The sequence below is a fragment of the Pseudomonas sp. A25(2017) genome (assembly GCF_002001065.1).
In the GTDB taxonomy this organism is placed as follows: Bacteria; Pseudomonadota; Gammaproteobacteria; order Pseudomonadales; family Pseudomonadaceae; genus Aquipseudomonas; species Aquipseudomonas kilonensis.
In genome coordinates this window covers 56,984-112,725 of record NZ_MUOA01000057.1, presented here as the reverse complement: position 1 = coordinate 112,725, position 55,742 = coordinate 56,984, and the positions used below count along the sequence as shown (strand labels likewise).

Here is a 55,742-nt window from a genome sequence, read left to right as displayed (position 1 = left end):
CATCCGCAATGGGCAGCTCACGGAACTGCTTGCACAATGGAAAGCACCGCCAAGCCGATTTTTTCTCTACTACCCCAGCCGACGCCATGTGCCACCGGCCCTGAAAGCGCTCATCGCGTTCATCCGGGCGGATGATGGGCCAACCTGAAACCGGCAGGCAAAAAAAGCCCCGCGACCGAGGACGGTGCGGGGCAAGGGAATTGGTTGGTTGCGGCCAACCAAAGGAGCACAGTGAAAAACGTTTACGGGCCGGTCAGATGCATTCCTGTGCGGCGCGTTCAAAACTCGAAGGCAAGAGGTTGGAGGCCAGCAAATGTCGCTCGTAGATGAACACCTTGCCGCCGCTGCCAGCCTTGTAGGCTTCCAGCACGTTATCTGCCGAGACTTTGCTCGGCACCACGATGCGGTAGCTGCGCTGGGTCTGCGAGACCATCGGGTTCAAGGCATTGCCCTGCAATTTCGGTACGACGCATTCAGCGTATTGAGCCGGCGTCTTGCTGGTCTGCAAGGTCAAGGTCGGGTCGTTCGGCGCCGAGGCACAACCGGCCAGCAACAACGGGGAAAACGCCAGGGGAAGCAAAAATAAACGGCGCATGGGTCGGGTCCTGAAAATAAAAAAATGGGCTGCGTGTTCGATGGCGCTGATTTTCCAATGATTGCCGCCAAAGCAGAACTTGCATTTGGTAATGGTCACTATTACTCCTAGCAATAGTTGCAAGCCGAGAAAGATTGATGAGGTATAGCCATGAGAACGTTTGATCTGATTCGCGACGCGGTATTGCCCGACTTCCGTGAGCGGGTGGCGGACTACCTGATCCAGTACGAAAGCGTGCTGTTGAGCAGCACCGAACCCGACCCGGAGCTCAGGCGCGCCACGGCCAATCAACTGCGCGGTTATTTACGCGGGTTGAACACCACTCGGGTATTGGGCATGGCGGATTGGGAGGAACTGGATCGGCGGGTGGTGGATACGTGGCTTTAGCGCCCGGCTGGATTCATTGTGGCGAGGGGATTTAGCGAAACGTCGCACCGCCCCGCTGGGCTGCGCAGCAGCCCTAATACAGTGAGCTCGATCTTCCTAGCACACTGAGTTGCCTGGTTTGGGGCTGCTACGCAGCCCTACGGGGATAAATCCCCTCACCACAATTGCGCCCTGTTCAGCAACCGTTGCACCCACGCGGCATCCTCGTCATTGACCACCCCATAGCGGTTCGGCGGTAAAAAATTCCAGTGATGAGCGGCCTCGTCCAGGCGCTTGAGTTCATCGGCAGACAGCCAGTACGGCGTCTCCACCAACGGCATCGGCGCACCGTCGAAACGTCGGCCCAACTGCAGGTTCGTGCCGGGGGCGAAAGCAATCGCCAGATGCTGGAGGGGTTGCAGCCGCTTGTCCGGTGCCGGTATTTGCCCTACCCGCCCGTAGCTGAAGTCGCCCGAAAACTCCTCCTTGAGCACCAGCCAGTGCCCCGCCGCGGTCTTGGCCAGGATCCATTGCGACACACCGCTGTCTTGCACGTACTTCACCTTGCCGTCGGACCATTGCATGAGGGTATTGCAATCCGGGTCATAGTCGTTGGACCACAGGCAGATGCCGGAGACCAGGGTATGGTGTTCGAGCTCGACCAGCCCTTGATCAGGCATCGATTGCCAATATCGCTTGGTCGGGTCGCGCTTATCGCGCAAGTAGTTATGCAGGACCCAGGCAGCCATGAACAGCAAGGTGGCGAGCACAAGCCAGCCAAGGGAATCCCCGACGATCTGGTCAAGGTCGACGCCTGGGGCGGATAACCCTTGATAGACCAGCAGCCCCAACAGAAACGCGATGCCCGGCAACACCGGGCCCAGGCACAACGGCGGCACCAGCACCACGATCCAGCTGAAACGATGCATGGCAGCACGCTCACGCGCCCAGGCCTGCTCCTGGGCAAGCATCGGCACCCGCTCCCGTGGGTCGATGTCAGGATCGGGAGTCTGGAAGCGTGTGAACAGGTTGTAGATGTCATCGCTCATGGATCGGATCATGCCTTTGAAATCATCATGGTCGAGCAACCCTTCGGGACGCCCTTTGACGCTGGAACACGCGTATTATCCGGGTAACCAAGCGCCATGTAGACACCCATTCATGCCCATCTCCCAAACTCGCCCCTCACCCGCGCCCTTGCTCAAGCCCGGCGAGACAGTGGTCCTGTTCGACGGCGTTTGTAAACTGTGCAATGGCTGGGCAAAGTTCCTGATCCGCCATGACCACGCCCGACGCGTGCGGTTGGCCTCCGTACAGTCGCCCGAAGGGCAAGCCCTACTTGCCTGGGCGGGCCTGCCCTTGCAGCAGTTCGACACCATGGCCGTGGTTCGCGATCAGCATTACTGGGTGCGTTCGGAGGCGATTTTTGAAGTCGTAGCCCTACTGCCCTGGGCCTGGCGCCCGGTGAAGCTGCTGCGCTACGTCCCCCGCAGGCTTCGGGACTGGGCCTATGATCGTATTGCCCTGAATCGTTATTGGCTGTTTGGCAAATACGACGTGTGCCTTTTGCCGAGCCCGGATCATGAGCGGCGTTTTTTGAAGGCTCCAACGCCTGGGAGCAATCCGGTGGAACGGATCGGTACTTAGCCCGTCAGTAGCTCGATCCACTGAGGTGGCGTCATCTTCGTCACCATGATCAGCACAATGACAAACATCCCCAAGAATCCAAAAACGCCCATCCAGAACCACTTCTGATACACGGATGAGTATCGATCATCGAGCGCCCGCCCGTCCCCAACCGCGCTCGAAGCCATCACGTATAAACGCTTCTGGAGCACCAGCACAGGAAGCCACAGCGCCCCCACGCAAAGGAAAATGATCAACGACGTCATTATCCATTCCGTGGTCAGGGGAAGTCCGGCCAGTCTCATTAACAGATAGCCCGTCGCTATCTGAATAAAGCCCGCCGGCGTGGTAATCCAAGTGTCGAACTGGACGACCGTCCTGGCCACGTGGGCAATGACCTGAGGGTTGGCGGTGCGGCTGGCCGCGATCAGGTAAAGATAGGACCCCATGCCGAAGCCGAAGAGGAAAATGGCAGCAATGATGTGGAGGTACTTCAGGCAAAGATAGAGCATCTGTCAGCCCTGCGCCTCAGAGAAGTGAACGGACAGGTTCAAATTTTCGGGGTCGTTGATGGCGGCCATGTATTCGTCGACGGTGATTTCACCCACGCAGGCCCGAGCACCGGGTTCGGGCCGATACCCTTGGGCGACTTTTGCCGCCAAGGCAACGGCTGCGCAGCTGGGAATCTCCGGCCCCTTGTCGTTCATGGCGGTGAGCTGCACGTTCATCGACAACGGTTCGCCATTGGCCCCCATGCCATGGACGTCGATGTACATTGCGCTTTTGCCATCGCCAAATCGTTCGAACCAGAGCCCCCACCGATGAAGCCTGGCGGCCCAAGGGGCATGGTCACGTACCATCCCCATCCTCGTTGCCTGGGCCAGCAGGTAGTTGGCAATGCCGCCGAGCTTCAGGCCTGAGCCGGCCTTGAAGCTCAGGGTCTGGGCACCGTAGCGGCTGGCGAAGATATCCATGTCCGGCACGTCGACGTTGGCCAGTACCCGGGTCCCCATATAACGCATTCTACGAAGCGTCAGGTCCTGCCATCCCAGGACCTCATGTACCCGACCATTCCGGAGTTGCTTGATCGGCTTGCCTGCATAGGCCAGAACGCCTTCGACAGTGGACAACCCCGGCATCTTGGCCGAAGAGGAAATACCATGTTCGATCGTGTCGATGCGTTTAAAGCGATCCCGCTGCTGATCGATGAGGGCGGCCGAAAGCGTCGGCACTGAGCTGCAACCACTGAGGACCGCTACGCCTGCCTGTTTTGCCCGGGCGTCGAGTGCGCTAATGCCGGTGACGAAGGCCCTGGAATCGGACAGGTCGCAGTAGTTCACGCCCGCGTCGATGCAGTTCTCGGCGACGGCATAGGACTGCCCTTGAAATGGGCCACCGGTATGGATGACCCATTGGATGTTCATCAAGCCCAGGACAGATTTGAAGCCCGCGCCCATGGCGTCGCCGCACCAGCTTTCACACACAGCGCCCGATTGAGCGTTCAACTCATCGACTTTGCGCTGCAGTTTTTGGGCGTCGCGCCCCGAAATCACCAGTTCTACACCTGGCATCACCACCAGGTGCCTGGAAACGATACTGCCGAAGTTTCCATACCCACCGACCACCATCACCCTGAGCGTCATTCCATCCGTCCCTAAATATTCGATGAAGCCCGCAACCTTGCCACAAGGAAGACGCGGAGGTGTACCCCTTGTGGTGGGTCACTGTCCCTTTGTGGCGAGGGAGCTTGCTCCCGCTGGCTGCGCAGCAGCCCATGTCGTCAACTCAATTAACCTGACACACCGGGGGTATCAGGTTTCAGGGCCGCTTCGCGCCCCAGCGGGAGCAAGCTCCCTCGCCACAAGAGCGGTTCGGTGGTGTGCCAACTCATCAGGCGCAGACCTGTTTTTTTTGTGGCGAGGGGATTTATCCCCGCTGGGCTGCGCAGCGGCCCCAGGTCGTCAACTCAATTAGCCTGACACACCAGGGAGCCAGGCTTCAGGGCCGCTTCGCGCCCCAGCGGGGATAAATCCCCTCGCCACAAGAGCGGTTCGTCGGTGTGTCAGTTCATCAGGCGCAGACCTGTTTTTTGTGGCGAGGGGATTTATCCCCGCTGGGCTGCGCAGCGGCCCCAGGTCGTCAACTCAATTAGCCTGACCCACCAAGGTGCCAGGTTTCAGGGCCGCTTCGCGCCCCAGCGGGGATAAATCCCCTCGCCACAAGAGCGGTTCGTCGGTGTGTCAGTTCATCAGGCGCAGACCTGTTTTTTGTGGCGAGGGGATTTATCCCCGCTGGGCTGCGCAGCGGCCCTATGTCGTCAACTCAATTAGCCTGACACACCAGGGTGCCAGGCTTCAGGGCCGCTTCGCGCCCCAGCGGGGATAAATCCCCTCGCCACAAGAGCGGTTCGTCGGTGTGTCAGTTCATCAGGCGCAGACCTGTTTTTTGTGGCGAGGGGATTTATCCCCGCTGGGCTGCGCAGCGGCCCCAGGTCGTCAACTCAATTAGCCTGACCCACCAAGGTGCCAGGTTTCAGGGCCGCTTCGCGCCCCAGCGGGGATAAATCCCCTCGCCACAAGAGCGGTTCGTCGGTGTGTCAGTTCATCAGGCGCAGACCTGTTTTTTGTGGCGAGGGGATTTATCCCCGCTGGGCTGCGCAGCGGCCCTATGTCGTCAACTCAATTAGCCTGACACACCAGGGTGCCAGGCTTCAGGGCCGCTTCGCGCCCCAGCGGGGATAAATCCCCTCGCCACAAGAGCTATTGGGTGGTGTGTCAGCTCATCAAGAGCGGTTCGGGCGTGGGTCAGTGAGTGGCCGCATTTGCTCCCTGCTGATACTCCCGAGGGGTGCAGCCGAACTCGCGGCGAAACACGGTGTGCAGGTATTGCGCCGATTTGAAGCCGCAGTTCTGGGCGATGTCGGCAATCGGTGAGTTGGTGTTTTCCAATCCGTTGGCCGCGGCGGCCAGTTTGAAGCGCAGGATTTCGTCGTGGACGCTGCAACCCCGCTCCTTGCGAAAGTGCGCTTCCAGCGATGAGCGCGACACTCCCACATAGGCCGCCACCTGGGCCGTCTTGATGCCCTGGCAGGCGTATTGGCGGATGAAGAGCAGTGCCTGCATGACATAAGGGTTGCCCAACGGTTGATGCAGGCTCGACACCTGCACATTGATCGCGTCAGGCGGAACCAGAATCTGCGTGCCGGTGGACGGCATGCCGTGCAGCATTTGATGGAGCAGGCGCGCGGCGGTGCGACCCATGGTTTCGGTGCCCTGGATCACCGAGCTCAGCGGCACCCGTGTCAGGCTGCGGGTCAGGGGGTCGTTGTCGATGCCGATCAACGCCACTTGCTCCGGCACGGCAATCCCGGCGGTCAGGCAGGCTTGCAGCAACTGCCGGGCGCGGGCGTCGCTGACGGCGATGATGCCGATGGGTTTGGGCAGGCTTTGCAACCAGGCGATCTGCTGTTCAACGGCGCTGTCCCACAGCGGTGCGCTGGTGCCCATGCCACGATAGACCTCGGCGTGCAGGCCATCGCGCTGCACCAGCCGGCGAAAGGCTTTTTCCCGTTCCTGGGCCCAGCGATTGGCTTGTGCCTCAGGCAGGCTGAAACAGGCGAAGCGGGTCAAGCCGGCCTCGATCAAGTGCTCGTAGGCCAACGCCATCAACGCATCATTGTCGGTGGCGACATAGGGAATACCCTTGGGGTAGGCGCGTTCATCCTGATAGGAACCGCCCACCGCCACCACCGGCAGCTTGATCCCGGCCAGCGCCTCGCCGATCAGCGGGTCGTCGAAGTCGGCGATGATCCCGTCGCCCTGCCAGCGTTCGATGCCTTTCAAGCGGCAGAGAAAATCTTCCTCGAGGAACAAGTCCCAGGACGCGCGCGTGCTGCTCAGGTAGTTGCCGATGCCGCTGATGATGCCGCGGTCGTAGATCTTGCTGCCGTTGAACAACAGTGCAATGCGGTGAACGGGCGGGACGGTTTTCATTGGTTTAACCCTCGGCCGATGCACACAGACTAGGCGCGCAAGCAGCGAACCTCAATACTCAAAATCGAACTGCTCGTTGGTGATTTTCATAATCAGCAGCCACGGGGCCGGCGTTAGTATCGAGACACCGCCAAGAATAAAAAGGAACTCGCCCATGTCGTACTTCCCCGCTGTCGACAAGATTCGCTATGAGGGCCCCGCCAGCGATTCGCCGCTTGCCTTCCGTCACTATGACGCCAACAAACTGGTGCTCGGCAAGCCCATGCGCGAGCACCTGCGCATGGCGGTCTGCTACTGGCATACCTTCGTCTGGCCGGGGTCGGATGTGTTCGGTGCCGGTACCTTCAAGCGCCCGTGGCAGCACGCTGGGGATCCCATGGAAGTGGCCATCGGCAAGGCCGAAGCGGCCTTCGAGTTCTTCTCCAAGCTGGGCATCGACTACTACTGCTTCCACGACACCGATGTGGCCCCGGAAGGCTCTTCGCTCAAAGAGTACCGCGACCACTTCGCCCAGATGGTCGACCACCTGGAGCGCCATCAGGAAGAGACCGGGATCAAGCTGTTGTGGGGCACCGCCAACTGCTTCAGCAACCCGCGTTTTGCCGCCGGTGCCGCCAGTAACCCGAACCCGGAGGTGTTCGCCTGCGCCGCCGCCCAAGTGTTCAGCGCCATGAACGCCACCCAGCGCCTCAAAGGCTCCAACTACGTGTTGTGGGGCGGCCGTGAAGGTTACGAAACCTTGCTCAACACCGACCTGAAACGCGAGCGCGAACAGCTGGGCCGCTTCATGCGCATGGTGGTCGAGCACAAGCACAAGATCGGCTTCAAGGGCGACCTGCTGATCGAGCCCAAGCCCCAGGAACCGACCAAGCACCAGTACGATTACGACAGCGCCACGGTGTTCGGCTTCCTGCAACAGTTCGGCCTGGAAAACGAGATCAAGGTCAACATCGAAGCCAACCACGCGACCCTGGCCGGGCACAGCTTCCATCACGAGATCGCTACGGCCGTCTCCCTGGGCATCTTCAGCAGCATCGACGCCAACCGTGGCGACCCGCAGAACGGCTGGGACACCGACCAGTTCCCCAACAGCGTCGAGGAAATGACCCTGGCCACCTATGAAATCCTCAAGGCCGGGGGCTTTCGCAATGGCGGGTTCAACTTCGACTCCAAGGTCCGGCGCCAGAGCCTGGACGATATCGACCTGTTCCACGGCCACGTCGCCGCCATGGACGTCCTCGCCCTCGCCCTGGAACGCGCGGCGGCCATGGTGCAGAACGATCAGTTGCAACAGTTCAAGGACCAGCGCTATGCCGGCTGGCAGCAACCGTTTGGCAAAGCGCTACTGGCCGGTGACTTCAGCCTTGAATCACTGGCCGAGCATGCCTTCACCAACGAGCTGAATCCCCAAGCCGTCAGCGGTCGCCAGGAGATGCTCGAGAACGTGGTCAATCGCTTCATCTACCCCTGACAACGGGCAATGGTCGGGGCACAGGGGCTGTTACATTCGCGCGACAAATCTGTGCCCACGGCGCACTGCAACGCTCTACAGTTCTACCCGGTATCACGCTCATCGTCAGGCAGTGTCTTTCAAACAACAATAAAAGGACGCACCACATGAATACATTCAAACGTACCCTGCTCGCCGGCGCCCTCGCCCTGCTCTCGCTTCCGGTCATGGCCGATGCGGCCCATCCGAAAATCGGTTTTTCCATCGATGACCTGCGCCTGGAACGCTGGTCGCGCGACCGTGACTACTTCGTCGCGGCGGCGGAAAAACTCGACGCCAAGGTCTTCGTCCAGTCGGCCGATGCCAACGAGCAGAAGCAGATCTCGCAGATCGAAAACCTGATCTCCCGCGGCGTCGATGTGATCGTCATCGTGCCATTCAACGCCACCGTGCTGACCAACGCTGTCGCCGAAGCCAAGAAGGCCGGGATCAAGGTCGTGTCCTACGACCGACTGATCCTCAACGCCGATATCGACGCCTACATTTCCTTCGATAACGAAAAGGTCGGCGAGATGCAGGCCAGCGGCGTGCTGAAGGCCGCGCCCAAGGGCAACTACTTCCTGCTCGGTGGCGCGCCCACGGACAACAACGCCAAGGTTCTGCGCGAAGGCCAGATGAAAGTGCTGCAACCGGCCATCGACAAGGGCGACATCAAGATTGTCGGCCAGCAGTGGGTGAAGGAATGGAACCCCACCGAAGCCTTGAGCATCGTGGAAAACGCCCTGACCCGGAACAACAACAAGATCGATGGCATCGTCGCCTCCAACGACGCCACCGCCGGCGGCGCCATCCAGGCCCTGGCCGCCCAGAAAATGGCCGGCAAGGTGCCGATCTCGGGCCAGGACGCCGACCTGGCAGCGGTCAAGCGGGTGATCGATGGCACCCAGACCATGACCGTCTACAAGCCGCTGAAGCTGATCGCCTCCGAAGCCGCCAAGCTCTCGGTGCAACTGGCGCGCAACGAGAAGCCGACCTTCAGCTCGCAATACGACAATGGCAGCAAGAAAGTCGACACCATCCTGCTCACCCCCACGCCGTTGACCAAGGACAACATCGACCTGCTGGAAAAGGACGGGTTCTACACCAAGGCGCAGATCGCCGGGCAGTGACTTGGGGGCAACCCTGGGAGGCCTGTGGGAGCGGGCTTGCTCGCGAAAGCGGTGCACCAGTCAACATTGATGGTGCCTGACATACCGCCTTCGCGAGCAAGCCCGCTCCCACAGGTCACATGGCTTGACTGCCTGCCCCACTGCTGATGTGTGAGCCCTTTTTCATGAGTCCTTGCCATGTCCGACTACCTGCTGCAAATGAACGGCATCGTCAAAACCTTTGGTGGTGTCAAAGCCCTGAACGGCATCGACATCAAGGTCAGGCCGGGTGAGTGTGTCGGCCTGTGCGGTGAGAACGGCGCCGGCAAATCCACGCTGATGAAGGTGCTGTCGGCGGTCTATCCCTACGGCACCTGGGAGGGTGAAATTCTTTGGGACGGCCAGCCGCTCAAGGCGCAGTCCATCAGCGAAACCGAAGCCGCCGGGATCGTCATCATTCACCAGGAGCTGACCCTGGTCCCCGACCTGTCGGTGGCTGAAAACATCTTCATGGGCCATGAACTCACGCTGCCCGGCGGGCGCATGAACTACCCAGCGATGATCCACCGCGCCGAGGCCCTGATGCGTGAACTCAAAGTGCCGGACATGAACGTCTCGCTGCCGGTTTCGCAGTACGGCGGTGGCTACCAGCAACTGGTGGAAATCGCCAAGGCGCTGAACAAGCAGGCGCGGCTGTTGATCCTCGATGAGCCCTCCTCGGCCCTGACTCGTTCGGAAATCGAGGTGCTGCTGGACATCATCCGCGACCTCAAGGCCAAGGGCGTCGCTTGCGTGTACATCTCCCACAAGCTCGATGAAGTGGCCGCCGTGTGCGACACCATCTCGGTGATCCGCGATGGCAAACACATCGCCACCACCGCGATGACGGACATGAGCATCCCGAAGATCATCACCCAGATGGTCGGACGGGAAATGAGCAACCTCTACCCCACCGAACCCCATGACGTCGGCGAGGTGATTTTCGAGGCGCGCCACGTCACCTGCTACGACGTCGACAACCCCAGGCGCAAACGGGTCGACGACATTTCGTTCGTCCTCAAGCGCGGGGAAATCCTCGGCATCGCCGGGCTGGTCGGCGCCGGCCGCACGGAACTGGTGTCAGCGCTGTTCGGCGCCTACCCCGGCCGCTACGAAGGTGAAGTCTGGCTGGGCGGCCAAAAAATCGACACGCGCACACCGCTCAAGTCAATCCGCGCCGGCCTGTGCATGGTCCCCGAAGACCGCAAGCGCCAAGGCATCATTCCGGACCTGGGCGTGGGCCAGAACATCACCCTGGCGGTGCTGGACAATTATTCGAAACTGACCCGCATCGACGCCGAAGCCGAACTGGGCAGCATCGACAAGGAAATCGCGCGCATGCACCTCAAGACCGCGAGCCCGTTCCTGCCGATCACCAGCCTCTCCGGTGGCAACCAGCAAAAAGCCGTGCTGGCGAAAATGCTCCTGACCAAACCCCGCGTGCTGATTCTCGATGAACCCACCCGCGGCGTGGACGTCGGCGCCAAGTACGAGATCTACAAGCTGATGGGCGCGCTGGCGGCCGAAGGCGTGTCGATCATCATGGTGTCCTCGGAGTTGGCCGAGGTGCTGGGGGTGTCCGACCGTGTCCTGGTGATCGGCGAAGGCCAGTTGCGCGGCGACTTCATCAACCACGAACTGACCCAGGAACAGGTGCTCGCCGCCGCGCTCAGCCATCCCGATGGCCATAACAATAATGATCGGAAGTCCGCGTAGATGAATCAGGTCAAACAGCTGTTTTCCCGCTACAAAATGCTCGCGCTGGTGATCGCCGTGGCGCTGATCTGGCTATTCTTCAGCTGGCAGACCGACGGCGGGTTCTTGACCCCGCGCAACCTCTCCAACCTGCTGCGGCAAATGTCCATCACCGGGATCCTTGCCTGCGGCATGGTGCTGGTGATCATCAGTGGCGAAATCGATTTGTCGGTGGGCTCATTGCTTGGGCTATTGGGTGGCCTGGCGGCGATTCTCGATGTGGTCTATCACATCCCGCTGCTGGCGAACCTGAGCCTGGTGGCCCTGTGCGGCTTGGTGATCGGCTTGGGCAACGGCTACATGACCGCCTACCTGCGCATCCCATCGTTCATCGTCGGGCTGGGTGGCATGCTCGCGTTTCGCGGCGTCCTGCTGGGAGTCACCGGCGGCACCACCATTGCCCCGGTGTCACCGGAACTGGTCTACGTGGGCCAGGGTTACTTGCCGCACACGGTCGGGACCGGGCTCGGCATCCTGCTGTTCGCCCTGACCCTGTTCCTGACCTGGAAACAGAGGCGCAACCGTGCCCTCCATGGCCTCGCGGCCCACTCCCTGGTGCGCGACGTCTTGCGCGTGGTGGTGATCGGCGCAGTGCTGGCCGGGTTCGTCTATACCCTCAACAGTTACGACGGCATCCCGGTGCCGGTGCTGCTCCTGCTGATCCTGCTGGGCGTATTCAGCTACGTCACCAGCCAGACCGTGTTCGGCCGACGTGTCTATTCGGTGGGCAGCAACATGGAAGCCACGCGCCTGTCCGGCATCAACGTACAGGCCGTGAAGCTGTGGATCTTCGGCATCATGGGCGTGATGTGCGCCCTCGCCGGCGTGGTCAACACCGCACGCCTGGCCGCTGGCTCACCCTCGGCCGGCAACATGGGCGAACTCGACGCCATCGCCGCCTGCTTCATCGGCGGCACCTCCATGCGCGGCGGCTCCGGCACGGTCTACGGCGCCCTCCTCGGCGCGCTGGTCATCACTAGCCTGGACAACGGCATGTCCATGCTCGACGTCGACAGTTATTGGCAGATGATCGTCAAAGGCAGCATTCTGGTGCTGGCGGTGTGGGTGGACGTGAGTACGCGGACGGGGCGGCGCTGACCTGTACTCGTCACTTGCTGGCAGACGCCATCAGCACGCCGAACCCCAGGAAGGTGATGCCCGACAATTTGCCGACAATCCTGGCGCCCTGGCTCGACGAGAGCCAGCCCCTGGCGCCATTGGCCATCAGCGCATAACCGCAATGCACCAGCACCACAAGCACGCTATAGGACGACACCAGCAAGAAGAACTGGCTGTAGTAGTCACCCGCCGGCTTGATGAATTGGGGGAACACGGCGAGGAAGAAAAACCCGGCCTTGGGGTTGAGCAACTGGATCGACAGCGCCTCGCCGAATCGCCGCCACGGGCGCGTGGACGTGACCGTGAGTTCGGGCACGAAGCGTTGGGTGCGCCACATCTTGATGCCCAGGTACAACAAGTACAGCGCCCCGATGTATTTCAACAGCGTGAAGGCCGTTGCCGAGGCGGCCAGGATCAACCCCAAGCTGCTGGCGCAGATACCCGCCACGATAAACGCGCCCGACGCGATCCCGAAGATGCCCGGCAGTGCGCCGCGCCAGCCATGGCGCAAGGCATTGGAAATCGTCAGCACCACACCGGGGCCCGGGCTGAGCACCGTCAGGGTCGCCAGGATCAGAAAAAGTCCGTAACCGGCCATGCATCACTCCACATTGAAGGCGAATTACTGTGGCCTTCAGGGTGGCGTGGCACCGGGACGCTGACAAACGCTTTAATTGCAGCGCCTATGTGACTAAATTAGACACATGATCGCCAACCTCCCCCCGTTGAACGCCGTCCGCGCCTTCGCCGCTGCCGCTCGCCACCAGAGTTTCAGCCGCGCCTCCGAAGAACTGCACGTCAGCCACAGCGCCGTCAGCCGCCACGTAAAGTTGCTCGAAGAGCGCTTGGGCGTGCTGCTGTTCGAACGTCGAACCCGCCAGTCCTTGCTCACCCCGGCCGGTCGGGCTTTCTACGAGCAGGTCAGCGAGGCCCTGACCCAGATCGCCAACGCCGCCAGCGCACTGACGCGCAATGCGGCCCAGCGCAAAGTGACCATCAACGTGCGCCCCTCCTTCGCGGTGCGTTGGTTGATCCCTCGGCTGCCGGACTTCATGGCGCGCCATCCAGACATCAAGCCCGACGTCGTCACCAGCACCCGGCCTCCCGATCCATCACGGGAAACGTTCGACGTGGTCATCCGTCGCGGGCACGCCGGCTGGTCGCCCCATGTACAGCCCACGGTGCTGCTGGAAGACGACCTGCTGCTGGTCGCCGCACCGTCGTTGCTGCGCAGCGTGCCATTGGAAAACGTCCACGACCTGGCCCGGCACACCTTGTTGTCGGGCAGGACGCGCAGCAGCGATTGGCAAGACTGGGCGGAACACGCAGGGATCGAGCCATTGAACAACCTGCCGACCCTGCAATTCGATCACATGCACCTCGTGCTGCAGGCCGCCGTCGATGGGCTGGGCGTAGCGTTGTGTCCGGTTTCGCTGCTGGGCAGGGATTTGTCCAACGGGCGCCTGACCTGTCCACTGCCATCACTGCGTCTGCCGTTGTCTCGTTATTACTACGGTGTTTCCCGGGATGCGGTGGCTGAGACGCAGGTTTTTGTTGATTGGTTGTTTTCTCAGATCCAGCAAGATGCAGCCGCCGCGACATCTAGAATCGATGCCGGTTTTTGATGCTCGATTTGTTCAGTCAGATGGATCTCCAATGATTACACCAACGGATGAACTCGCGATACGTCAGATCTCAGCACTTCCCCCGGAAATTCTGCTGCTAGAAGCGCAGGCAATAACGGAAGGTTTCAGGTTTCTCACGCGCCTGATTGCTGATTGGAAAGACGGTTCCAATCGGTTCGATCAACCCGGGGAGGGTCTTTTTGGAGCTTTCAGCAATGGGCAGCTGGTTGCCATTGGTGGCCTGTCAAATGATCCCTATGCCGGGGCGGATATCGGCAGGCTGCGTAGGGTATACGTCTGGCGTGCAGCAAGGGGTCAACATGTGGGGAAAGCGTTAGTGCAGCGGCTTCTTGGGTATGCAGCGCAAAACTTCAGTGTGGTGCGTTTGTCCACGGATACACCGGAAGGCGCAGCCTTTTACCTTCGCTGCGGATTTCGGCCGGTAGAAGATGATTTTGCGACCCATGTCATATCATTTTCAGATGTTGGGTAATCAGGACGAAAACACGCAGGCTCATCGAGCCTTTCGCCATCGACATCCCCGACAGCGCCCTCGAGGAGCTTCGGCACCGCCTGCTGAACGCAAGGCTGCCTGAGTTGTTGGCGGAGGATATCAGGGCTTTTTTTCGCGGCTGTCGCTAGAAAAATCTGAAAATACTCGCCGCAAGCCTTCTGTGGGAGCCCTGTTCCTGTGGGAGCAAGGCTTGCCCGCGATGAAGACGACGCGGTCTTCCGGGGAACCGAGGTGTCTGCATCGCGAGCAAGCTTTGCTCCCACAGAAAGCCATGCACTCCAGTGGTAGCGGCAAAAATCGGTCCGAAAATCTCGTAGGAGTTTACCTCTGTGGCGAAGGGATTTATCCCCGCTGGGCTGCGAAGCGGCCCCAAACCAGGCACCTTATTTCGCCAGGCACACCGCAGGCACCGGTTTTGCGACTGCTGCGCAGCCGAGCGGGAACAAGCTCCCTCGCCACAGGGGGGGCGTGCGTCCTACAGGTCGGTTGTGGGGGCCGGGATCGACTTCTATAGTTGGGTCGTCGCTGGCTTTGGCCGGTGGCTGGGTTTCGCAGCCCGCGTGAACAAATCTGAATACCGTCAAATGAAATTCAGGCAAACTTGCCCGCGTTCATTTTATGGCGGTTGTGCGCGGGAGACTTTCGGGTCTGCCGAGTTTTTGGATTGGTTCCTCGGTCTGCGAACCCTCGCGCAACTGCCACCCATTTGATTCGCAGCAAAAAGGTGGCGATTCTTTCTATCGAATGAGTGCAACCTTATGACAACGAATCAACCATCCAGCCGCTTCACCCCTCTCACCCAAACCGCCACCACCCACCCCGTCCTGCTGATCGACACCCAAGCGCCACTCCCCGAACTCCACGCTTGCGCCAGCGAACGCCTGCACGCCACGCTCGATTACCTGACCTTGGTGGCGTGCAGCAGCCTGCGTGATTCGGCATCGAGCGACATCAACACCATCACCAACGTCGCCCGGATCCTGGTGCAGGATGTGGCGGATGTGTTTGGCGTGATCGAACAGCGCGGGCTCGAAGGCTGAAACCTTGTGGGAGCGAGCTTGCTCGCGATGGCGGCGGCATGACCAACATTTGCGCAAGCTGACCCGCCGCTTTCGCAAGCAAGCTGACATACCCGCTTGCCAAACCTGATGACCGGAAGTTACTGTCAGCACCATGAACCTGCCACAGATCGCCTCGACCACCACAACCACGACCGCCAAGGCGGGTCGTGAGGTGTCGTGAGCCAATAACACACGTATCTCAAAGGCCCGCCAGCGATGGTAAGGGCCTTTTCTTTTGCCCTTGCGTCGCTGCCCCACACGCAAGGAAAGCACCATGCACGCTCTGTTGATTCTCGATATGCAAGTTGGGCTGTTTCACGGCCCGGATAAACCCTGGGCCGGCGAAGCGTTGCTGGACACGTTGAATGGCTTGCTGCTCAAGGCCCGGAAGGCCGGGGCACCGATTTTCCTGGTTCGCCACGTAGGCCCACCTGGCTCGCCCATCGAGCCTGCAAGCCCGCTGACGCAACTGGTGCAGGAACTGCAGTTGGAAGGTGACGAAGTCATCTTCGAAAAAACCCGCCCCAACGCCTTCACCCAGACGGGCCTGGCAGAGCGGCTAAAGGCTTGCGAGGCTGAAGGCCTGGTCATCACCGGTATGAAAACCCAGTATTGTATCGACAGCACCTGCCGAGCCGCGCGGGACCTGGGGTTCGACGCGGTCCTGATCGCCGACGGTCATAGCTGTTCCGACACGCCTGAATTGAAGGCAGAAATGATCGTCGCCCATCACAACGCAACCCTGGCAGGCGCCTTCTGTCGTGTCGTTCGCGCTGAGGACTGGTGCTTCTAAACCCCATCAGAAGATCGGCCCACGTCGGGCCGGTCTTGTTCAACAAGCGGAGCTCACGGCATGGACCCTTTGCAACCCTCGCAATGCGCAAACATGGAGGACATCCGACGCGAAATCGATGCCCTCGACCAGGCGGTCATCACGCTGCTGGGCAAGCGCTATCAATACGTGCTCGCGGCCTCTAAATTCAAGACCTCGGCGGCTTCGGTGCAGGCACCGGAGCGTTTCAAGGCCATGCTGGCGACACGACGCGTGTGGGCCGAGGCCGAAGGCTTGAACCCGGATGCCATCGAGAAAATGTACAGCGACCTGGTGCATCACTTCATTGCCGAAGAGATGAAGCGCTGGACGGCGAATCAGTCCCACAACTGAACCGCGCTCGGCAATGGCTCCCATCCTCCGCAGGATCAGAAGCAGTCACCGACAACGGTTGTGCGCCTTTGCCCTCTGATGCCCTCGGAGAATAACCAAAAGTCCGTTAAGAGATCGACCACCACAAAGGTAAATCAAAGCCTTGGTTGTGCTGCGCTTCGCTCCGTTTCGCCAGCGTCAAGAATTGGAAATTTGACACTACAAAGCCATCACCTATCGTTCCTCCCGAGACCGCACCCAGGGACCGGGTGGCCCGGACACCCTTTGAAGGGCGGTCGTCACTGCCATTACCCTCAAGGAGCAACAACATGTCTGGAGCGACCCAAACCATTGATGTGCTCGTCAACGTTGACGCCGACTACCTGCTCGCCCACCCCAATGACGTAGGCGGTGCGATTGCCATGCTGGTGACCCGCAGCGCCATCGACAGCCACGCCAACATCTCCAGTGGCGAAGGCGAAGGCGGTAACGAGTTGTGGTTCGACGTAAAACCCGGCGACATCATTCGCTGGCGCGCCACCACGCTGTCGCGCAACTTCGACCGCATCGCATTGATCAAAAACGTCGTGATCGGCGACCCTCACCAGGGCGGTGATTACAAGGGCACCATCTCGACCCCGCAATCTTTCAATATCCCCGGCATTCCAGTGCCCTATCTGGACAATGGTGCCCCCGGAGGCATTGCCAAGACCGATGTGACCTATACCGTCTGGCAGTCCACTGCGCTGAGCCCGGGAAAGCTCTGGTACCAAATCGTCTTCGTTCTGCTGGACCGTAACCTGAACCAGATCGGCCCGAACAACACATGGGACCCCTACATCACCGTCAGTAATCAATAACTGAAATGCACACAGCCCCGGTCGGTTCCCTTCGTCGTTGACGAGGGCACCGGCCGGGGCTGTGTCCAGGCACTACAGAAGGTCCCTTCCTAAGCCGCTTTTTCAAACTCCATCAATGCCGCCAACACCAACGGGTGCAGGACAGCATCGGGATGTTTCGTTTGCCAGGCCATCAAGTCGCGATACATGGTCGGCGCCCAGAAGCTCTTGATGTGCTGGTACACGCCCCGCACCGCCACCGCGTGATCCGGCTCGCTGGCGAAATACTGGGCGATCTGGTTGGCCATCTTGATCAGGCTGTCAGAGCTCATCGACGCACCTCGGCTTTTTCGGCATGGCGCCGTTCCCTGAGCAAGCGTCCCTGTTCATCACTGAAGGCCTGGTAGCGCTTCTGCCATTCCGAAGGCTGGCTGACCCGCACGATCTCGACCGCCGTGACCTTGTATTCCGGGCAGTTGGTGGCCCAGTCGGAGTTGTCGGTGGTGATCACGTTGGCACCCGATTCAGGGAAGTGGAACGTGGTGTAGACCACGCCCGGTGCCACCCGCTCGGTCACCTTCGCGCGCAGTACCGTCTGCCCGGCACGGCTGCCGATACCCACCCAGTCTTCGTCGACGATCCCGCGGTTCTCGGCATCGGTTGGGTGAATCTCCAACCGGTCCTCCTCGTGCCAGGCCACGTTGTCGGTACGCCGGGTCTGGGCGCCGACGTTGTACTGGCTGAGGATGCGGCCGGTGGTCAGCAGCAGTGGATAACGGCTGTTGACCTTTTCCTCGGTGGGCACGTAGCCGGTGAGCATGAAACGGCCCTTGCCGCGCACGAACTGGTCGATGTGCATGGTCGGCGTACCGTCCGGTGCGGCATCGTTGCAAGGCCATTGCAGGCTGCCGTGACGATCCAGTTCGGTGTAGCTGACGCGGGTGAAAGTCGGCGTCAGGCGGGCGATTTCATCCATGATTTCCGAAGGATGGTTGTAGTGCATCTTGTAGCCCAGGGCGTCGGCCAGGGCGATGGTGGCTTCCCAGTCGGCCTTGCCGGCCAACGGGTCCATCACCTTGCGAACGCGGGAGATGCGGCGTTCGGCGTTGGTGAAGGTGCCGTCCTTCTCCAGGAACGAGCTGCCCGGCAGGAACACGTGGGCGAACTTGGCCGTCTCGTTGAGGAAGATGTCCTGGACGATCACGCATTCCAAAGCGGACAGCGCGGCCGTCACATGCTGGGTGTTGGGGTCGCTCTGGGCGATGTCCTCACCTTGGCAATAAAGCGCCTTGAAGGTGCCATCCAGGGCCGCCTCGAACATGTTCGGGATGCGCAGGCCCGGGTCGGGTTGCAGGGTCACGTTCCACGCCTGTTCGAACTCGGCGCGTACCGCTTCGTTGGAAATATGCCGATAGCCCGGCAGTTCATGGGGGAACGAGCCCATGTCGCAGGAGCCCTGAACGTTGTTCTGTCCACGCAGCGGGTTCACCCCGACACCTTCGCGACCGATGTTGCCGGTGGCCATGGCCAGGTTGGCGATGCCCATGACCGAGGTGCTGCCCTGGCTGTGCTCGGTGACGCCGAGGCCGTAGTAGATGGCCGCGTTGCCGCCGGTGGCGTAGAGCCGTGCAGCGGCGCGGATCTGCTCGGCAGGCACGCCACACACCGGGCCCAGCACCTCGGGGGAGTTTTCCGGCAGGCTGACGAAATCGCGCCAGCGAGCGAAGTCCGCCGCCTCGCAGCGTGCTTCGACAAAAGGCTGGTCAATCAAGCCTTCGGTGGCAATCACATGGCCCAACGCGTTGAGCATTGCCACGTTGGTGCCCGGACGCAGTTGCAGGTGCAGTTCGGCACGGGCGTGAGGCGAATCCACCAGGTCGATGCGCCGTGGGTCGATGACGATCAGCCGTGCGCCCTGGCGCAGGCGGCGCTTGAGCTGGGAGCCGAACACCGGGTGCGCGTCAGTGGGGTTGGCGCCCATCACCAGGATGACGTCGGCCTTCATCACCGAGTCGAAATTCTGGGTGCCGGCGGACTCGCCCAAGGTCTGCTTGAGGCCATAACCGGTGGGCGAATGGCAAACACGCGCACAGGTGTCGACGTTGTTGTTGCCAAACGCGGTGCGCACCAGTTTCTGCACCAGGTAGGTTTCTTCGTTGGTGCAGCGGCTGGAGGTGATGCCGCCGATGGAGTCGCGCCCGTACTTGAGCTGGATGCGGCGCAATTCGCTGGCGGCGTAGGTGACCGCCTCGTCCCAACTGACTTCCTGCCACGGGTCGTCGATGTGCTTGCGGATCATCGGCTTGGTGATGCGGTCCGGGTGCGTGGCGTAGCCCCAGGCGAAGCGCCCCTTGACGCAGGAGTGGCCGTGGTTGGCCTGGCCGTTCTTGTCCGGGACCATGCGCACCAGTTGTTCGCCTTTCATCTCGGCGCGGAACGAGCAACCCACGCCGCAGTAGGCGCAAGTGGTGATGACGCTGCGCTCCGGCTGGCCGATCTCGACGACGCTCTTGTCGATCAGGGTCGCCGTCGGGCACGCCTGTACGCAGGCGCCGCAGGAAACGCATTCGGAATCGAGGAAGTTGTCACCGCCGGCCGCCGCCACTCGAGAGTCAAAACCGCGTCCGGTGATCGTCAGGGCGAAGGTGCCCTGGATTTCCTCGCAGGCACGCACGCAGCGGTTGCAGACGATGCACTTGCTCGGGTCGTACTCGAAATACGGGTTGGAAACGTCCTTGGCTTCATCCAGATGATTGGCGCCTTCGTAGCCGTAGCGCACTTCGCGCAGGCCCACCTGCCCCGCCACGGTCTGCAATTCGCAGTTGCCGTTGGCCGCGCACGTCAGGCAGTCCAGCGGGTGGTCGGAGATGTACAGCTCCATCACGTTGCGACGCAAATCGGCGAGTTTGGAGGTCTGGGTACGCACCACCATGCCCTCGGTCACCGGTGTGGTGCAGGAGGCCGGATAACCGCGCATGCCGTCGATTTCCACCAGGCACATGCGGCAGGAGCCGAAGGCTTCCAGGCTGTCGGTGGCGCAGAGTTTGGGAATGGTGGTGCCGAGCAAGGCCGCGGCACGCATGACCGAGGTACCGGAGGCGACGCTGATTTCACGTCCGTCGATGGTCAGGCTGACCTGCACGTCGCTTTCACGCGCCGGGGTGCCCAGGTCGATATCGCTGCTGGGATCGAAGATAGTGATCATTGGTCGGCCTCCGTGGTCGCCAGACCGAAGTCGGCGGGGAAATACTTGAGGGCACTGGCGACGGGGTAGGACGTCATCCCACCGAGGGCACAGAGCGAACCGTATTGCAGGGTGTCGCACAGGTCCTGCAACAGCAAGGCCTGTTCCTGGCGAGCACCGGCTTCGGTGCTGGCAATCAAGCGATCCACCACTTCCACCCCACGGGTGGAACCGATCCGGCACGGCGTGCACTTGCCGCAGGATTCCTCGGCGCAGAACTGCAAGGCGAACCGGGCCATCTGGGCCATGTCCAGGCTGTCGTCGGCGACCACCACGCCACCGTGGCCAAGCATCGCGCCCATGGCGGCAAACGCTTCGTAGTCCAGCGGCGTATCGAATTGCGCAGGCGGCACCCAGGCGCCCAACGGCCCGCCCACTTGTGCGGCCTTCAGGGGCCGGCCGCTCGCGGTACCGCCACCATAGCCTTCCACCAGTTCACGCAGGCTCAGGCCGAAGGCACGCTCCACCAGGCCGCCGTGACGGACGTTGCCGGCCAGTTGGAACGGCATCGTGCCCAGGGAACGGCCCATGCCGAAGTCGCGATAGAACTGAGCGCCCTTCTCCAGGATGATCGGCACCGAGGCCAGGGTCACCACGTTGTGCACCAGCGTCGGCAGCCCGAACAGGCCTTGAATCGCCGGCAGTGGCGGTTTGGCGCGAACCGTGCCGCGCTTGCCCTCGAGGGATTCCAGCAGTGCGGTTTCTTCGCCACAGATATAGGCGCCGGCCCCGACACGAACCTCGATGTCGAAGGCGCAGCCGCTACCGCTCACGTTCGCGCCCAGATAGCCGGCGTCGCGAGCGATGCGCAGCGCTTCGTTCAGCGTACTGATGGCGGCCGGGTATTCCGAACGCACGTAGATGTAGCCCATCGTCGCGCCTACGGCGATGCCGGCAATGATCATGCCTTCGATCAGCAGGAAGGGGTCGCCCTCCATCAACATGCGGTCGGCAAACGTACCGGAGTCGCCTTCATCGGCGTTACACACCACATACTTCTGTGCACCCACGGCATCGCGCACGGTGCGCCACTTGATGCCCGCCGGGAACGCCGCACCTCCCCGCCCACGCAGGCCGGAATCCAGCACGCTGGCGACCACGTCCGCGCCATCCATCTGGATGGACCGGGCCAGGCCCTGGAAGCCACCCTGGGTACGGTAGTCGTCCAGGGACAGTGGTTGTGTGATGCCGGCGCGCGCGAACAGCAGGCGCTGCTGGCTCTTGAGATAGGGAATCTCCTCCACCGGCCCCAGGGCCAGCGGATGGCTGCCGGGATCGCCTGCCAGCGCATCCAGCAGACCCGGCACATCGGCCGGTGTGACAGGGCCAAAGCCCAATCGGACGCCGGCGCTTTCAAGCTCTACCAGCGGTTCCAGCCAATAGAGGCCACGGGAACTGGTGCGCAACACCGTCAATGGCAGCTGTCGACGCTCAGCCTCACAGGCCAACGCATCGGCCACCTTGTCGGCGCCCACGGCACGGGCCACCGAATCGCGGGGGATACAGAGCGTCAGCATGCGCCCTCCTCCATGCAATCATTGACCAACTGACGCAGACGCTCGGGCGTGATCCGCGCATGCAACTCCCCATCCAGCTCCAGGGCCGGCGAGCAGACGCAGGCACCCAGGCAATAGACCGGCCGCAGGCTGATGCTTCCGTCGGCGCTGGTGCCGTGATCGTCCAGCGCCAATTGCTCGCGCAGCTGCGCAGCCAGGGTCTCGGCGCCCATGCTCTTGCAGGACTCGGCCCGGCACAGGCGCAGGGTATGGCGCGCGGGCGGCGTGGTGCGGAAATCGTGGTAGAAGCTGATGACCCCGCGCACTTCAGCCTGGCTGAGATTGAGGGCGTGGGCGATCTCCGGGACGGCGCTGTCGGGGACATACCCGCAGCCTGCCTGGATGGCATGGAGAATAGGCAGCAAGGCACCGGGGGTGTCCTTTTCGCGCGCAAGCACGCTGTGGATCAACGGCAGGTGAAGCGTCTCATCAGGCATAAACGTACCTCGGCATCTCGAACGCCACCGCCGCATAGCGGCAGCCGTTCGGAGTCTTGGCTGCGGCGTCCGGTCCACGTCACGGTCGCGTGGCACATCCGATCGCCATTCTCGCTCTCCGGCCAGGTGTCTTTGGCGCACCTGGTCCGGGGCATCCTCACAGCTTGCCACTCCCGGGGGTTGGCGATTGCACATGGACGACGAAACGTGTTCTGAAAGCGACTACTTTCTTAGATGGTTTTGCGCAATGCATTGGCAACCAGTGTAAATGCAGGCGAAGGCTGTCGTCGGCTGGGGTAATACAGATAGTAGCCTGAAAACGGCGGACACCAATCTTCCAGCACCCGCACCAGTCGGCCTTCTTGCAGGTACGGTTCAAACTCTTCTTCTGGCAGGTACGCAACACCCAGCCCGGCCACTGCCGCCTGCACGATATGCGTCGACGTGTTGAAAATCAGCTGGCCGTCAACTCGCACGTTCACCTGTTTGCCTCGCCGCTCGAAATCCCAGACATAGAGCCCGCCTGATGTCTGCATGCGCTGGTTGATACAACGATGGGTCATCAGGTCGCGCGGACTCCTGGGAATGGCGTGGGTAGCGAAATACGCTTGCGAAGCGACGGCAGCCATCCGCAACGGAGGGCCTATCGGAACGGCAACCATGTCTTTGTCGATGGTATCGCCCAGGCGCACGCCGGCATCAAAACGATCCGCCACGATGTCTCGAAAACCGTAACACACGTCAAATTCAACGTTTACATCCGGGTAGTCGTGCAGCAACTCGGTAAGTTTGGGGAGCAAGGTCGTGCGCAGGACATGATCGCCGCAGGTGATGCGTACAGTGCCCGCGGGCTTGTCGCGCATTTCCGTCAGCATATCCAGCTCCGCCTCTATTTCATCGAAGCGATTGCCTATCGCGTGCAGCAGCCGTTCGCCCGCGATGGTCGGCGAAACGCTGCGGGTGGTCCGCGTCAGCAATCGGATCTGCAAGCGTGCTTCCAGGCCATTGATGGCCTGGCTCAGTGCCGATTGTGTAACCCCCAATGCCCCGGCAGCGCGCGTGAAGCTGCCTTCGCGCGCGACCGTGACGAAAGACAGCAGGTCATTGAGATTTCTTTTGATCATGGTGAAACACATCTAAGCCAATTGATTAGCCTTGCTTATAGCCTTGTTAAGCATTCATTAGCTAGTCGCATAACTGCACGTCGGTCACCATGTTCCCCATGAACAGGAACGAAAGCAGAACTGCGATGAGGGCGACCTGGCTTGGCTTGCTGGCTTCGATACTCGTGCTGGGCAGCTACTCGACAATGAATGATGCCGCGTCGGCATCTTCGCTAACGGAGAACACGGGCATGTGGATGACCGTCGGGGAACAACGCTTCGCCATCACCCTGTCCGACAACTCAGCTGCCCGCGCGCTTGTCGCGTTATTGCCACTGACGTTGGACATGAATGATCTCAACCGCAATGAAAAGTACGCCACCCTCCCCCGAGCACTACCTACCCAGGCGAGCAAGCCGGGAACGATCCACAACGGCGATCTGATGCTGTATGGCCCGGACACCCTGGTCGTCTTCTATACGAACTTCGATTCAACCTACGCATACACACGCTTGGGACGTGTGAACGACCCCGCAAGGCTGGCTCAGGTGCTGGGTCGGCGGGGTGTGCAAGTGACGTTTTCCCAGAATTGACTACTCCGCATCGATAGGATTTCCAATGAAAAAGATCATCGTTTTATTAACCCTTCTTGTCAGTTCGCTCTCAGCAATAGGAGCCGATATGTCCAACGGCGCAGATAACTTCTATACCAGCGACGACGTGACCGTACAGAAGGTCAATTTCAAGAACCAATATCAAATGAACGTGGCAGGCAACCTGTTCATCCCGAAAAAACTCAATGGCAAGAGCAGAAGTCCGGCGATTGTCGTGGGCCACCCGATGGGCGCAGTGAAGGAACAGAGCGCTAATCTTTACGCCACGAAAATGGCCGAAAGAGGCTTCGTGACCCTTTCCCTGGACTTGTCATTCTGGGGCGAAAGCGAGGGGCGGCCGCGCAATGCGGTTTCGCCGGATATCTATGCCGAGGACTTCAGCGCCGCCGTGGACTTTCTCAGCGCCCAGCCTTTTGTCGACAGGGAGCGGATTGGCGCAATCGGCATTTGCGGCAGCGGCAGCTTCGTGATCAGTGCAGCCAAGATTGACCCGCGCATGAAAGCCATCGCTACCGTGAGCATGTATGACATGGGCGGCGTCAATCGCAATGGATTGAAGCACTCCCAAACGCTTGAACAGCGCCGGGCTATCATCGCCCAAGCCACTCAGCAGCGTAGTGTGGAGTTCGCGGGCGGTGAAACGCTTTACACCAGCGGTACGGTGCACCAGTTGGATGACAATACTCATCCTATCCAACGTGAGTTCTATGACTTCTACCGCACCCCACGCGGTGAGTTCACGCCATCGAGCTCGTCCAAAGACCTGACCACGCACCCGACGCTGACAAGCAACATCAAGTTCATGAACTTCTACCCGCTCAACGACATCGAGACCATTTCGCCTCATCCGATGTTGTTCATTGCTGGCGCCGATGCGCACTCCAGAGAGTTCAGCGAGGAGGCTTACAAGCTCGCCGGTCAACCCAAGGAACTTGTCATCATTCCTGGGGCTGGCCATGTCGATCTTTATGATCGGGTCAACCTCATTCCGTTCGATAAGCTGACGACGTTCTTCCAGAGCAATCTGAAGTAATATCTGGCCCAGTCGAGAGACCTATCGATCTACCCCCGCTTAAGCTTCCTGAACACCTGCGGCTCCCAAACTCGCATTGCCAGCAACAGCGCCGTCCCACGTTTTTCGGACAGCGGCGCGCTCAACGATTCGTTGTGAAGCGCCGCCAGTTTGCTGCGCAACTTGTGGAGTTCGACTTGCAACTGGGCGTAAGCGGGCTTGGTCAGCATGCCATGGGCGAAATGCAGGGTTTCATCGGGGACGTCGAATCGGCTCGCCATGAAATCCGGCAAACCCTGTCGCAGGAAGAACCCTCGGATAGGGCCGTCCGGCAGCCAATCGAAATCCCGCGTTACCAGCAACCTGATGCGATTCCCCGCCTTCAGATCCGCCAGGCCCATCCGCTCCAACACCAACAAATTTTTGATGCACTCGGCTTTTGACACGCAGTAGGCGGACACGATGTCTTCCAGTGACCAGTGATTCAGCGCACACACCGCCACCAGCAACAACTTTTCGTTCGAGACCAGTTGCGCTTCCTGTTCGCGCGTCAGCGTTTGCAGGCGTGGTGTCGATCGCTCAGCCTCCTGAAGCAATTCCGCCATCGTCAGGCCCAGCAGCTCACAGAGCTGGGCAAGGCGTTCGAGCGTCAGGCGACCGCTGGCGAGCAGACGCTTCACGCTGGGTTCCGACAGATCGAGCGCTTGAGCAACGTCGCGATAGGTCATGCCGGCGGCCTTGAGACGTTGTTTCAGGGTGGAGATGAGTTGGGTAATCTGGGTCATAAGTATTGATATCCGATACTGTTGGTATCAGCTTAGCGAAATGCCAACGAAAAAGTTGCGAATTACGCCACCTCCTCCGCATGCTTGAAACTCAGATGAGCCAAGAGGTCAGCATGTCGATCAATAACGCAGCGCACGTTTCCCCAGCACTAGGCGGACCACCCACGGGCGATTTGCAGATTGGAGATATCGTGTTCATCCGTGTCACCGCCCGCCCTTTTCTGGAAGTCGCCAACGCGACGAACTCGTGGACGAACCATGTGGGTGTGGTGGTCGACGACCGTGGCGATGAACCGTTGATTGCAGAAAGTACGTTTCCGCTTTCGCGAACCACCTCGCTCGCCCGGTTTCTCCGTCGCTCCGAGCATGGACGCTGCGCCGTCGCGAGGCTCACGCGGCCCCTCACCGACACGCAACGCACGGCGCTTAAGAATGCCGCTGATCATCGGTTAGGTACGTTCTACGACACCGGCTTCAACATAGGTTCGCGGCGCCAGTTCTGCTCTCGTTTCGTGCGCGAGGTCTTCCATGAAGCGACGAACATCCAGCTCGGCAAAGTGGAGACATTCGCAAGCTTGCTGCAAGATAATGCCAATCCGAATCTAGCCTTCTGGCAGTTGTGGTACTTCGGCCGAATTCCGTGGCAACGTCGTACCGTCACTCCAGCCAGCCTGCTTCGAAGTCCGGACGTGCGCGTCATTTTCGATTCCCAACTGAGTGACACTGCATGATCCGCGTCGCACAAACGCTTGTCCCTTCAGGGTCGGCACCCTGTCTCACCCGGCGCAGCCTGCTTCAGGCTGGCATGACCGGGATTGCCTTCGGCGTACTGTCCCCCTGGTCGTCATGGGCGGCACCTTCGGGCGTGCTGGTTAACGATGTGACACTGCTCAACCCGGTCTGGGTGAATCGCCTGCTGGCTCCGCGCACCACCGATGAGATACGACAGGCGCTAGCCCTATGGACAGGCCCGGTGAGCATCGGTGGTGGCCGCTACAGCATGGGCGGACAGATTGCCAGCGAAGACAGCCTGCATCTCGATATGCGTCAGTTCAATCAGGTCATTCGCTATTCGCCTGAAAACAAGGTCATACGCGTGCAGTCAGGGATGCGCTGGCGTGACCTTCAGACCGTCATCGACCCGGATGAGCTTTCGGTAAAGATCATGCAGAGCTATGCCAACTTCACCGTCGGTGGGGCGCTGTCAGTCAATGCTCATGGGCGTTACGTCGGTGCCGGCCCGATGAGCAACTCTGTACGCGCCCTGCAACTGGTACTCGCCGACGGCTCAGTCGTGGAAGCCTCTCGCGCCACAAATACCGACCTGTTTCACGCAGCCATCGGCAGTTATGGCGCGATGGGGGTCATCACAGAGATCGAATTGGACCTGGCATCAAACGTCACGATGGAGCGTCAGGTACACCACATGCCAATTGCCGATTACCCCACGTTCTTTAATGACCAGATCCGCGGAAACGACCAGGCAATCCTGCACAACGCCGATCTGGCGCCGCCCAACTTTGACCAAGCCACCGCCATCACTTGGAGCACCACGGAAAAGGCACTGACCGTCGAAGACCGGCTGGTCGCACCGGGGCAATCGTACACGCTCGATCAAACCATCATGTGGGGCGTGGCCAGACTCCCCGGCGGTTCGGTGATTCGCAAGGATGTGGTCGATCCATTACGCTACCTCAGCCACCCGGTGGTACGCCGCAATTACGAGGCCAGCAGGGACGTCGCCGCCCTCGGGCCGATTGCTACCCGCAACAGCACCTACGCGTTGCAGGAATATTTCGTACCGGTAGCCCACCTCAACGCGTTTGTCATACAAATGGCCGATCGACTGAAGGCGCATGACGTTGATGCCATCAACATCTCCATCCGACACGCGCCGCCTGCGCCTGACTCATGCCTGTCCTGGGCACGGGAGGAAGTCTTTTCATTCGTACTTTATTACTGGCAACACGTTGGCGTGGCCGACCGCGAGAAGGTCGGCGTATGGACTCGCGAACTGATCGATGTTGCGCTCGCGTTTGGAGGCACCTACTACCTGCCCTACCAGTTGCATGCGACGCAACAACAGTTTTTGCGGGCCTATCCGGGTGCACAACGGTTGTTCGCACTCAAGGCACGGTTCGATCCGCAGAAGCGATTCCGGAACAAGCTTTGGGATAAGTATTACGTGGGGTAGCGTGACCGTGCCCCGCCAGCGTTCAAACTTGAGGACGCGCCGTCACGGTTTCTATGGACCTCGGCTGCCATCTCGCCACAAGGAACAAAAATCATCGCTATGCTACCCACAGATAGATGAGTCGGGTAACGACCCTTCTATGCGTATATCAAGGAGGATTGATGATGCGGGAAGCAACCACTGGACTCGAAAAACAGATTGAGATCGCGACAAAACTACTCTCTCTGTCGGCAAAAATCGGATTACTGATTGGCGGTACGTGCATCGTCAGTTATTTATTGAGCAACGGTCATTTCCCACAAGGCGTATCCGTTGGAGACAGTTTGCTATTTCTGGTCACGGCGTTTTGCTTTGGGCTGGTTTGTGTTTATTTTTCAGTCTCCGTCACCGCTGTAGGGATATTGCTTTCGCCGCTCTTCATACCGGTGCTTAGAGGTTTTGTCTGGCTACATGGAAAAATCACCGATAAAAAACCCATACTGGAATTCAAACGACCCAAAATAACCTTCCTCTCGGTGTTTTTTGGAATATGCGGCGCTGCGACCATTTACTTCCTTACCCACAAAAGCCCCTTGGAACACATTCAGCTCATCCTCCTGCCCATTTTCCAGTTCATCGTTTACTCCGCCTATCTGGAACAGAACAAGAAAATAAGCGCAGCGCAGCCGTCGGCACCTGAAATCGTCGATTCCGAGCATCCTGAGCAGAATCCCCACGCCGAAATGAAACCCTTGAAGAGAACCAGGCTCGTGATCGCTGGGGTCATCCTCCTGACGCCCCTTCTCATGGGGGGCGTGACTTCAGACTTGCTGCAAGCGGCCATGAGCTTCGCGCAAATACGTATAGAAAGGGCAACGATTCTGGTGAAACCGCCTTACGCCAACCTGTTGCCAACCCCCAAGGACTCACCGCTGGAAGATTACAAAAGATTTGAAAATGCGACGGTGATTTTCCGAGGTGTTGGCATCTCGACGCTCATTGAAATGCACTCCGAGGGAACGGCGATTCGGTTGGAGATCCCGAATGACTCGATCATTGTCGAGCGCCGTGTGAAGCCCGTTGCCAAAGTCAGGAAAAGTCCTGAGAAAACGGAAAGCTGATACCATCCGCACATTGACACGCTGAGCAGAACAACATGAATCGCCGCAAGAAAATAAACCAGTTATTGAAGGCTAACGCCAAGAAAGCCAGTGCCAAGCTGGCTCCCAAAAACAAGAATCAATACATCAGCAAAGCCGACCGATTGAAACTGGAAGCCGAAGCCAGCGACGCCTCCCTCACACCCACGCAAAGCTGATCCACATCACCGGCCCCCTCTGAAGCGCTGCGCCAGAACCGCCACGCCTTGCTGCTTACTCAAGGGGGCTTGCAGGGCAACGACGGCCAATGACGCAGTCCAGACCACCGAAACCCCGTAATTGAGCCGCTGGTACAAGCCGAACAAGTGGCCGTCGGCCAATGCCGTCGCCATCAGCACAACGGTCACGATGGCCAGGACTACGCAAATCGCCGAGAGCATGGCGAACCTGGACGATGAAAGCAGCGACTTGCCAAGGAACGTCCACAGCGCCCCCGCCAGAGTAAGCGAGATGAACATCACCAGCCCCGCAAGATTGTGGCTTTGCTGCGAGACCGATGGTTGAACCGGCGCACAACCTTGGTCGCAGGAAAAATAGCCGGTCGCGAAGCTTGCCAAACCGTGGACGAAAATCAGTACCGCGCTAAACAAGGCCATCGGCGATGCCTTGAACCGTCTCGCCACACCTATTGCGAAAAGCACGAACATCACACCCAGCGGAAAATTGTTCACCCAAGCAGAGAAGCTGTGGGTTGGCGCTCCCGCGGCGCCTAGTTGGCTCATGGCTTGATCCAGATGGCTGTAGCCTGGATAGGCCCGCGCGGTCAGTGCGACACCCAAAAACAGCCAGAATGGAATCAATATTCCGCAGCCTAGCAAAGCACGATCAATGGTTTTCATGTGGTGACACTCCGTGTCGTTGTGATGTCCGTTTGTGGGGGGATGTGAAAACTGGCATTGATTCAAGCGTCCACCTGCTCAATCAAGGACAGGGCGCAGGAAACTACGCTCATAACTCAAAATGAATCGTTGTTCCGTCGCCTGGGCCACCAATTCAACACACTCCGGATCCTGTTCGGCTTTCCTTCGATAGTTTTCGTAGTCGGCCAGGCTGGGGAAGCTGAACAGGCAGTAGGCGATATTGTTGGCGCCTTCGGCGGGTAGAAAATAGCCGTGATGCTCTCCCCCCATTCGGGTCACCACTTCAATCCATTGGCGCGAGTAGCGTTCGAAAGCAGGGATCTGGTAGGGGTCGATAACGTACCGGACATGACAGGTGATCACAGGCTCAATCCTTTGAAACGGAAAAGACCAATTCTACACAGAGTACGATTGAAGTGGCCTCGATAGCTTCTGAACGAAGCAAGCAACGCAGCAGTCGGAGCAACAAGACCCTCGGCAAAGAAACCTGGCTCATGCCCCTACGATCCGCTGCCCTCGCTACGTTGTTCTCTTTGGCTGCCAGCGCGGCTGCCGCAGAGCCTGAACCGCTGCGCCTGGAAAGCCTGAAACGCTGCGGCGACCTGCTGGAAACCCAGCACCAGGACTGGTGCCTGACCGTACGTGGGTTGGGTGAGGCAACACCGCAGTTGAACCTGGGCGCAAAGGTGATCCCCGCAGACACGATCCAACGCGAAGGGGAAAACCTGCGCGTGCGCCTGGACAGCGCCGACTACCAGAGCGGCCCGATCTGGCTGCGGGACGGCCCGCGCGCCAGCAATGCCACCTGGCTGACCTTGCGCAACAGTCACGTACTGGCCGCCAGAGCGGACGAAGTGGCGAAGAACATGGATGGCCTGACCACCTACGTCGACCTGGTCAGCGTGCTGATCGAGGAAGACCGTGACGGCCGTCAGGAAGCCGAGCGCCTGGCCCGCAAGTACGGGGCAACGGTGGTCGGCAGCATCGCGCCACTGAATCTGTACCAACTTCGCCTGCCGGCCAAGGACTTGGTGCAGCGTGACGCCCTGGTGCTGCGCCTGGGCAGCGAGACCAGCGTGGACGCCGTGGTCATCGAGGAGTCCTCGGCCGAAGAAACCGAGCAAGCCGCAGCCCATCCTGAAGAACCGAAGACGCCAGCCCTGGACTCCGACGAATGGGCCGCGAATCGCTTTCTCGACGCGGTGAATTATTACCAACGCCGCATCCCCGGGCGACAGCCGCCCATCCAGCCGCAACCGGTGCGCATCGGCCTGATCGAGCGTGATGTGGATTTCGACACGACGGACTTTGCAGACTACCTCGGCGCCTGCTCACCGCCGCGCACCTGCGTTTACGCCCGCGATGCAGACAAACCGGACAACCATGGCACGACCGTCGCCGGCATTCTCGGCGCGCGTTGGGACGACAGCGGCAACACCGGTTTTCTCCGCGGGCTGGACAAGACCAGCGGCGGCTTCGAAGTCATCGTCGAACGTAATTCCGATGCCGGGATCACCGCCAACATCGCCGCCTCGGTCAACCTCGTGGAGGACGGTGTGCGCGTACTCAACTGGAGCTGGGGCATCCATCGCGTCGGCGCCAAAGACGTCAAAGGCGATGACGTCGACTCCCTGCTGCGCTCGGGCATCGCCATGGGCGGCTACGAAGAGCTGCTGGAGGAGTTTTTCCTCTGGCTGCGCAAGGAACATCCCGACGTGATCGTGGTGAACTCCGCCGGCAATGGCTCCTCGTTCTCGGGCAGCGACGAATACCGCCTGCCCTCCTCCTTCATCACCGAACAATTGCTGGTGGTCGGCGGACACCAGCGCAGCGAGCGCAGCGGCGTCGCCGTCGACGACCCGGCCTATGCGGTCAAGCGCGCCTCCTCCAACATCGACATGCGCGTCGACATCACCGCCGCCGCTTGCACCCACGCCTCGACGGCCAACGCCGGCCAGGACAGCGCCGTGCATTGCGGCACGTCCTATGCCACGCCCATGGTCGCGGGCCTGCTCGCGGCGATGCTGTCCATCAACCCGCAACTGCAACCCGAGCAACTGCGCACGCTGCTACGCCGCAGCGCCATGACCATCGGCGACAACCACGACTTCGAACAGATGGACGGCGAAGACCTCACTGCGCCCATCCTGCCGTCGGAACGCCGCTTCCAACTCAACGACAAAGACGTCGGCCGCTCGGCCCGGCTGGACATGCAAAAGGCCCTGGACCTGACCGCACAAAGCCGCGACCGCGTGCGTTGAGTCGGCGAGTCAGGGGGCCAGCCGGTAAGTGGACTGCACCAAGCCCGAAGGAAAGCTGCGGCTGGATACCAGTTTCAAATCCACGTCCCGCTCAAGCCCACCGAACAACGGCCGCCCCGAGCCGATCAACACGGGAACGGTGGTGATCACCATATCGGTGACCAACCCCTCGCGCAGGAACGACTGCACCACCTGTCCACCATCCACATAGACGCGCTGCACGCCTTGGCTCTCCAGTTCCGCCATCAAATCCTTGGGGGCCAGATTGGAGAAACGCAGCTTGCCCTTCAACGCCTCAGGCACCGGCGAATCGGCCAACTGTTCGGATAACACCACCACGGGCCGGTCGTAGAACCAGGTGTCGAAGGTCAGCACCTTTTCATAGCTCCCGCGCCCCATCACGATCACGTCCTTGTCGGCGATGAAGGCTGAATAGCCGTGATCCTCAGACGGGTCATCGCGCTCTAGAAGCCAGTCGATATCGCCGTCGAGCCGCGCGATGAAGCCATCCAGGCTGGTGGCGATGAAGACGTGGGTGGTGGGCATTTTGGGGTTCCTTGTTGTTTTGCTTGAGCAGTCATGCAAGTCCATCAACGCCGATCGTGGGAATGAAGGTGGCGGCCACATTCGCAAGCGCCACCTTCATTGCATAAGTTACGCGTCCTTAGCGCGTGCCTCCATGGCCTTTTCGGCGTTGAAACCATCGAAGTTCTCGAAGACGCCCATGAAGCCGGGAACGGTCAACTCTCGCGCCCAGTCGCGCTGGAGTTCGCAGTACATCTGCACGCGACTGATGAGCTTCGCGCCCGCCTGTTCCATTCGGCGCAACGCCGCCTCGTGCGCGGCGAGTGACGTGCCGCCCACCGCATCGACCGGCACATAGACCTCATAACCTTCCTGAATCGCATCGAGTACAGGGAACGTCAGGCACGCTTCGGTCCAGAGCGCAGTCATGATGAGCTTCTTGCGGCCGATCGCTTTGACCGCCTGTTTGAACTCGGTGTCCTCCCAGCTGTTGATCGAGGTGCGGTCATAGGTTGGCAGATGGCCGAGCACGTCTTGCAGTTCCTGGATCGGCGGTTTGTTGCGGCCGGTCGCGACGTTGACGGTCGAGTGGATAATCGGGAGATTGTAATTGAGCGCCGCCTTGGCGACGCTCGTGATGTTGAAGACGAGCTCGTCACGGGGCATCGAGCGGATCGAGGAGACCTGGATCGGCTGGTAGTCGATGATGATCAATGCCGAGTTCTCGGGGGACAGGAGTGGGTCGGTCTGCGGGTTGCGGATATTCTCGCTTGCCATTGGGCAAATCCTTTTATGGGTCACGCTCGTGGGAGAAGTTGCTTTTCCGGGAGACAGGCACCAGCGGCGACGTTACCCGGAAGCAGCATTGTGCTGTTCCCCTATTCGATGCAGTAGTAGCATTGCGCGGCGAGCTGTGTCGCAGAACGGGGAACGCTGGAATGGACATTGAAGAGCTGCAGACCTTCGTCGAAGTGGCTGATGCGGGGGGCGTTTCACCTGCTGCGCTTCGGCTTGGCGTGTCCAAGTCGATCGTCAGTCGCAGGCTCGTTCGGCTTGAAACCGAGCTAGGCGTCCAGCTGCTTGCACGATCCACACGCGGGGCTGCTCTCACAGAGGCCGGGGCTACGTTCCGCGACTATGCCGCCAGAGTCTGTGCCGAGATCGACATAGCCAAGGAAACGATCCTACCCGCCGGAGCCCTTCGTGGCCGTTTGCGAGTCGCCGTACCGCTCTCTTTCGGCCCGACGCATTTCGCGCCCGTGCTCGCGGAAATGGCACGACGTCACCCCCAGCTTCATATCCAGACCTGCTACAGCGATCGTTTCGTTGATCTCATCACGGAGGGTTACGATTGTGCGATACGGGTTGGCTACCTTCCGGACTCCAACTTGATCGCAAGGCGCATCGGCCCGATCTATGCGAAGCTCCTCGCGAGTCCGGACTACATCAAGGCGCACGGTTCACCTGAGGCGCCGGAGGAAATTATCGCCCATCAGGCCCTGATGCAGAGCACTGAAGCCTGGCAATTCATGGATGGGGACAAGATCATCACGGTGCGTCCGCAAGGGCGCTTCAAGGCTGACAACGGCATCGCTCTAGTCGCCGCCGCCACGGCGGGACTCGGGGTCGCGTACCTGCCCGATTGCCTTACCCACGAACACGTGACTTCGGGGGCACTGGTGCCCATCATGACGCGGTACCCTCCACCTCCGGCAGGTGCCTATGTCATTCGCCCGCCAGGCCAACATCCCGCACGCAAGATACGGGTCCTCACCGAACTGCTGATCGAGTATTTCGGCGAGTCTCCGCACCTTGCCGTGCTGCCCCGGCCTGAGGCATGACCGCTGACCGCAATGCTCGTCGTGACTCGAGTCATCGAACAACCCGGTTCGTCACATCAATGAGGTCGGCCTGGCCTCCGGCAAGCGAGGGCGCTGAAGCAGCCACCATGTCGTGTGGGAATCCAAGGGTGATTGCGCTGGCAGCGTCCAGCTGTGCCAGTTGATCCGCCGTCAGGTGAACCTCGGCTGACGCCAGGTTATCGGCCATCTGCTCCGGCGTGCGTGGACCAATGATGGGGAGTGTTCCCTTGGCCAGCACCCAGGCGATTGCGATCTGACCCGGTGTGTGGCCGGTTTCTTCGGCGATCGCTAACACGGCATCCACCGTCGAGGTCTTGCGCTCGCTGTTCTCGTCGTGGATCACCACGCCCAACCCCTGCGCACGACCGGTTTCCCCTTTGCGGTATTTACCTGTCAGCAAACCACCGCCTAGCGGTGACCATCCAACGGCTCCCAGATTGAATGCCGCCGCCATCGGCAGGAGTTCGCGTTCGGCCGAGCGCTCGACCAGGCTGTGCTCCAATTGCACCGCCGATATAGCCGACCAACCACGAAGCTCGGCCAGGGTGGCTGCCGTTGCCACACGCCAAGCCGGGAAATTGGACAGTCCGCTATAGAGCACTTTGCCAGAGCGGATCAGGTCGTCCAGGCCCCGGACAATTTCGTCGATAGGCGTTACACCATCAGGCATATGCACCCACAACAGATCAATTCGATCCGTCTTGAGGCGCTTGAGGCTGGCTTCCACCGAGCTGAGCATGGCCTTGCGGCTATTGCCGGAGCGCAGGACGCCGGCACCGGGGGAATCACCGAGCGAGAATTTGGTCGCCAGCACGACTTCATCACGCTCGGTCGCCATGAAATCGCCGAGAATCGATTCCGATTGGCCAAATTGATATTGATCGGCCGTATCGATGAAGTTGCCCCCCGCTTCACGGTAACCGTTGTAGATTTTACGTGCCTCGTCCAAGTCGGACCCGTAGCCCCATCCTTTACCGAAATTGCCAGTGCCCAGCGCGAGCGAAGAGACCCGCAGGCCGGTATTGCCGAAAATGCGATAACGCATGGCGGACTCCTTCAAGGCAGGAGGCTTTGGCGACCTGCGCTGGGTTGAGCGTGAATGTATGCGCGAGAAGTTTAGACGGCTGATTGCAGATTTGCCGCAATGGTTTGGCTATCTTTGCAGCCGTAGTCAAGAAAGGACCTGCACTGAGGCAGTTCATCATCGTTTAACTCCTCATATCCTTTTTGTAAGGTGCTGATGATTTGCTCGCGCACATGAGTGAGTGAATACCCAATGCTTCTAACCCGCGACGTAGTTCTCGAACAGTGATTTGGTAGGCACAAAACAATGAGCCAACTACAATACTACCCACTGCAACCAAATCGGACGCATTAAATATGCACTGCTTATTGGTCTCCGACGCGTTTTGCAGTGCCTCCAAGATACGTTCCGCCGATACTCACTTCGCTCTCAGTTGCCATTTAACATTCCTGCTACTCACTGGTAGTCACCTACTCACAATTCTCCCAAACCGGTAAATTGATTTAGGCATGAGCTATCCAAGGTCCCGCACCTGTTCCACACTTATCTAAAACTCGTCCTCTGAAAGCCCGTAAGTCGCAGTGTTGCCGTTAGCAACTTTGTAGAGGGTGAGCGTGACAACGCTGTATCGGGTGTTCCTGCTAGTCGTCGTTTCAGTGAGCGTCATTGCTTCGGAGCGTGAAAGGCCACCAGACGTCAGATCACGATACCGAACGTCATAAGCACCTGCAGTGAGATTCTTGATGGTGAAGCGGCTTCGCGCGGGAATGAAAATCTGTCTTACCGGTCTGGCTACCGCACCTTGTAGGGCAACGAGTTTTAGAAACACGTCTGAGTTATTCTGCCCATTGTCGATGGTTACTTCTGAATGGCCGGTTTTGTGCGTCTGTGGCTCGCCTACTAGGTAACTGGCAGTACGAGGCCATGGTCGGCCATTGGGCGCGGTTTTCGGCCGCACGTAGGCCGGCTTCTTCGCGGCTGCCTCGCGTTGATTGGTGGCGCTTACAGGACGTTGAGCTGTGTTGGTGCCTGAGCCGTTAGCAGCCGTTGTCAGTGGAACGGCCTGAGCGGAATACGGCATCGGACCACGTGGAGGGGAATAATGCGTCCCGGCCGTATTAATTACCGTGATGGTGATCGCCGCAGCCACGGCAGCAATCGCGCCGAGATGGATGAAGAATCGGCCGTGAATGAGACCCCAACTACTTTTCAAGCGATTGTCTTTGTCGCCGCCCAGCTCATCTATGAAGGCTTCAAGGTTGCTGGTCAAGCTATCTCTTTCGTTAATCCCTGCCGCATTGCGGCCAAGCGTAGTAGGGATCTTCTTGCAGTACTTCATCGCGTTTTGGGCGATTGACTGCGCTAGGTCTGGACGACCGGTTGTGTAGAAATAATATGCTTGGTAACCCAGCATTCTGGCGTTTTCCAGCGGTGGATGTGATCCACCGAACATGTTGGTAACCAATGCATGGACCGTATACAGCGGCCCCCATGGAAATCCCCACCACCCGAGCAGCCAACTGGTTGCCGACGCCTTGAGAGACTGTTTTTGTGCACAGGGACTGCAATACACGCCGGCGATAGGCTTACGAATTGTGAGCAAGAGAAAGCTCTTTACGGAACGGAACACCACTACTCGCGGCTGGGCTGATACCTTTGCGCAGACGGAGCATACGATGGGGTCTGGTACTTTAGAGGTCTCGGGTTCTGCGGCGCTGCTATGAATGGTCTGAGTGTCGTACTCGGCTTTGGAAGCAGGGTCCGAGAGCACTGCGTACGCCTCATTCAAAAACTGGAATTGCTGAGTCGTGTTGTTGCCGGGGTTGCGGTCAGGGTGCAGCTCCATGGCGCGTCTGCGGTATGCCGTTTTGATCTGCTCAGCGCTAACGATCGATGTTAGACCCAAGACTGCGTAGTAACCCTTAGGGTCGTCCTTGTCGTGGTGCATTGAACGGTCCTTGTCGCACTGGTGGAGTAGCAGGAAATTGGTTTTTAAACCGATGGAGGCAATACCACTTCCAAGCCATCAGTTTGGAGGAGAGCAGAGCTTGTTCAAGCGACTGAAGCGGAGGCGCTTTGTGAATACTCTGCATAGTAGCTAATTGCTATATTCGCCGTCCAATGCAACCGATTGATGGGCGTTACCGGTTTAAAAGGACGTGAGCTAATACGGGCCGACTTTCGCAGAAGCTAACCTCGCCGACAGGCGGCTTTCGGCCAAAAAACGGACGCTCCCCCATGGCTATTTTCGGCCAAAAGCAGTCGTTCAGAGTGTGTCTAAGAATTTGAGGGCTATTCAGGCTGCCCGCTAACCGATCAGACATAGAAAGCCTCCCCGAGGACGACCTCTACAACCCAGAAATAAAGATAAGTGATTATAGGTGCAATTCTTTTTGGGTTTTGATGAACCCCTGGAAATTCGTTAACGCTATTGGAGGATCACCATGAAAAAAAATCTCAGCGAAATGCCGAGTGAAGCCGCTGGGATCGTAGAGTTTATTTTTTGCTGATTTTCTAGCATGTTTGAGCCTAGCTCGGCGCTCAGCACGATTTGCAGCTGGCGCTTTATCCATTTTCCGACTGACAACTTCCTCCAGCATTTCTTGGCGTTTTTTTTGCGTGTGGTGATGGATTAAATAGGTACCGAGATTGCTGTAGAACCACTCCCCCGAAACCAGCAGCTGCATCTCTACCGACAAACCTGACAATCCAGCTGCGAGGTCACCACTGCTCGCGACCGCCTTGTAGAAATTCGACATGGTGTCCTGGAAGGACCCTGCTGACATCTCCACATTGGGGGCTACAAGGTAGTTAAAAGGGCTTGGGGAATTTACCTGTAGCCCAGCCGACAAACTGAACCCATGACAGGCCGCTACTACTACACCGGTATTGTTACGGGTGGCCCTGTTAATCTGCCCCACCTGCCGCTGCAACTCTGTCCACGAGATGTACTCATCTGAAGCTGATATATACATCCCCTTTTCAGGGTGCCCGTGCCCCTCAAAATGGAGAATCGGCTTTAGAACACCTGACTTGCATTCCGAGAGGACGGCCATCAAATGGGCGTGCAATGACGCTACGCTTGTTACCTGGTACCGGGTGCAATATCCGCTGCGACCGATGGCAGATGTATAGTCAGTGACATCCGAATACAGTCGCCTGCCCGTCTGCAAATCTTTGATCGGCAGAGCATCAAATATGATTAGTCCGTTGTTTATACAAACGGAAGTGTAAGTCAGCTGATTCAATTTTGGTCCCCTTAGCGCTGTCGATTGCTGCATCTAATGGAGGGCTGCAGTCGATCCCCTGTAGCAGGGTTGAGAGATGGGCAGAAATCGCCGCTGGCAGCCCTTCGCGCGAAGCAGCAATCTGTATCAGCAGCCGGTCTAAAAGCAAATCAACGATTACTCTATTAAACGCCCTTCAATGGCTAGTGTTGGGTTGAAGACGATAGAAAAACCACCTAGACCCCCAAAATCGGTAAGCATGTCAAAGCCAAGAAGCAGAATTTTTTCGCTAGTAAAATCCGAAATATACATAGTGCGAGAAACGAACCTGTTTGCCATGCAAATCTGAGCGTGCCCGCCGATTGTTGCTAATGGAGAGTTTTTAATTATTTGCTGCAATGCAATAATCGGAGTTCGGTCTTTCCAGTATTTCTCTTCGGCACATTTAATATTTTTACGCTCAATCTCCTTTCGGACATCCTCCTTCCGGTCTCCCAAAATCACGTACTCTCCATCAGAAATGCTCCTCTCTTCAAAGCCGATTTTTGCCGGCTGTTCTGGAGAGTTTTTTAGGATATATATTTTTGTATCGTTATGCTTTTTGCAGAAGCCGAAAACCACTATTTCACAGCGAGCGTTTTTCGGATGAAGAGTCCCGACAGACATTAGATACTTTTGCGCTATTTTTTGGGTTAATTTAGCAATATCCTCAATGCTTGGCATTCGTTCTTCGATTGACTTCGGTATGTCAGCCCTATCGTCGTAATAATTCGTCTCAGTCAGATTATCCAAACACAATGCCAAAATATCTTTTACGCTATTACCGATGAGTGTGCTACCCGCAAATCCATAACAAACACTCAAGATCTTATGAGAATGCTGCCGAGTTATCTTGGCTTCACCCTGATATATATTCACAGGTAGAACAAACAATTTTTGCAAGCTATCCGTCATTGTCCCTGTATCACTCGAGACCCTAGAGTCTGCAACAGCCCAGAGACCTGGATACCAATCTTCGCTTTTGTTGTTCCAACATATGATTGAAGTCATTAACTCTCGCGTCCCTTCTTAGATTTGATACCCCATCGACGCTACTCAGCATCGAAGAAGAAGCCTATCTCGGCACGCTCGCCACTGACAATCATCATCGTTGATTGAGTTGATCACGCGGCCTCGCAGGATCAATCGACTGGATCGCTCCCTGTCTCGTAACAGCATCTCCGAATGTCCGCTCTTGGCCGAAAGCTGTCTGTCATGAAGGGCTGAATTCGACCGATTCTGTTGAAGAAGTCGACCACCGTTTCCACGTCAGAAAAGTACGCGCCTGAGATTGAAATCTTTATTTTGAGCAGAGTGTTCCGAGCTCAGATTTCACGTAGCTGCGCGCAAGAAAGGCGTTTTCAGCAGTCAGTACGCGGGCAGCCTTGAAAAACCGACTTTTTCAACAGAATCGGCCAGAAGCGGTCGTTCGACCAAGGGGCAATGCGTGATGTCCGCATTTTCGGCCATACGCCCGTCGGCGCGCTCGCCTATTGAACCTGACTCAAGAGATTGATAGGGTTGCCTCTCTTTCAAAACGCCCTCCCGGTTCGCCGGGAGGGCGTTTTCGTTTTGGTTCCCCCGACCACAAAGGAACCATGACATGAAAGCACCCATTGAAATCAGCTTCGGCGCCGACGCCACCTTAGGGTATGTGCGGTACGGCAATGGCCCCACTCATGTGCTGGTCATGCATGACTGGCTGGGCGACCACTCCAGCTACGATGCCGTCATGCCCTGTCTTGACGGCCACGCGTTTACCTATGTTTTCGTTGATGTGCGTGGCTACGGGCAATCCATTGAATTGGCTGGTGAATTTACAGTAGAGGAAATTTCCTCCGATTGCCTCATGCTCGCCGACCAGCTCGGTTGGGCGCGCTTCCACGTGGTCGGCCACTCGATGACCGGGATGATCACGCAACGTATTGCGGCGGACGCCCCGTCTCGCGTCGCGAGCGCGATAGCGGTGTGTCCCGTTTCTGCCGCTGGCAATCGGTTGAGTCCAGAGGCCCTGGCGTTCTTTGCCAGCACGATAGAAGACGACGAGGCCCTTCGGCGTCTGTTCAAATTCGTGACCGGAGGTCTCTCCGATGGGTGGGTTGATCTCAAGGTCCAACAAAGCCGCAACACGGTCTCACCAGACTGCCGGGCGAGGTACCTCGAAATGCTGGTCACAGCCAATTTCGTTGATGACGTTCGAGGCCTTGAAACACCGTATTTGGTTATTGTCGGCGACAAGGATCCCGGACTTGATTCCGCGGCTATGACACGCACCTTTCTGGCGTGGCATCCGAACGCAGAACTGCACGTTATCCCCAACTGCGGTCATTACCCGATGCAAGAGTGCCCGCCTTATTTCGCAACCCTTATCGAGGGTTTCCTGAAACGCAACACCGGTTGAATCCACAGCCAAAAGCTGACACCGCTGTAATGGTTCGTTTAGCTAAATTAACGTGCGTATATGTTGAGCTGCTCAGGAAACAACTTCTCAGAAAGAGGATGTGGACCGCCAAGAATGTCTATCTCGATGCAATCAACCTTAGTGCCGGACAAAACCAGTTTTGGCCTCGTCGTCGACGCAGGTGCGTACCCATCCAGGGTGGGCCCCGTTGTTTGAATGCCAAGGGGTGAACCGCGACAGCCGGAAACTGTCGCGGTCGGTTTACGTTTTAGCGATTAGCGTCGGCCAGGCCAACCTCAATGAAGTGCACGGAACTCTCCATTGCCTGCCGACCTTCTGGCAGCATGGTGGCGTAGAAGTGCCAGGCATGGAACATCGCAGGCCATACCTCCAGGTTGACGCGAACGCGGTTATCAGCCAAATGAGTTGCAAGACGCATCGCATCACTCAACATCAGCTCGTTCTCGCCGATCTGCACCAGAATTGGCGGAAGTCCAGTGACGTCCGCGAACACAGGAGAGGCCAGAGGATGATTGGCCAATGTGTCGCCCAAGAACGCCCTGGCCAGAATATCCAGGATAGGCTTGGAGTTCAGAGGATCCAAACCTTCACGATTGCTCATGGAAGCACCGGTGTGTTCAAGGTTTGCCCATGGCGAAATGGAAGAGCCAACCGCAGGCAATGGAAGTCCTTTGGATTTGGCCGCCACCATCACGCTGACAACCATCGCGCCGCCAGCTGACTCGCCAGAGAATGCAATCTTGTTAGCCGGGATTTTCTGCTCAAGCAACCACTCGTAGGCGCGCAATGTGTCGTCAATAGAGGCTGGGAACTTGTGTTCAGGGGCAAGGCGGTAGTCCGGCATGTACACACGAGCACCGAGCATCTTTGCGTAGTTGCCGCCGATGCCGTGATAGCCGTCTGGACGCCCAACAATGTAAGCACCGCCGTGGATATACATCACTACTGCGTCGCTTTTGATCTCGTCCGGAGTGACCAGTGTGCCTGGCACGCCACCCATGTCGACTGCTTCAAATTTGACGCCAGCAGGCGCTGGATTTTGCGCGAGCATTTTTGCGTAGGAGTCGCGGATGTCGCTCATCTTTGTGGTGGTATCGATTCCCTTGAGAACGGGTACCAGATCGCTAAGGCTGTTAGCCCAGGTTTGGACGGCTGTTTGTACTTCAATGTTCATAATGACCTCAATTGATCGTTGGACAACGGAATGGCTAATTGAGATGTTATGCTCATGATTGGGGAATAGGGTTCCCCATAGCCGGGTGCTAAGCCGCCCGAACGTTGACGTCCAGAGGTCCCATGGAACTCCATAACCTGAACGATATTGCAGCGTTTGTAAGCTCGGTAAACGCTGGGAGCTTCACTGCGGCGGCCAAGCAACTTGGCCTTACTCGCTCGGCAGTGGGGAAGTCCATAGTCAGGCTTGAGGCTCGATTACAGGTACGTTTGCTGAATCGAACCACTCGTAGTTTGAGCATGACGGATGACGGCCAGGTTCTTTATGAGCGCTGCGTGGGCGTTCTTCAGGATCTGGACGACGTGGAGGATGCCCTTGCGTTTCGTCGTTCGACACCCAGTGGACGACTGCGGATGAGCCTGCCGGTTGCGTTGGGCAGACTTCATGTCCTTCAGCACATTGAGTGCTGTCTGAAGGATTGGCCATCCTTGAGCGTGGATATCACCTTTTCCGACAGGCTGGTCGACCTGATTGATGAGGGATTTGACTTGGCCATGCGCATCGGGCCTCCCAAGGAAGACTCTCGGTTGCTCACGCGCACCGTGGCTTACCAGCAAATGATTACCTGCGCTTCACCCAAGTATCTGGCTGAGCATGCACCCCCCAAAACGCCCGAAGATCTCTTCGAGCATCAGTGCCTGCATTTCGTGAGCGGCGGGAGACTGCTTCCCTGGAATTTTCGAGTGAGCGGTCGCTCTTTGCCAGTTACTCATGGTGGAAGGCTACAGATGGACAGTGCTGAGTCATTGCACCAGTCAGCTGTCGCTGGCCTGGGTATCGCGACTCTTCCCTCCTACGTGGTTAACGACGATTTGAGGAGCGGCAAGCTCGTTCAATTGCTCGCAGGATATGCAGAGGCCGCAGAGCCTATTCGGGTGATCTACCCTAGCAAGCGGCACCTCTCTCCAAAAATTCGACTCTTCATCGATAAGCTTGTGGAGGCTTGGTCGCCTTTTCCACCATGGGAGCATAATCCGGCGGAAGGTACTCCTCTGTCTGCCCCCTGAGCGAAGCGCATGTTAATGGTCTGGCCCCCTTAGCGACAACACAGACAACCGCTGACCACCGGCTGATCAGGGTCGTTTTCGAGAAAGGTGACCACGACTTCCATGCCCGTCCGGGGCGGCCCCATCTCACAGCTCCAATCGACGGCTCCCTTCAGCCAACAACAACTCTTGTCGTCAAATCGATCTTCACGGTCCCAGGGGAACTTGACCTTGATCCTTCCAAAGCGCAGATCACTCTGGATCCCCTCGCCTTCTAAAGCGACGACTACAGCAGCCTGGTTGCTTGGCACCTGAGGTTTCTTGTGGGCCAACGGCGGACGATAGGGCACATTCCATGGAAGAACGATAAAGCGGTTGCGGTAACCCTGATGAAAGTCATCCTCGTTGTCAGTGCTGCCAGCGGCGATGTCCTCACTCAATACCTGTGGTTGCCTGCCTTCATGGATGACCTGAGTCAGTAGCCATGGAGCGTTCCACTCCTGGCGCGGATGGCCTGAGATTTCCAGCACATGGCCACTGAGTAACCGAGTCTGGTCGCTCTGCCCCTCAGCTTGCCGATAGGCCGCATGGCGGCGCTCCATACTACGAAGACGTATCTGCTTGCCGTGCTCGTGACCGGTGGAACGCTCCGGCCTGTGATCTTTTTCAATGTCCAGCTGTTGCTCGAAATCATAGTTGCGGTGCGAGGTACGACTGGTGAGCTGTCCCAAGCGCAGGTTGAGGCGCTTGATCAGTGGCTCGTTGGCCACCCTGTCGCACGCTTGTCCATAAGCAGTCGGGTGCCCCATCCTAGGGAAAACCGCCTGCTCATCACCAAAGACCAGCACATGGCCTTGAGCACTGTGTTGGAAGTGAAAGTGAATACCCTCTTCCTCGCACAAACGCTGAATAAAGTGCAAATCTGTTTCGTCGTACTGGGTGCAGCAGTCGCGCTCGGGGTAGGTCGCCCCCAGATGAAACCGATAGGCGTCGCCCAGAATGCCGCGTTCTTCCAGTATCAAGGCGACGATTTTCGGCACCGAGAACCGTTGATAGATCCTCCGGTTGATGCGGTGGCGCAAGTAGGACAGGTGCGGTACGAGGGCCAGGCTGTAGCGCGTCAACCGCTGACCGTTGCGGCCGTGAGCGATGTGATAGACCCGTCCATGGATGCCGTTGCCCTTCGAGTCGAAGGTCAGAAAAGCCTCCACGTCGAAGAGGCTTTCGAGATCCAGATCGGACCGCTCATTAGCAAACTCCACATTGAAGAGGTAAGGCCTGCTGATTGCCTCTTCTCCGGTGAATGCGAGCACTTGAAAATCGTGCTCAAAACCGTCGATGGTCAAACTGAAATGCGTTTGATTGGCTGGGTTGAACATCCGCTGTTCTCTTTTTAAAACCTACTGTTCGCCCCACGCCCATGTATGAAATAAAGGCTTGCATCGAGCATCAGGCGACAAATCAAGTCAGATCAGACACCACTCTTCACTTTGGTCCAGATCCGCGTGCGGATCCGCTCCAGTTTCAATGGCAGTGGCTCAAGTGGAATAAGTGTAGCGATCGTCTTTTTGTCTGGATAAATCCAAGGGTTGTCTCGCAGCTTCTGCTCGACAAACTCAGCGGCATCTTTATTGGCGTTAGGGTATAGCGTGTGGTTTGAGGTCTTGGCGATAACTTCTGGTCGCATCATGTAATTAATGAACGCCATACCTTCTTTGGGATGGGGAGCATCTTTCAGCAAAACCAGATTCTCCGACCAGGACAGCGCGCCTTCGCGAGGAAGGCTGTAGGCGATCTTGCGCCCGGTGTTGGCCTTCTCGTTGCTGGCCTGTGCAGCAAGGGCACCATTAGCCCATCCCACAACTGCACAGATATTGCCGTCAGCCAGGTCGGCGTCGATTCTGGAGGAGTCGAAATAGAGGACATAAGGGCGAATTTTCAACAGCAAGGCTTGGGCTTTCTGGTAATCATCCGGGTTCTTGCTGTTGCTAGGGAGCCCCAGGTAATTCAAAGCAATGGAAATGATCTCACTTGGAGAGTCAAGCATTGCCACACCACACGACTGGAGCTTACTAATGTTTTCTTCTTTGAAGATCAGATCCCAGCTATTGACCGGCGCATTATCACCCAACGCACCCCTGACTTTGTCAACGTCATAACCAATGCCGGTTGTGCCCCATAGATAAGGTACGGCGTAGCGGTTACCAGGGTCATTGACCGCGAGCTGGGCCAAGAGCTCAGGATCGATGTGTGAAAAGTTACTCAGCTGACTACGATCCAACGGCTGAAGGACTCCCGCCTGGATCAGGCTGGGCAACACATTGGAGGTCGCCACAACCACGTCATACCCGGTGCGCCCGGCCATGACTTTGCTCTGCATGATTTCGGCGCTGTCGAACGCATCCATATGCACGCTCGTGCCAGTTTCCTGTTCAAACTCCTTTGGCGTCTCCGGTGCAAGCAACCCGAACCAGTTATACAGATACATCCCGGGCTCTACAGCCGCTGCTGATGTACTTATCCCGGCACAGAGAAGCGAGGCGGAAAAAATGGTTCGCAAATGTGACTTTCTCATGCAACATCCTTGTCAAGACGATATGCCCTCATGGCCATCGTTAACCCTGGCAGCGAATATACCGGGTGTTACCGAATAGTAAATACCTACGAATACTTACCTTTGACCTGCCAATCCCTAACCCTAAAGGGGTAGAAAATGCCGTTTGACCTTCACAGCCTGGCTTGGCATCGATCGATTGGAAAGCTGATCATGCAGTTGAACCGTCCAGACTTCTGGAGTTCACTTGTTCGCACGTTAAATGAGTACGTGCAAATCGATAATTGGGTTGTATTGATTTTCAGCAATCAACACGTGCAGGTCGTTAGTCTTCCTGAGGTAGCAGATGCGGAAGAGATTGACGCGTTCACTCATCGTTACGTAAAGGGGCTTTATCTACTTGATCCATTTTATATAGCTAATCGAGAAAACCCACAGAGCGGCTTCTTTCATCTATTGGATATTGCACCCGAGTACTTTCTTGAAACCGAGTACTACCACAAGTATTTTGCACAATACATTTCCATGGATGAAGCACAGTACAATGTCCAGCTCGACAGCAATAGAACATTGTGCATTTCCATTGGCAGCAAAGTCCGCTTTAGCCAAGAACAGATAACCATGCTTGACATCATCAAACCGTGGGTCACTGCATTGATGCATCAGCGCATGGGTTTTGAAACTGACGTAGAGAAAACCCTGACTGAGCCGCCTCTGTGGCCGGAAACGGTCAATCAGCTTGGCACCCAAATAACAGCACGCGAGAGTGACGTACTCCGTTTGTTACTCAGCGGCTTCTCCAATAAGGAAATAGCCGGAAAGCTGTCCCTCTCGGCGGAGACCATAAAGGTTCACCGCCGCAACATTTACGCTAAATTAAATATCAAGTCACAATCTGAGCTATTTGCTCGATTCTTCATGCCCAAACAGAATATTCCCGCGACCCATTGAAGTCAGGGCATCGGGCTGATTTGTGCGGTCATGCGCCTGCAAGCATCAAGTTCAGATTCTGCACCGCCGCGCCAGCGGCGCCCTTCCCAAGATTGTCAAACACCGCGGCCAGCAAAACCTGCCCGGTCTCATCATTCTCGAACACCGACAAGCGCAAATCATCGGTTCCGTTAAGCGCTTGAGGATCAAGGGACGTCAACGCTTTAGCTTCTTGCATCGACATCACCTGTACATGGCGCGTATCGGCGTAGTGCTGCATCAGACAGGCATGCAACTGCACCGCGCTCACGCCTGGCGCCAACAACCGGGTTTGCAAGGGTATGGTCAGCACGATCCCCTGCCGAAAAGCGCCATAGGCCGGCACAAACATCGGCCGCTCCGTCAGCCCGCTTTGCTGCTGAATCTCCGGAATATGTTTGTGTGCCAGCCCCAGCCCATAGACCTGAAATGCCGACGCCTGTGTTGCGTCCGCGCCCTCATGCTCCTCCACACCGGCCCGTCCTTTTCCGGAATAACCCGACACGGCATGAATGTTCAGCGGGTAATCGCTGGGCACTAATCCGGCCTCCAGCAATGGCCGCAGCAACCCAATCGCCCCCGTTGGATAGCAACCGGGATTGCTGACCCGCCGCGCAGCGGCGATGCGCTGGGCCTGTTGCGGATTCATCTCTGCGAATCCATAGGTCCAGTCTGCATGGGTGCGGTGCGCCGAACTCGCATCGATCACCCGAACGGCGGAGTTTTCGAGGGTCGCTACAGCGTCGCGGGCGGCTTGGTCGGGCAAGCAGAGAATCGCGATGTCGCAGTGGTTGATGGCTTCGGCGCGACGCTGCGGATCCTTGCGATGTTCAGGGCTGAGTGTGAAAAGCCGCAGATCGCTGCGCTCGCGCAGACGTTGGTGGATTTGCAACCCGGTGGTGCCTTGGTCGCCATCGATGAATACAAGGGGACTTGCCATGGAATGCTCTCGGACATTGGAAATCAGGAGCCCAATCTTCAGCGACGCTCTAAGATAGGAAAAGTTGAATTTATAAACGATGAAATTCAGTTTTTCTGAACAAGGAAATCCTCATGCGCGAAATCAGCCTGGACCGTCTGCGCACGCTGGTGGCGATTGCCGACCTGGGATCGTTTGCCGAGGCCGCCCGTGCGCTGCACCTTGCTCCACCCACCGTCAGTTTGCATATCGCCGACCTGGAGGCGCGCGTGGGCGGCAAGCTGTTGTCACGCACGCGTGGCCGCGTTCAGCCTTCAGCGATAGGGAACACGCTGGTAGAACGCGCGCGGCGCCTATTGGCAGATGCAGAGCAGGCGCTTGAGGACGTCGAACGTCAGGTTCAAGGATTGGCCGGGCGTGTGCGGCTAGGCGCCTCCACAGGGGCCATCGCACAGTTGCTGCCGCATGCGTTGGAGACATTGAGCCAACGCCACCCCGCGATCGATGTACAAGTCGCAGTGCTCACCTCCCAGGAAACCTTGAAGAAACTTGCCGAGGGCGCTTTGGAGGTTGGTTTGGTCGCGCTGCCGCAGTCCCCGGTGAAGGGTTTGCGGATCGAGCCGTGGCGACGGGACCCGGTCATGGCCTTCTTGCCGGCTCGCTGGGAGTCCCCGGAGGTTGTGACCCCCGACTGGCTGTCCGCTCAACCATTGATTTTGAATGACGCCACCACGCGCCTTTCGCGCTTGACGGCGGAGTGGTTCGCCAGCGATGGGCAGCAGCCTGCGCCGCGTATCCAACTGAACTACAACGACGCGATCAAAAGCCTGGTGGCGGCGGGATATGGTGCGACGTTGTTGCCCCATGAGGCGGCTACGCCATTGCTTGATAACAGAATCGTCATGCGGCCTTTGAAGCCCTTATTGTGGCGTCAACTGGGGATTGCCCACCGCAGTCGGGACATCGAACGGCCTACGCAACATGTGCTGGATGTGTTGTGGGAGTTGAGCGCGGAGTGATTTTGTCTGGGCATGAGGTATTCTGCGCGGCGTAAAACACGATCCAGGCCCTCGGCGTGCCGCCGTTTGTACGCCCCATTGATTGATCTAAAAGCGGCGCACCAGGAGGTCTGCATGTTGTTTGGACATCGGTTCGAGCGCACCGCGCAGGATGACCTGTACATCCACTCGCGCAATCTGGTGCAGAGCGCCTTCGTGCTGCTGACAGGCGCGCTGGCCTTCATCTTGCCGATGGCGTTCGCCGTGTTTGTGATCGCTGATGAAGGCTCGCCCCTGACTGACCTCGATCCGCTGACTTCACTGCTGTTCGTGCTCGGGCTGCTGCTGATTCCTGCCCTCGGTCTCCTCCTGATGGTGTACACCGGTATCCGCGAGACCTTGCTGTTATCGCGACGCGACGGTGAAGGCAAGTTCCGCACTCGAAACTTTTTTGGGCGTCGCGAGCGTGTGCATTCGGTGTTTAGAATCGATCCCCCCAAATGCCTCGAACTTCGCCGCCGCCAAGATGCCGAGCCCGCCTACACCCAATTGTGGCTGGTGATGCGCGATGGCACCGAACACCGCCTGACGACCGACAACGTTCCGGTAGTGCCGGGAAGTCAACGCACCAACGTATGGCTGCGTGAGCTGGCCGACTACCTGAACGTGGCAGTGCCCACCGAAGTCGTGGTGGGCTCGGCGGCGGGTGTGAAGCAGGCAACCTACAGGCCTGCTCCAACCCCAACCAGCGGTAAAGCGGTGAGGGAAGCCAGGCAGCGCAAAGCCAAGGGGCTCACGCCTTCCGATAAATCCACCCAAAAACTCGGCACGCCCGCACGCGCCCTGCTCCTTCTAATGGGTGTTTTCCTGGCACTCTTGGAGCTGAATCGCGTCATCGCATTGGTGCCTGCTCTGTTTGCCGGGCGGCTGCGGGTCGGCGGTCGAACGGGCACGACCACCTTCTACTGGGCCGAGCAACCGCTCACCTTCTCATTCAACATGCTGGTGGGCATGGCCGAGGTGTTGATCATCGGATTCATCGCCTGGGGTTGTCTGCGCATGGCGATCCGGGGCCGGATGAGTTCCAATCCCTGAAGGTGGTCAATTCGACCAACGCTCGGTCAGAAACGGTGAGCAGGAAGCTGTCCCGTCAATATGGTAGACCCTCGGTTCTTCCGAAAAATAGTCCTCCAAGCCCATCATGAACATCCGATGGTCTTCACTCTCTTCGAAACCCGGCGTGTGATCCTCGAGTGATTGCCATCGTACGATCAGGTTGAATTGCTGGGGGGACTCAATCCCTTGCGCTAGCAGGTGACCGCAGTAACCCTTTGCGCGAGTGAGCAAAGGAGCAACCTCGGCAAATGCACGCCTGAACATTTCAATGCGTTCTTTGTGAATGGGGAGCAGAGCGATCTCATAAATCATGGCGTTCCTCGAACATGACTTGAACGGTTAACAGTACGCACTTACGCGATGAGCGATGGCTCGACTGCGATCGCGATTTTTCCTTGAACGCCGTTGTTGGGGCTCTCCAACCGGGCATGGGCGAGCGCAATGTCGGCAAGCGAATAGACAGCGCCCACATGTGGCCGCAGCTGACCTCGCTCGACCAATGTGCTCAACTCATCGAGCTTGCCGCGGTTCTGCCTTGTGAAAACGAAGTGATAACTCGCGTTCTTGCCCCAGGCCTGGACAAGGTTTTGTGGCTGTGCAATGTCCACGATCGAGACAACTCGGCCAAGCTGTGCCAGCGCGTCGGGGCTGCGCGACAAGGTATTGCCGCCGATGGTGTCGAACACTACATCCACTCCGCGGCCACCCGTTTCCCGCATGATGGCGTCGACGTAGTCCTCCTTTTCATAGTCGATGACCACATCGGCTCCCAGGCTTCGCACGAACTCAGCGTTTATCTCGCGCACGGTCGTGAACACCCTTGCTCCAATGGCTTTTGCCATCTGGATCGCCACATGACCGACGCCTCCCGCGCCGCCGTGGATCAGAATGCTTTCGCCCACTCTGAGCGCCGCACGCACGATCAGCGCTTCCCATACCGTCCCGCCAACCAAGCTCAGACTTGCCGCCTCTAGATGGCTTAGCGAGGGCGGCTTCTTCCCGATGATGGTTTCGGCAGCAACGTGGTACTCGGCATAACTGCCTGGCCCGTCAAATATTTGCGGGGTGTACCAGACTTCGTCTCCTGGAGCGAAGGTTGTCACGCCTGGCCCAACTTCTTCGACGACGCCCGATACATCGTGTCCGGTAATGGCCGGCAGTTGCACCAGGTCGGGATAATCGCCGCGTCGAACCTGGTAATCCAACGGGTTGATGGAGGTTGCGTGCACTCGGACCAAGACTTGTCCGGTGTGCGGTACGGGCTTGGGCACATCGCGGAACTCGAACGATCCCGACCCGCCGAATGATTTAAGTACCATTGCTTTCATCGTAAAATCCTCGAATCTACAAAAAGGAATATCGAGATATCTCGATATATTACGGTAAAAAAAACTACAGTTCTTTCCCTATGACCTCGGCAAGCGCGCTGATGGTTGCTTCATTGCGCTTGTAGTAGGTCCACTGACCGATACGCCGGACTTCGACCAAGCCCACTCGTTGCAGCGTTGCAAGGTAACCAGACACCGTTGACTGCGACAGTCCGATACCTTCTTGAATACTACTGACGCAAACACCCACCGTGAGAACGTCACCTTCATCCTGTGGAGGGAAGTTCTTTGCGGGATCCTTCAAGCCTTTCAAGATTTGCAGGCGTGTAGGGTTTGAGAGTGCTTTGAATATTTCGATCAAGTCCATGGCCCTAGAATATCGAGATTTTTCGATATGTCAATACGATGTTTCGCTCCCCTCCCGGCAACCCAACATCTTGGGCAGCATGCCAATAGAGCCATACCCACCACTCCACAGAACCCTCAAAGCCACCTTTAAATGGCAGAATCTCCTTAATTGATCGTTTTGGAGACCCCCATGCTTCGCGTGTTTGAACAAAGACTCGACCCCTTCCCGCCCGACGAGGTACCGCCACCGCCCGCAGGCTTGGCTCGGTTTCTGTGGGCGTGCACACGGGGCGCCCGCGGTTACATCCTTGCGTTTGCACTGCTCAGCGCCGGTGTGTCGATCTACGAAGCCTGGCTGTTTTCTTTCCTCGGTCAGGTCGTGGACCTGCTCTCGACCTGGCAAGCCGGTGGTGAGGCGGCGGCGCAGGAAAGTCGCGTGCTGTGGGGCATGGGCATCGTCATGGTGGCCAGCATCGGGCTGGTGGCGCTGCGTACGATGGTGCAGCACCAGGTATTGGCGATCAATTTGCCGTTGCGGCTGCGTTGGGACTTTCACCGCCTGATGCTGCGGCAAAGCCTGTCGTTTTTTTCCGATGAGTTCTCTGGCCGGGTCACCACCAAGGTGATGCAGACGGCGCTGGCCGTGCGCGACGTGCTGTTCACCCTGATCGAGATCGCACCCGGGATCGGCGTGTATTTCATCGCGATCATCGCATTGGCCGGCGGCTTCGCCCTGAAACTGATGCTGCCGTTCCTTGCCTGGATCGTGTTGTTCGGGCTGGCCATGCTCTACTTCGTGCCCCGCTTGGGGAAAGTCGGACAGGAACAGGCCCATGCGCGCTCCTCGATGACCGGACGTATCTCGGACGCCTACACCAACATCACCACCGTGAAGCTGTTCTCCCATTCCAATCGTGAAGCGCACTTCGCGCGCGCGGCCATGGAGGATTTCAAACAGACCGGCTTTCGCCAGATGCGCCTGGTCAGCCAGTTCGAGATCGTCAACCAGGCGTTGGTGGTGGGCTTGATCATGGCCGCAGGCGGTTATGCGCTTTGGCTGTGGCACCAGGGTGAAGTCGGCGCCGGTGCCGTGGCGGCAATCACCGCCATGGCGTTGCGTATCAATGGCATGTCGCACTGGATCATGTGGCAAATGACCTCGCTGTTCGAGAGCATCGGCACCGTGCAGGATGGCATGGCCACCCTCACCCGCGGTCCCAAGGTGCAGGATGCGCCGGACGCCGGGGTGCTGGAGACCTCTGGCGGAGCGGTCACCTTCGACAACGTGAGCTTCAACTACAACGGCGAACGCCAGGTGCTCGATGGCTTGAGCCTGGACATTCGTCCGGGTGAGAAAATCGGCCTGGTGGGCCGTTCCGGCGCGGGCAAATCCACGCTCATCAACTTGCTGCTGCGTTTCTATGATGTCGACAGCGGGCAGATTCGCATTGACGGGCAAGACATTGCCCGCGTGACGCAAGACAGCCTGCGCAGCGCCATCGGCATGGTCACCCAGGATACGTCCCTGCTGCACCGCTCCATTCGCGACAACATCGCCTACGGCCGACCCGACGCAAGCGACGCGCAAATCCGCCGTGCCGCGGCCAATGCCCAGGCCGATGAGTTCATCAGCCAACTGAGCGACCGCCAAGGTCACACCGGCTACGACACCCTGGTGGGCGAGCGCGGCATCAAGCTGTCGGGCGGCCAGCGTCAGCGCGTCGCGATTGCCCGGGTGATGCTCAAGAACGCCCCGATCCTGCTCCTCGACGAGGCGACCAGCGCGCTGGATTCGGAAGTCGAAGTCGCCATCCAGGAAAGCCTCGATGAAATGATGCAGGGTAAAACTGTCATCGCCATCGCTCATCGACTGTCGACGATTGCGGCGATGGATCGACTGATTGTGATGGATGATGGGCGCATTATTGAACAGGGTACCCACGCTGAACTGCTCGCAAAGAACGGCATTTATGCGCGGCTCTGGCACCATCAGAGTGGCGGGTTCCTGGGTGAGGATCGGGGGGTGACTGAGGCTATGGATCAGGTATGAGCGTGGATGGTCTGGGGTGAAACGCTATCTTTTACGCGATGTGTTGGACGACCATCGCGGCAGCCGTGAGACAAAGGAATGTGAATATGCGGCACTGGTTTGACGCAGGGGTGGCGAAAAGAATCGCCATCGTCTCGTTTCCGTTGATGGGGACGATGGTCGGCAATTTATTGATGATGCTTGTCGACAGGCTATGCCTGGCACACTACTCACAAGATACGCTGGCCGCCTCCGGTCCAGCAGTATTCACGAGCATGGCGATCATCGCTTTCTTCTGTAGCACCGTCGGCGTGTCACGCTCCTTTATTGCACAGGCGAATGGTCGATCGGGGCTCAGCGAGGCTTGTAGTGAAGCCGCACTGGGGCTGTTCCTTGGTATTGCCTGCGGTGTTCTGTTGTTTGTCGCCGCCCCACTGATCGCGATGATCCCACAGCTCAGCTCCCGCCCACCGCAGATTGTCAGCCTCGAATCGCAGTACATGTTCTGGGCGGCGATCTTCGGTGGCGTAATGACGATCGACACGGCGCTGTCCTCGTTCTTCAATGGTGTGGGTCGAACCCGCGAAACGCTTATGGTCGGCATCGTTGGTCAAGTAGTCGACTCAATCTTCACCGTCGGCCTGGTCTTCGGAAAGTTCGGGCTGCCCGAAATGGGAATGGCCGGAGCCGCTATCGGTACTTTGATCGGCACTCTGTCCATGCTGACGTGCTACGCAGTAATGCTGCCTCGAGAAATTTGGCTTGAGTTGATGAACATCATCATTGCCCGTAGCGAGCGCCTACTGCCCCGGCTGTTTTTCCGGCTGCGTAGAGGTGTTCCCAGTGGCTTATCCGCCGGGGTGGATCAGCTCGGCAACACTGCATTCATCTGGATAGTTGCCGTACTTGGCTCTAGTGCGCTAGCGGCAAACAACGTCAATCTGACGATCAATTACCTGGGCATCATCCCGATCATCGGTTTGGGTATTGGTTGCAGCATTCTGTGCGCCACGGCAGTGGGCAAGGAGCAATACACTGAGTTGGCAACGATCCTACGGGTGACCGTGACCATCGAGCTGCTCTACGTGCTGCTGGTTTCCACCGTTCAAATCACTTGGCCACAGGTCTTGCTCAAGGCTTTCGGCGACCTGGGGCACAACCCGGAGATCGTCGCCCTGGCCGTCGATACACAACGCGTACTGTGGACATTCTCCGCCGCCTTTGTCTTCTCTATGACGGGTGCCGCCGTCTTGGAGAGTATTGGCATGGCCAGATTTTCGCTGGTCGTGCGCCTGGCTCTGATGTGGTTTATGAGCATTCCGTTGATCTATTACGTCGCGATGAGCAATCGCGATGTCCCGTCGTCGCTGGTGACATGCTGGGTCATCGGTTCGGTGTTCGAATTTTTGATTGGCGCAATTTATTTCTGGCGAATCGCCAAAGCCATTCGAGGGGCCGAAAACCGTCTTCACGTCGATCCTCATCCGGCCAGCGAGAGCGTCCTATGAACCTGAATGAAGTCATTCGTTTCGCACCTTTAGCGATCAACTGCTTTACAGGACGTCTGGCACAACTGTCCAGACGAGGCGGTGTCCTCATCGATGAAGCACAACTGCTCGAGGCCGGCGACGGCTACCTGTACCGCGCAGGGGCCCAGTGCATGGCCTAGCGGTTCTTCAGGCGC

56 protein-coding genes (1 of these 56 cut by a window edge) are annotated in these 55,742 nt (G+C 58.4%); 29 read left to right on the top strand and 27 right to left on the bottom strand.

Features of this window, described 5'->3' with window-relative positions; all coding sequences use genetic code 11:
- Window positions 1-148, top strand: the final stretch of a protein-coding gene (locus tag B0E42_RS11925; RefSeq protein ID WP_077506466.1) for a LysR family transcriptional regulator. The gene continues 755 nt to the left of window position 1, outside the view; the window shows 148 of its 903 coding nt (coding positions 756-903); the start codon falls outside the window, past its left edge; the stop codon is at window positions 146-148.
- A 105-nt stretch (window positions 149-253) separates the two neighbouring features.
- Here B0E42_RS11925 and B0E42_RS11920 read toward each other — a convergent pair whose 3' ends face one another.
- Window positions 254-595: a hypothetical protein gene (locus B0E42_RS11920; RefSeq protein ID WP_077506487.1), complete on the bottom strand. Its 342-nt coding sequence runs from the start codon at window positions 593-595 to the stop codon at window positions 254-256.
- A 150-nt stretch (window positions 596-745) separates the two neighbouring features.
- On the opposite strand from B0E42_RS11920, the gene B0E42_RS11915 reads away from it, so the two are divergent.
- Entirely contained in the window at window positions 746-982 is a 237-nt protein-coding gene (locus B0E42_RS11915) for a hypothetical protein (protein ID WP_018601631.1), read from the top strand.
- A gap of 155 nt (window positions 983-1,137) precedes the next feature.
- Here B0E42_RS11915 and B0E42_RS11910 read toward each other — a convergent pair whose 3' ends face one another.
- Window positions 1,138-2,010: a hypothetical protein gene (locus B0E42_RS11910; protein ID WP_256578290.1), complete on the bottom strand. Its 873-nt coding sequence runs from the start codon at window positions 2,008-2,010 to the stop codon at window positions 1,138-1,140.
- Between the two features lie 112 nt (window positions 2,011-2,122).
- Here B0E42_RS11910 and B0E42_RS11905 point away from each other — a divergent pair, with 112 nt between their 5' ends.
- A complete protein-coding gene (locus B0E42_RS11905) occupies window positions 2,123-2,608 on the top strand; it encodes a thiol-disulfide oxidoreductase DCC family protein (protein ID WP_077506465.1) in 486 nt (161 codons plus the stop codon).
- Here the strand turns inward: B0E42_RS11905 and B0E42_RS11900 are convergent.
- From B0E42_RS11900 to B0E42_RS11890, 3 genes are all read right to left on the bottom strand, one after another.
- Window positions 2,605-3,099 (bottom strand): DUF2269 domain-containing protein, encoded by a 495-nt coding sequence (locus tag B0E42_RS11900; protein WP_077506464.1) that lies wholly within the window; start codon window positions 3,097-3,099, stop codon window positions 2,605-2,607. The two genes, B0E42_RS11905 and B0E42_RS11900, sit on opposite strands and share 4 nt — an antisense overlap.
- Before the next feature lie 3 nt (window positions 3,100-3,102).
- Window positions 3,103-4,230, bottom strand: coding sequence for a saccharopine dehydrogenase NADP-binding domain-containing protein (locus B0E42_RS11895; protein WP_077506463.1), 1,128 nt, complete (start codon window positions 4,228-4,230; stop codon window positions 3,103-3,105).
- A gap of 1,161 nt (window positions 4,231-5,391) precedes the next feature.
- The gene (locus tag B0E42_RS11890; RefSeq protein WP_053179360.1) at window positions 5,392-6,579 is read right to left on the bottom strand and encodes a XylR family transcriptional regulator; all 1,188 of its coding nucleotides are present in this window, start codon (window positions 6,577-6,579) and stop codon (window positions 5,392-5,394) included.
- A 154-nt stretch (window positions 6,580-6,733) separates the two neighbouring features.
- On the opposite strand from B0E42_RS11890, the gene xylA reads away from it, so the two are divergent.
- The 4 genes from xylA (at window position 6,734) to B0E42_RS11870 (ending at window position 12,069) form a co-directional block, all read left to right on the top strand.
- Entirely contained in the window at window positions 6,734-8,050 is a 1,317-nt protein-coding gene (xylA, locus tag B0E42_RS11885; protein WP_077506462.1) for a xylose isomerase, read from the top strand.
- Window positions 8,051-8,196: 146 nt separating this feature from the next.
- Window positions 8,197-9,198: a D-xylose ABC transporter substrate-binding protein gene (gene xylF / locus B0E42_RS11880; RefSeq protein ID WP_013693217.1), complete on the top strand. Its 1,002-nt coding sequence runs from the start codon at window positions 8,197-8,199 to the stop codon at window positions 9,196-9,198.
- Between the two features lie 177 nt (window positions 9,199-9,375).
- Window positions 9,376-10,932: a D-xylose ABC transporter ATP-binding protein gene (xylG, locus tag B0E42_RS11875; protein ID WP_077506461.1), complete on the top strand. Its 1,557-nt coding sequence runs from the start codon at window positions 9,376-9,378 to the stop codon at window positions 10,930-10,932.
- The gene (locus B0E42_RS11870) at window positions 10,933-12,069 is read left to right on the top strand and encodes a sugar ABC transporter permease (RefSeq protein WP_018612820.1); all 1,137 of its coding nucleotides are present in this window, start codon (window positions 10,933-10,935) and stop codon (window positions 12,067-12,069) included.
- Between the two features lie 10 nt (window positions 12,070-12,079).
- Here the strand turns inward: B0E42_RS11870 and B0E42_RS11865 are convergent, their stop codons facing one another.
- Window positions 12,080-12,688, bottom strand: coding sequence for a LysE family translocator (locus B0E42_RS11865; protein ID WP_053188852.1), 609 nt, complete (start codon window positions 12,686-12,688; stop codon window positions 12,080-12,082).
- 106 nt (window positions 12,689-12,794) lie between these two features.
- On the opposite strand from B0E42_RS11865, the gene gcvA reads away from it, so the two are divergent.
- The 6 genes from gcvA (at window position 12,795) to B0E42_RS11835 (ending at window position 17,294) form a co-directional block, all read left to right on the top strand.
- Entirely contained in the window at window positions 12,795-13,715 is a 921-nt protein-coding gene (gene gcvA, locus B0E42_RS11860) for a transcriptional regulator GcvA (protein WP_077506460.1), read from the top strand.
- A gap of 31 nt (window positions 13,716-13,746) precedes the next feature.
- A complete protein-coding gene (locus tag B0E42_RS11855) occupies window positions 13,747-14,208 on the top strand; it encodes a GNAT family N-acetyltransferase (RefSeq protein ID WP_077506459.1) in 462 nt (153 codons plus the stop codon).
- Window positions 14,209-14,987: 779 nt separating this feature from the next.
- Window positions 14,988-15,269 (top strand): hypothetical protein, encoded by a 282-nt coding sequence (locus B0E42_RS11850; RefSeq protein WP_053188858.1) that lies wholly within the window; start codon window positions 14,988-14,990, stop codon window positions 15,267-15,269.
- Between the two features lie 295 nt (window positions 15,270-15,564).
- Window positions 15,565-16,083 (top strand): isochorismatase family protein, encoded by a 519-nt coding sequence (locus B0E42_RS11845; RefSeq protein ID WP_053179345.1) that lies wholly within the window; start codon window positions 15,565-15,567, stop codon window positions 16,081-16,083.
- Between the two features lie 60 nt (window positions 16,084-16,143).
- Entirely contained in the window at window positions 16,144-16,455 is a 312-nt protein-coding gene (locus tag B0E42_RS11840) for an isochorismate lyase (protein ID WP_018602250.1), read from the top strand.
- A gap of 308 nt (window positions 16,456-16,763) precedes the next feature.
- Window positions 16,764-17,294 carry an AidA/PixA family protein gene (locus tag B0E42_RS11835; RefSeq protein WP_077506458.1) on the top strand — a complete coding sequence of 177 codons (531 nt, stop codon included), beginning with the start codon at window positions 16,764-16,766 and terminating at the stop codon, window positions 17,292-17,294.
- A gap of 89 nt (window positions 17,295-17,383) precedes the next feature.
- Here B0E42_RS11835 and B0E42_RS11830 read toward each other — a convergent pair whose 3' ends face one another.
- The 5 genes from B0E42_RS11830 to B0E42_RS11810 form a co-directional block, all read right to left on the bottom strand.
- Window positions 17,384-17,605: a formate dehydrogenase subunit delta gene (locus B0E42_RS11830; RefSeq protein WP_024619020.1), complete on the bottom strand. Its 222-nt coding sequence runs from the start codon at window positions 17,603-17,605 to the stop codon at window positions 17,384-17,386.
- Window positions 17,602-20,478 (bottom strand): formate dehydrogenase subunit alpha, encoded by a 2,877-nt coding sequence (gene fdhF / locus B0E42_RS11825; RefSeq protein ID WP_077506457.1) that lies wholly within the window; start codon window positions 20,476-20,478, stop codon window positions 17,602-17,604. Before fdhF ends, B0E42_RS11830 begins: the two co-directional genes overlap by 4 nt.
- The gene (locus tag B0E42_RS11820) at window positions 20,475-22,034 is read right to left on the bottom strand and encodes an NADH-quinone oxidoreductase subunit NuoF (protein WP_077506456.1); all 1,560 of its coding nucleotides are present in this window, start codon (window positions 22,032-22,034) and stop codon (window positions 20,475-20,477) included. Before B0E42_RS11820 ends, fdhF begins: the two co-directional genes overlap by 4 nt.
- Window positions 22,028-22,510 carry a formate dehydrogenase subunit gamma gene (locus B0E42_RS11815; protein ID WP_003201284.1) on the bottom strand — a complete coding sequence of 161 codons (483 nt, stop codon included), beginning with the start codon at window positions 22,508-22,510 and terminating at the stop codon, window positions 22,028-22,030. The genes B0E42_RS11820 and B0E42_RS11815 overlap by 7 nt, the downstream gene beginning before the upstream one ends.
- A gap of 230 nt (window positions 22,511-22,740) precedes the next feature.
- Complete coding sequence (locus tag B0E42_RS11810) at window positions 22,741-23,634, bottom strand: LysR family transcriptional regulator (protein WP_077506485.1); 894 nt, start codon at window positions 23,632-23,634, stop codon at window positions 22,741-22,743.
- Between the two features lie 125 nt (window positions 23,635-23,759).
- Here B0E42_RS11810 and B0E42_RS11805 point away from each other — a divergent pair, with 125 nt between their 5' ends.
- Together B0E42_RS11805 and B0E42_RS11800 are read left to right on the top strand one after the other, a co-directional pair.
- Window positions 23,760-24,206: a cyclophilin-like fold protein gene (locus B0E42_RS11805; RefSeq protein ID WP_077506455.1), complete on the top strand. Its 447-nt coding sequence runs from the start codon at window positions 23,760-23,762 to the stop codon at window positions 24,204-24,206.
- Between the two features lie 25 nt (window positions 24,207-24,231).
- Entirely contained in the window at window positions 24,232-25,260 is a 1,029-nt protein-coding gene (locus B0E42_RS11800) for an alpha/beta hydrolase (RefSeq protein WP_077506454.1), read from the top strand.
- A 29-nt stretch (window positions 25,261-25,289) separates the two neighbouring features.
- Here the strand turns inward: B0E42_RS11800 and B0E42_RS11795 are convergent, their stop codons facing one another.
- Window positions 25,290-26,024: a helix-turn-helix domain-containing protein gene (locus B0E42_RS11795; protein WP_077506453.1), complete on the bottom strand. Its 735-nt coding sequence runs from the start codon at window positions 26,022-26,024 to the stop codon at window positions 25,290-25,292.
- A gap of 113 nt (window positions 26,025-26,137) precedes the next feature.
- On the opposite strand from B0E42_RS11795, the gene B0E42_RS11790 reads away from it, so the two are divergent.
- The 4 genes from B0E42_RS11790 to B0E42_RS11775 all read left to right on the top strand — a co-directional run bounded on the left by B0E42_RS11790 (window position 26,138) and on the right by B0E42_RS11775 (window position 29,515).
- Complete coding sequence (locus B0E42_RS11790) at window positions 26,138-26,755, top strand: YebB family permuted papain-like enzyme (protein WP_256578289.1); 618 nt, start codon at window positions 26,138-26,140, stop codon at window positions 26,753-26,755.
- Window positions 26,752-28,218, top strand: coding sequence for an FAD-binding oxidoreductase (locus B0E42_RS11785; RefSeq protein WP_256578288.1), 1,467 nt, complete (start codon window positions 26,752-26,754; stop codon window positions 28,216-28,218). The genes B0E42_RS11790 and B0E42_RS11785 overlap by 4 nt, the downstream gene beginning before the upstream one ends.
- Before the next feature lie 161 nt (window positions 28,219-28,379).
- Entirely contained in the window at window positions 28,380-29,318 is a 939-nt protein-coding gene (locus B0E42_RS11780; protein ID WP_053179337.1) for a hypothetical protein, read from the top strand.
- 35 nt (window positions 29,319-29,353) lie between these two features.
- Window positions 29,354-29,515 (top strand): DUF2986 domain-containing protein, encoded by a 162-nt coding sequence (locus B0E42_RS11775; protein ID WP_077506450.1) that lies wholly within the window; start codon window positions 29,354-29,356, stop codon window positions 29,513-29,515.
- A 6-nt stretch (window positions 29,516-29,521) separates the two neighbouring features.
- On the opposite strand, the gene B0E42_RS11770 is transcribed toward B0E42_RS11775, so the two are convergent.
- Together B0E42_RS11770 and B0E42_RS11765 are read right to left on the bottom strand one after the other, a co-directional pair.
- Window positions 29,522-30,196 (bottom strand): DUF998 domain-containing protein, encoded by a 675-nt coding sequence (locus tag B0E42_RS11770; RefSeq protein ID WP_077506449.1) that lies wholly within the window; start codon window positions 30,194-30,196, stop codon window positions 29,522-29,524.
- A gap of 78 nt (window positions 30,197-30,274) precedes the next feature.
- Window positions 30,275-30,580 (bottom strand): NIPSNAP family protein, encoded by a 306-nt coding sequence (locus tag B0E42_RS11765; protein ID WP_018602212.1) that lies wholly within the window; start codon window positions 30,578-30,580, stop codon window positions 30,275-30,277.
- Between the two features lie 131 nt (window positions 30,581-30,711).
- Between B0E42_RS11765 and B0E42_RS11760 the strand changes: the two genes are divergently transcribed.
- Window positions 30,712-32,478, top strand: coding sequence for a S8/S53 family peptidase (locus B0E42_RS11760; protein ID WP_077506448.1), 1,767 nt, complete (start codon window positions 30,712-30,714; stop codon window positions 32,476-32,478).
- Between the two features lie 9 nt (window positions 32,479-32,487).
- Here B0E42_RS11760 and B0E42_RS11755 read toward each other — a convergent pair whose 3' ends face one another.
- On the bottom strand, window positions 32,488-33,024 hold the full coding sequence (locus tag B0E42_RS11755; protein WP_077506447.1) for a dihydrofolate reductase family protein: 537 nt from the start codon (window positions 33,022-33,024) through the stop codon (window positions 32,488-32,490).
- A 108-nt stretch (window positions 33,025-33,132) separates the two neighbouring features.
- Window positions 33,133-33,780: a hydrolase gene (locus B0E42_RS11750; RefSeq protein WP_077506446.1), complete on the bottom strand. Its 648-nt coding sequence runs from the start codon at window positions 33,778-33,780 to the stop codon at window positions 33,133-33,135.
- 161 nt (window positions 33,781-33,941) lie between these two features.
- Between B0E42_RS11750 and B0E42_RS11745 the strand changes: the two genes are divergently transcribed.
- On the top strand, window positions 33,942-34,844 hold the full coding sequence (locus tag B0E42_RS11745; RefSeq protein WP_077506445.1) for a LysR family transcriptional regulator: 903 nt from the start codon (window positions 33,942-33,944) through the stop codon (window positions 34,842-34,844).
- A gap of 31 nt (window positions 34,845-34,875) precedes the next feature.
- Here the strand turns inward: B0E42_RS11745 and B0E42_RS11740 are convergent, their stop codons facing one another.
- From B0E42_RS11740 to B0E42_RS11725, 4 genes are all read right to left on the bottom strand, one after another.
- Window positions 34,876-35,910 carry an aldo/keto reductase gene (locus B0E42_RS11740; protein WP_077506444.1) on the bottom strand — a complete coding sequence of 345 codons (1,035 nt, stop codon included), beginning with the start codon at window positions 35,908-35,910 and terminating at the stop codon, window positions 34,876-34,878.
- Window positions 35,911-36,436: 526 nt separating this feature from the next.
- Window positions 36,437-37,837, bottom strand: coding sequence for a J domain-containing protein (locus B0E42_RS11735; protein WP_077506443.1), 1,401 nt, complete (start codon window positions 37,835-37,837; stop codon window positions 36,437-36,439).
- A 427-nt stretch (window positions 37,838-38,264) separates the two neighbouring features.
- Window positions 38,265-39,137 (bottom strand): hypothetical protein, encoded by an 873-nt coding sequence (locus B0E42_RS11730; protein WP_139353140.1) that lies wholly within the window; start codon window positions 39,135-39,137, stop codon window positions 38,265-38,267.
- Between the two features lie 156 nt (window positions 39,138-39,293).
- Window positions 39,294-40,166 carry a hypothetical protein gene (locus B0E42_RS11725; RefSeq protein WP_139353139.1) on the bottom strand — a complete coding sequence of 291 codons (873 nt, stop codon included), beginning with the start codon at window positions 40,164-40,166 and terminating at the stop codon, window positions 39,294-39,296.
- Window positions 40,167-40,758: 592 nt separating this feature from the next.
- On the opposite strand from B0E42_RS11725, the gene B0E42_RS11720 reads away from it, so the two are divergent.
- Window positions 40,759-41,556 carry an alpha/beta fold hydrolase gene (locus tag B0E42_RS11720; protein ID WP_077506440.1) on the top strand — a complete coding sequence of 266 codons (798 nt, stop codon included), beginning with the start codon at window positions 40,759-40,761 and terminating at the stop codon, window positions 41,554-41,556.
- A 268-nt stretch (window positions 41,557-41,824) separates the two neighbouring features.
- Here the strand turns inward: B0E42_RS11720 and B0E42_RS11715 are convergent, their stop codons facing one another.
- A complete protein-coding gene (locus B0E42_RS11715; protein WP_077506439.1) occupies window positions 41,825-42,751 on the bottom strand; it encodes an alpha/beta hydrolase in 927 nt (308 codons plus the stop codon).
- 122 nt (window positions 42,752-42,873) lie between these two features.
- On the opposite strand from B0E42_RS11715, the gene B0E42_RS11710 reads away from it, so the two are divergent.
- A complete protein-coding gene (locus B0E42_RS11710; protein ID WP_018602204.1) occupies window positions 42,874-43,818 on the top strand; it encodes a LysR family transcriptional regulator in 945 nt (314 codons plus the stop codon).
- Window positions 43,819-43,847: 29 nt separating this feature from the next.
- On the opposite strand, the gene tssI is transcribed toward B0E42_RS11710, so the two are convergent.
- Both tssI and B0E42_RS11700 read right to left on the bottom strand, forming a co-directional pair.
- Complete coding sequence (tssI, locus tag B0E42_RS11705) at window positions 43,848-45,176, bottom strand: type VI secretion system tip protein TssI/VgrG (protein WP_077506438.1); 1,329 nt, start codon at window positions 45,174-45,176, stop codon at window positions 43,848-43,850.
- Window positions 45,177-45,268: 92 nt separating this feature from the next.
- A complete protein-coding gene (locus B0E42_RS11700) occupies window positions 45,269-46,372 on the bottom strand; it encodes a polyamine ABC transporter substrate-binding protein (RefSeq protein WP_033062430.1) in 1,104 nt (367 codons plus the stop codon).
- A gap of 138 nt (window positions 46,373-46,510) precedes the next feature.
- Here B0E42_RS11700 and B0E42_RS11695 point away from each other — a divergent pair, with 138 nt between their 5' ends.
- Window positions 46,511-47,302, top strand: coding sequence for a response regulator transcription factor (locus tag B0E42_RS11695; protein ID WP_077506437.1), 792 nt, complete (start codon window positions 46,511-46,513; stop codon window positions 47,300-47,302).
- A gap of 28 nt (window positions 47,303-47,330) precedes the next feature.
- Here the strand turns inward: B0E42_RS11695 and argC are convergent, their stop codons facing one another.
- A complete protein-coding gene (gene argC, locus B0E42_RS11690) occupies window positions 47,331-48,260 on the bottom strand; it encodes an N-acetyl-gamma-glutamyl-phosphate reductase (protein ID WP_077506436.1) in 930 nt (309 codons plus the stop codon).
- A 113-nt stretch (window positions 48,261-48,373) separates the two neighbouring features.
- On the opposite strand from argC, the gene B0E42_RS11685 reads away from it, so the two are divergent.
- Window positions 48,374-49,258 carry a LysR family transcriptional regulator gene (locus B0E42_RS11685; RefSeq protein ID WP_018602196.1) on the top strand — a complete coding sequence of 295 codons (885 nt, stop codon included), beginning with the start codon at window positions 48,374-48,376 and terminating at the stop codon, window positions 49,256-49,258.
- Window positions 49,259-49,372: 114 nt separating this feature from the next.
- On the top strand, window positions 49,373-50,332 hold the full coding sequence (locus B0E42_RS11680) for a hypothetical protein (RefSeq protein ID WP_077506435.1): 960 nt from the start codon (window positions 49,373-49,375) through the stop codon (window positions 50,330-50,332).
- 6 nt (window positions 50,333-50,338) lie between these two features.
- Here the strand turns inward: B0E42_RS11680 and B0E42_RS11675 are convergent, their stop codons facing one another.
- From B0E42_RS11675 to B0E42_RS11665, 3 genes are all read right to left on the bottom strand, one after another.
- Entirely contained in the window at window positions 50,339-50,665 is a 327-nt protein-coding gene (locus B0E42_RS11675) for an antibiotic biosynthesis monooxygenase (protein ID WP_077506434.1), read from the bottom strand.
- A 41-nt stretch (window positions 50,666-50,706) separates the two neighbouring features.
- Window positions 50,707-51,681, bottom strand: coding sequence for a zinc-dependent alcohol dehydrogenase family protein (locus B0E42_RS11670; protein ID WP_077506433.1), 975 nt, complete (start codon window positions 51,679-51,681; stop codon window positions 50,707-50,709).
- 64 nt (window positions 51,682-51,745) lie between these two features.
- Window positions 51,746-52,048 (bottom strand): helix-turn-helix transcriptional regulator, encoded by a 303-nt coding sequence (locus B0E42_RS11665; RefSeq protein WP_018602188.1) that lies wholly within the window; start codon window positions 52,046-52,048, stop codon window positions 51,746-51,748.
- Window positions 52,049-52,219: 171 nt separating this feature from the next.
- Here B0E42_RS11665 and B0E42_RS11660 point away from each other — a divergent pair, with 171 nt between their 5' ends.
- From B0E42_RS11660 to B0E42_RS31085, 3 genes are all read left to right on the top strand, one after another.
- Window positions 52,220-54,079 (top strand): ABC transporter ATP-binding protein, encoded by a 1,860-nt coding sequence (locus tag B0E42_RS11660; RefSeq protein WP_077506432.1) that lies wholly within the window; start codon window positions 52,220-52,222, stop codon window positions 54,077-54,079.
- 86 nt (window positions 54,080-54,165) lie between these two features.
- Entirely contained in the window at window positions 54,166-55,566 is a 1,401-nt protein-coding gene (locus B0E42_RS11655) for an MATE family efflux transporter (RefSeq protein WP_077506431.1), read from the top strand.
- A complete protein-coding gene (locus B0E42_RS31085) occupies window positions 55,563-55,727 on the top strand; it encodes a hypothetical protein (RefSeq protein WP_156331369.1) in 165 nt (54 codons plus the stop codon). The genes B0E42_RS11655 and B0E42_RS31085 overlap by 4 nt, the downstream gene beginning before the upstream one ends.
- Window positions 55,728-55,742 lie beyond the last annotated feature (15 nt).

Excerpts from the sequence above, each read along its gene's own strand:
- B0E42_RS11920 (WP_077506487.1), bottom strand. The coding sequence starts at position 595 with ATGCGCCGTTTATTTTTGCTTCCCCTGGCGTTTTCCCCGTTGTTGCTG.
- B0E42_RS11915 (WP_018601631.1), top strand. The coding sequence starts at position 746 with ATGAGAACGTTTGATCTGATTCGCGACGCGGTATTGCCCGACTTCCGT.
- B0E42_RS11910 (WP_256578290.1), bottom strand. The coding sequence starts at position 2,010 with ATGAGCGATGACATCTACAACCTGTTCACACGCTTCCAGACTCCCGAT.
- B0E42_RS11905 (WP_077506465.1), top strand. The coding sequence starts at position 2,123 with ATGCCCATCTCCCAAACTCGCCCCTCACCCGCGCCCTTGCTCAAGCCC.
- B0E42_RS11900 (WP_077506464.1), bottom strand. The coding sequence starts at position 3,099 with ATGCTCTATCTTTGCCTGAAGTACCTCCACATCATTGCTGCCATTTTC.
- B0E42_RS11895 (WP_077506463.1), bottom strand. The coding sequence starts at position 4,230 with ATGACGCTCAGGGTGATGGTGGTCGGTGGGTATGGAAACTTCGGCAGT.
- B0E42_RS11890 (WP_053179360.1), bottom strand. The coding sequence starts at position 6,579 with ATGAAAACCGTCCCGCCCGTTCACCGCATTGCACTGTTGTTCAACGGC.
- xylA (WP_077506462.1), top strand. The coding sequence starts at position 6,734 with ATGTCGTACTTCCCCGCTGTCGACAAGATTCGCTATGAGGGCCCCGCC.
- xylF (WP_013693217.1), top strand. The coding sequence starts at position 8,197 with ATGAATACATTCAAACGTACCCTGCTCGCCGGCGCCCTCGCCCTGCTC.
- xylG (WP_077506461.1), top strand. The coding sequence starts at position 9,376 with ATGTCCGACTACCTGCTGCAAATGAACGGCATCGTCAAAACCTTTGGT.
- B0E42_RS11870 (WP_018612820.1), top strand. The coding sequence starts at position 10,933 with ATGAATCAGGTCAAACAGCTGTTTTCCCGCTACAAAATGCTCGCGCTG.
- B0E42_RS11865 (WP_053188852.1), bottom strand. The coding sequence starts at position 12,688 with ATGGCCGGTTACGGACTTTTTCTGATCCTGGCGACCCTGACGGTGCTC.
- gcvA (WP_077506460.1), top strand. The coding sequence starts at position 12,795 with ATGATCGCCAACCTCCCCCCGTTGAACGCCGTCCGCGCCTTCGCCGCT.
- B0E42_RS11855 (WP_077506459.1), top strand. The coding sequence starts at position 13,747 with ATGATTACACCAACGGATGAACTCGCGATACGTCAGATCTCAGCACTT.
- B0E42_RS11850 (WP_053188858.1), top strand. The coding sequence starts at position 14,988 with ATGACAACGAATCAACCATCCAGCCGCTTCACCCCTCTCACCCAAACC.
- B0E42_RS11845 (WP_053179345.1), top strand. The coding sequence starts at position 15,565 with ATGCACGCTCTGTTGATTCTCGATATGCAAGTTGGGCTGTTTCACGGC.
- B0E42_RS11840 (WP_018602250.1), top strand. The coding sequence starts at position 16,144 with ATGGACCCTTTGCAACCCTCGCAATGCGCAAACATGGAGGACATCCGA.
- B0E42_RS11835 (WP_077506458.1), top strand. The coding sequence starts at position 16,764 with ATGTCTGGAGCGACCCAAACCATTGATGTGCTCGTCAACGTTGACGCC.
- B0E42_RS11830 (WP_024619020.1), bottom strand. The coding sequence starts at position 17,605 with ATGAGCTCTGACAGCCTGATCAAGATGGCCAACCAGATCGCCCAGTAT.
- fdhF (WP_077506457.1), bottom strand. The coding sequence starts at position 20,478 with ATGATCACTATCTTCGATCCCAGCAGCGATATCGACCTGGGCACCCCG.
- B0E42_RS11820 (WP_077506456.1), bottom strand. The coding sequence starts at position 22,034 with ATGCTGACGCTCTGTATCCCCCGCGATTCGGTGGCCCGTGCCGTGGGC.
- B0E42_RS11815 (WP_003201284.1), bottom strand. The coding sequence starts at position 22,510 with ATGCCTGATGAGACGCTTCACCTGCCGTTGATCCACAGCGTGCTTGCG.
- B0E42_RS11810 (WP_077506485.1), bottom strand. The coding sequence starts at position 23,634 with ATGATCAAAAGAAATCTCAATGACCTGCTGTCTTTCGTCACGGTCGCG.
- B0E42_RS11805 (WP_077506455.1), top strand. The coding sequence starts at position 23,760 with ATGAGGGCGACCTGGCTTGGCTTGCTGGCTTCGATACTCGTGCTGGGC.
- B0E42_RS11800 (WP_077506454.1), top strand. The coding sequence starts at position 24,232 with ATGAAAAAGATCATCGTTTTATTAACCCTTCTTGTCAGTTCGCTCTCA.
- B0E42_RS11795 (WP_077506453.1), bottom strand. The coding sequence starts at position 26,024 with ATGACCCAGATTACCCAACTCATCTCCACCCTGAAACAACGTCTCAAG.
- B0E42_RS11790 (WP_256578289.1), top strand. The coding sequence starts at position 26,138 with ATGTCGATCAATAACGCAGCGCACGTTTCCCCAGCACTAGGCGGACCA.
- B0E42_RS11785 (WP_256578288.1), top strand. The coding sequence starts at position 26,752 with ATGATCCGCGTCGCACAAACGCTTGTCCCTTCAGGGTCGGCACCCTGT.
- B0E42_RS11780 (WP_053179337.1), top strand. The coding sequence starts at position 28,380 with ATGATGCGGGAAGCAACCACTGGACTCGAAAAACAGATTGAGATCGCG.
- B0E42_RS11775 (WP_077506450.1), top strand. The coding sequence starts at position 29,354 with ATGAATCGCCGCAAGAAAATAAACCAGTTATTGAAGGCTAACGCCAAG.
- B0E42_RS11770 (WP_077506449.1), bottom strand. The coding sequence starts at position 30,196 with ATGAAAACCATTGATCGTGCTTTGCTAGGCTGCGGAATATTGATTCCA.
- B0E42_RS11760 (WP_077506448.1), top strand. The coding sequence starts at position 30,712 with ATGCCCCTACGATCCGCTGCCCTCGCTACGTTGTTCTCTTTGGCTGCC.
- B0E42_RS11755 (WP_077506447.1), bottom strand. The coding sequence starts at position 33,024 with ATGCCCACCACCCACGTCTTCATCGCCACCAGCCTGGATGGCTTCATC.
- B0E42_RS11750 (WP_077506446.1), bottom strand. The coding sequence starts at position 33,780 with ATGGCAAGCGAGAATATCCGCAACCCGCAGACCGACCCACTCCTGTCC.
- B0E42_RS11745 (WP_077506445.1), top strand. The coding sequence starts at position 33,942 with ATGGACATTGAAGAGCTGCAGACCTTCGTCGAAGTGGCTGATGCGGGG.
- B0E42_RS11740 (WP_077506444.1), bottom strand. The coding sequence starts at position 35,910 with ATGCGTTATCGCATTTTCGGCAATACCGGCCTGCGGGTCTCTTCGCTC.
- B0E42_RS11735 (WP_077506443.1), bottom strand. The coding sequence starts at position 37,837 with ATGCACCACGACAAGGACGACCCTAAGGGTTACTACGCAGTCTTGGGT.
- B0E42_RS11725 (WP_139353139.1), bottom strand. The coding sequence starts at position 40,166 with ATGACTTCAATCATATGTTGGAACAACAAAAGCGAAGATTGGTATCCA.
- B0E42_RS11720 (WP_077506440.1), top strand. The coding sequence starts at position 40,759 with ATGAAAGCACCCATTGAAATCAGCTTCGGCGCCGACGCCACCTTAGGG.
- B0E42_RS11715 (WP_077506439.1), bottom strand. The coding sequence starts at position 42,751 with ATGAACATTGAAGTACAAACAGCCGTCCAAACCTGGGCTAACAGCCTT.
- B0E42_RS11710 (WP_018602204.1), top strand. The coding sequence starts at position 42,874 with ATGGAACTCCATAACCTGAACGATATTGCAGCGTTTGTAAGCTCGGTA.
- tssI (WP_077506438.1), bottom strand. The coding sequence starts at position 45,176 with ATGTTCAACCCAGCCAATCAAACGCATTTCAGTTTGACCATCGACGGT.
- B0E42_RS11700 (WP_033062430.1), bottom strand. The coding sequence starts at position 46,372 with ATGAGAAAGTCACATTTGCGAACCATTTTTTCCGCCTCGCTTCTCTGT.
- B0E42_RS11695 (WP_077506437.1), top strand. The coding sequence starts at position 46,511 with ATGCCGTTTGACCTTCACAGCCTGGCTTGGCATCGATCGATTGGAAAG.
- argC (WP_077506436.1), bottom strand. The coding sequence starts at position 48,260 with ATGGCAAGTCCCCTTGTATTCATCGATGGCGACCAAGGCACCACCGGG.
- B0E42_RS11685 (WP_018602196.1), top strand. The coding sequence starts at position 48,374 with ATGCGCGAAATCAGCCTGGACCGTCTGCGCACGCTGGTGGCGATTGCC.
- B0E42_RS11680 (WP_077506435.1), top strand. The coding sequence starts at position 49,373 with ATGTTGTTTGGACATCGGTTCGAGCGCACCGCGCAGGATGACCTGTAC.
- B0E42_RS11675 (WP_077506434.1), bottom strand. The coding sequence starts at position 50,665 with ATGATTTATGAGATCGCTCTGCTCCCCATTCACAAAGAACGCATTGAA.
- B0E42_RS11670 (WP_077506433.1), bottom strand. The coding sequence starts at position 51,681 with ATGAAAGCAATGGTACTTAAATCATTCGGCGGGTCGGGATCGTTCGAG.
- B0E42_RS11665 (WP_018602188.1), bottom strand. The coding sequence starts at position 52,048 with ATGGACTTGATCGAAATATTCAAAGCACTCTCAAACCCTACACGCCTG.
- B0E42_RS11660 (WP_077506432.1), top strand. The coding sequence starts at position 52,220 with ATGCTTCGCGTGTTTGAACAAAGACTCGACCCCTTCCCGCCCGACGAG.
- B0E42_RS11655 (WP_077506431.1), top strand. The coding sequence starts at position 54,166 with ATGCGGCACTGGTTTGACGCAGGGGTGGCGAAAAGAATCGCCATCGTC.
- B0E42_RS31085 (WP_156331369.1), top strand. The coding sequence starts at position 55,563 with ATGAACCTGAATGAAGTCATTCGTTTCGCACCTTTAGCGATCAACTGC.